Raw genomic sequence first — 55,995 nt, forward strand, 5'->3', positions numbered from 1 at the left:
GTGCTGTTCATCGCCGGGTTGCCCTGGCGCTGGATCCTCGGCGCGGTGACCGCGGTGGTGCCGATCGCGGTGGGCATGTGGTACTTCGTCATGCACGACTACCAGAAGCAGCGCGTGCTGACCTTCCTCGACCCGGAGAGCGATCCGCTGGGCACCGGCTGGAACATCATCCAGTCGAAGGCGGCGATCGGCTCGGGCGGAGTGTTCGGCAAGGGTTGGCTGCTGGGGACCCAGTCGCACCTGGATTTTTTGCCGGAAAGCCACACCGACTTTATCATTGCGGTGCTGGCCGAGGAGTTCGGGCTGGTCGGCGTCTGCCTGCTGCTGCTGCTCTACCTGCTGCTCATCGCGCGCGGGCTGACGATCACCGTGCAGGCGCAGACGCTGTTTGGCAAACTGCTCGCCGGCGCGCTGACGATGACGTTCTTCGTCTATGTCTTCGTCAACATCGGCATGGTCAGCGGCCTGTTGCCGGTGGTGGGGGTGCCGCTGCCCTTTATCAGTTACGGTGGAACTTCGCTGGTGACCCTGCTGTCAGGGTTCGGGGTTTTGATGTCGATCCACACCCATCGCAAGTGGATCGCGCAGGTTTGACGAGAGTGAATTCCTTGATTCCTACAACGCGTGTCCGGATGACGCGAGCGCTCCGCATGCTGGGGCTGGTCGGCGTCCTCGCCGGCGCGCAGGGCGCCGTCGCCGCTGACTACCAGAGTCCCGCCGTGGACCAGTTCATCGCCGAAATGACCCAGGAATACGGCTTCGCCGCCGAGCAGCTGCACGAGCTGTTTGGCCAGGCACAACGCAAGCAGGCGATTCTCGACGCCATTTCGCGGCCGGCCGAGCGGGTCAAGCCGTGGAAGGAATACCGGCCGATCTTCATCACCGAGTCGCGCATCGCCCAGGGCGTGGACTTCTGGCGGCAGAACGAGCAGGCGCTCGCCCGCGCCGAGGCCGAGTACGGCGTGCCGGCCGAGGTGATCGTCGCGATCATCGGCGTGGAGACCTTCTACGGCCGCAACACCGGCAACTACCGGGTGATCGACGCGCTGTCGACGCTGGGCTTCGATTACCCGCCGCGCCAGCCGTTTTTCCGCCAGCAGCTCAAGGAGTTCCTCCTGCTGGCGCGCGAGGAGCAGGTCGATCCGCTGACGCTCAAGGGTTCCTACGCCGGTGCCATGGGCCTGCCGCAGTTCATGCCCAGCAGCTTCCGCGCCTATGCGGTGGACTTCGATGCCGATGGCCACATCGACATCTGGAACAACCCGGTCGACGCCATCGGCAGCGCCGCCAGCTACTTCAAGCAGCACGGCTGGGCCGCTGGCGAGCCGGTGGTCGCGCGCGCCGAGGTCGAAGGCGACTACCAGCGCGGGCTGACGGTCGGCCTGGAGCCGACCCACGACGCCGCGGCACTGCGCCAGCTTGGCTGGCGCACCGAACAACCGCTGGCCGACGACACTGCCGTTACCGCCTTCCGCCTGGAAGGCGCCGAAGGCGACGAGTACTGGGTCGGCCTGCCGAACTTCTACGTGATCACGCGCTACAACCGCAGCGTGATGTACGCCATGGCCGTCCACCAGCTGTCCGAGAAGCTCGCCGAAGCCAAGGGGGCCGCGCTATGAACCTGCGCCTCGGCCTGGCCCTGGCGGCGCTTGCCGGGGTTGTCCTGGCCGGCTGTTCCTCGGCGCCCGCCCCGACGGGCGCGGCCAGCGAGCCGGCGGGCACCAGCGGCCCGGCCAGCTACGCGCGGCCGAACAAGGACGGCGCGCCCTGGTGGGACGTGGATGTATCGAAGATCCCCGACGCCACGCCGATGCCGCACTACGGCGCGGTCAAGGCCAACCCCTATATGGTGCTGGGCAAGACCTACTACCCGATGAACGACGGCCGGCGCTATGCCGAGACCGGCACGGCGTCCTGGTACGGCACCAAGTTCCACGGCCAGGCGACCGCCAACGGCGAGACTTACGACCTCTACGGCATGAGCGCTGCGCACAAGACCTTGCCGCTGCCCAGCTACGTCAAGGTGACCAACCTGGACAACGGCCGCAGCGTCACCCTGCGGGTCAACGACCGCGGGCCGTTCTATTCCGATCGCATCATCGACCTGTCCTTTGCCGCGGCGAAGAAACTCGGCTATGCCGAAAGCGGCACGGCGCGGGTCAAGGTCGAGGGCATCGATCCGCAGCAGTGGTGGGCGCAGCGCGGCAAGCCGGTGCCGATGGTGCTGGCCCAGCCGGCCGCCGGCAAGGCGGCGCCGAAGGCCCTGGCGCAGCCGGTCGAGCAGTACACGCCGCCGCCCGCGCAGCATGCGGCGGCCGTGCTGCCGGTGCAGGTCGCCCGCGCCGAGGACACAGCGCCCGCGGCCGACGGTCTCTACCTGCAGGTCGGTGCCTTCGCCAACCCGGATGCAGCCGAGCTGCTCAAGGACAAGCTGGTCGGCGTGGTTTCCGCGCCGGTGTTCGTCAGCTCCGTCGTGCACAACCAGCAGATCCTGCATCGTGTGAGGCTCGGGCCGATCAGGACGCAGGGCGAGGCCACGCAGCTGGAAGAGAGCGTGCGACTCGCCAATCTCGGTCAGCCCCGGCGAGTCAAGGCCGACTGAGCCCCGCGCCATCTTCGTGGCACCCGATACACCAACCCATCGAGAAACGGATGAACATCACCATTTACCTGAAACGCTTCGTGGTTCTGGCCCTGCTGACGATCGCGCCGGCGGTCTGGGCGGCACCGATCATCCCCTCGCCGCCGCAACTGGCGGCCAAGTCCTACCTGCTGATGGACGCGGCCAGCGGCAACGTGCTGGTCGAGAACAACGGTGACGAGCGCCTGCCGCCGGCGAGCCTGACCAAGCTGATGACCGCCTATATCGCCACCCTGGAGATCAAGAAGGGCCAGATCAGCGACAGCGACATGGTCACCGTCAGCGAGAAGGCCTGGCGTACCGGCGGTTCGCGCATGTTCATCCAGGTCAACACCCAGGTTTCGGTGGGCGACCTGCTGCACGGCGTGATCATCCAGTCCGGCAACGACGCCAGCGTCGCGCTGGCCGAGCACATCGCCGGCAGCGAGGAAGCCTTCGCCGACCTGATGAACGCCACCGCCCAGCGCCTGGGCATGGGCAACACGCACTTCATGAACGCCACCGGCCTGCCGCATCCGGAGCACTATTCCTCGGCTGGCGACATGGCCAAGCTGGCGCGGGCGATCATCCACGAGGACCCGGCGCACTATGCGATCTACGCGCAGAAGGAGTTCTTCTGGAACAACATCAAGCAGCCCAACCGCAACCTGCTGCTGTGGCGCGACAAGACGGTCGACGGCCTGAAGACCGGGCACACCGAGGAGGCCGGCTATTGCCTGGTGGCCTCGGCGGTGCGCGATGGCCAGCGCCTGATCGCGGTGGTCTTCGGCACCAACAGCGAGCAGGCCCGCGCCGCCGAGACGCAGAAGCTGCTGACCTACGGCTTCCGCTTCTTCGAGACCCGCACCTTCTACCAGAAGGGTGTCGAGCTGGCCCAGCAGAAGGTCTGGAAAGGCCAGCAGGACAAGGTCAAGGCCGGCCTGGCCGAGGACCTGACCCTGACCCTGCAACGTGGCCAGCTGGACAAGCTGCAGGCCTCGATGAGCTTCGCCGACACCTTGGTCGCGCCCATCGAGCAGGGCCAGGTGATCGGCAAGGTGGAGGTCAAGCTGGACGACCAGGTGCTGCACAGCAGCGACCTGATCGCGCTAGAAGCGGTCGAGGAGGGTGGGCTGTTCCGCCGCCTGTGGGATAGTATTCGCCTGTTCTTCTTCAGCCTGTTCAACTGACGCTCTCGCGCACCGCTGCCCATCAGGCAGCCGGTGCGCCTGGCGGATCACGAGTCCGTCCCCATGACCGATACACCCAACGACGCCCAGGCGCCGAAAATCGAATTTCCCTGCGAGCGCTACCCGATCAAGGTGATCGGCGACGCCGGCGAGGGTTTCCGCGAGCTGATCATCGAGGTGATCCAGCGCCACGCCCCGGACCTGGACGAGTCCAGCGTGGTGCTGCGCGACAGCCGCAACGGCCGCTTCCTCTCGGTACAGGTGCTGATCACCGCCACCGGGGTGGAGCAGCTGCAGGCCATCCACGTTGACCTGCGAGCCACCGGCCGCGTGCACATGGTCCTGTGATGGAGCAGGGCGCGCTGGCGGTCCGCGAGCTCGGCCTGGTCGACTACCAGACCGCCTGGCGCGCGATGCAACGCTTCACCAACGAACGCGGGCCAGAGTCCGCTGACGAGCTCTGGCTGCTGCAGCACCCGCCGGTGTTCACCCAGGGCCAGGCCGGCAAGGCCGAGCACCTGCTGTTTCCTGGCGAAATCCCGGTGGTGCAGGTCGATCGGGGCGGGCAGGTGACCTACCATGGCCCCGGCCAGCTGGTCTGCTACCTGTTGCTGGACGTGCGACGCCTGGGTATCGGCGTGCGCCAACTGGTCTCGCTGATCGAGCAGAGCATCGTCGAGGTGCTTGCCGACTACGGGGTCGCGGCCGCGGCCAAGCCGGACGCCCCGGGCGTCTACGTCGACGGCGCGAAGATCGCTTCACTGGGCCTGCGCATCCGCAACGGCCGTTCCTTCCACGGCCTGGCGCTGAACGTGGACATGGATCTGGAACCCTTCCGGCGCATCAATCCCTGCGGCTATGCAGGCCTGCCGATGACCCAGCTGCGCGATCTCGCCGGCCGGCCTGTCGTTCTCGGCGAGGTCGCGCACAGGCTGCGCGAGCGTTTGGCCAGCCATCTGGGCTATACGCAACAGAAGACCCTTGCGGGCGGAATCGAAAGCTTATGAGTACTGTTGAAACGACGGACAAGCGACCGGCGAAAGTCGAGGCGGGGGTCAAGCTGCGCGGTGCCGAGAAGGTCGCGCGGATTCCGGTGAAGATCATTCCCACCGACGAACTGCCGAAGAAGCCGGACTGGATCCGCGTGCGCATCCCGGTGTCGCCGGAGGTCGAGAACATCAAGCAGACCCTGCGCAAGCACAAGCTGCACAGCGTCTGCGAGGAAGCCTCCTGCCCGAACCTGGGCGAGTGCTTCTCCAGCGGCACCGCGACCTTCATGATCATGGGTGACATCTGCACGCGTCGCTGCCCGTTCTGCGACGTCGGCCATGGCCGGCCGAACGCGCTGGATCCGGACGAGCCGAAGAACCTGGCCCAGGCCATCGCCGACATGCGCCTGAAGTACGTGGTGATCACCTCGGTGGACCGTGACGACCTGCGCGACGGCGGTGCCCAGCACTTCGCCGACTGCCTGCGCGAGATCCGCAAGCTGTCGCCGTCGATCCAGCTGGAGACCCTGGTGCCGGACTATCGCGGCCGCATGGAGATCGCCCTGGATATCACCGCCAGCGAGCCGCCGGATGTGTTCAACCACAACCTGGAGACCGTGCCGCGGCTGTACAAGTCGTCGCGCCCGGGGTCGGACTTCGAGTGGTCGCTGGACCTGCTGCAGAAGTTCAAGGAGCGCGTGCCCGGTGTGCCGACCAAGTCGGGCCTGATGCTCGGCCTCGGCGAGACCGACGAGGAGGTCATCGAGGTCATGCAGCGCATGCGCGAGCACGATATCGACATGCTGACCCTCGGCCAGTACCTGCAACCGTCGCGCAGCCACCTGCCGGTGCAGCGCTTCGTCCATCCGGATACCTTCGCCTGGTTCGCCGAGGAGGGCATGAAGATGGGCTTCAAGAACATCGCCTCCGGCCCGCTGGTGCGCTCCTCCTACCACGCGGACCAGCAGGCCCACGCCGCCAAGGTCGACTGACCCGCGACGAGCCCGGCAGCCTGCCGGGCTCGTCCTTCCTGCCCGTAGCTCCCGGTACCGGGTCGCGCTTGCTGCGCAATGCACATGTCAATGACGCCAGATAGTTAGCTTGGCAAGTATTTTGCGTCATTTCGCCGCATTAGACTTTGGTCTATAGTTGCGCCCGTCTACATCAGGCCGGGGGCCACTGCTCATGAACCAACCCGAGTTGCAGAATCTGCTCGATGATCTGGATACCGCCAAGGTCGAATGCGACGCGATGAGTCGCCTGGTGGTGACGCGCCTGGCGCGGCAGCACATCCCCTATCGCGCAATGCTTGGGCAGGTCGAGCTGGACGGCAAGGTGGTCAAGCCGCATTTCTGGGTCGAGGCCGATGGCTGCGTCATCGACTACCGCGCGCGCCAGCGCCTGGGTGGCGACGAGCGCGCGCCCCATGGGGTCGTGCCGCGCGAGGCGGTGCGCGCCCATTACCAGGGGCAGCCGATCGTGATCGATCCGCTGCCGGACTACCTGTACGAGGTTGCAGTCAAGCACTGACCACAGGTCACTTACGAAAAAGCCCCGGGCGATGCCGGGGCTTTTTCGTTTCCGTGCCGGTCAGGGCTGAGCGCGCAGGCGGCCGAGCAGTTCCTGGGTCGGATGGCCGTCGGCGGGCCAGCCCAGCGCCTGCTGGAAGCCGCGGATCGCCCGGCGCGTGTTGGCGCCGATGATGCCGTCGGCCGCGCCCGGGTCGTAACCCTGGCGGCCCAGGCGCTCCTGCAGTTCGAGACGTTCGGAGCGGCTCAGCGGCTGCTCGTCGCGTGGCCAGCTGCCAACCACTTCACCGCGGTCGCCGAAACGCTCGGCCAGCAGGCTGATGGCCAGGGCGTAGGCCGAGGAGTTGTTGTAGCGCAGGATGCTGCGGAAGTTGTCCAGCACCAGGAAGGCCGGGCCGCGGTGGCCGGCCGGCAGCAGCAGGCTTGCCTGGGCCTGCTCGTCGCCGCCCGGCATGCCCGTGAGGCCCAGGCGCCGCCATTCGGCGAGCGGCTTGCGAATCTCGGCATCGGCCAGGGCGTAGTCGAACCCCTCCGGCAGCTGCACCTCGGCGCCCCATGGCCGGTCCTGCCGCCAGCCCGAGGCCTGCAGGTAATGCGCGGCGGACGCGAGGGCGTCGGCCGTGCTGTTCCAGATGTCGCGGCGGCCGTCGCCGTCGAAGTCGACAGCGTGGGTGTTATAGGTGGTGGGGATGAACTGGGTCTGGCCCATGGCCCCGGCCCAGGAGCCGCGCAGCTGTTCGGGCCGGACATCGCCGTTCTGCAGGATCTGCAGCGCGGCGAGCAGCTGGCTGCGAGCGAAGCCCGGTCGACGGCCCTCGTGGGCCAGGGTTGCCAGCGAGCGGATCACCGACTTGTCGCCCTGGATCTGGCCGAAGCTGCTCTCCAGCCCCCAGACCGCCACCAGCGCTTCACGGTCCACGCCATAGTGCGCCTCGATGCGCGCCAGGGTGTCGGCATGTTCGGCCAGCAGGCGCTTGCCACGCTGCACGCGCTGCGGCGAGACGGCGCCGTCGAGGTACTGCCAGACCGGGCGGGTGAACTCCGGCTGGCTGCGGTCGGCGGCGACCACGCTGGGGTCGGGCTCGACCCCGGCGAAGGCGGCATCGAACACCCGGGCACTGATGCCCGCGGCCAGCGCCTCGCGGCGGAACTCGTCGCGCCAGTCGGCGAAGTCCACCAGCGGGGCGGATGCTTCGGTCGCGCTGCTGGACTGGGTGGGCGACGGCGCGGCCGTCTCGGCGGCGCCCGGCTGATAGCTGTCGGCCAATGGCTTGGCCGCGCAGGCGACCACGCCCAGCGCGGCGCCGGCGACCAGCGCACGCAACAACAGCACGGGAACGACGGTGTAGTGCATCACCACTCTCGCAGCGAAGATGGGCCGGGAACCTTATCACGCTTTTCGGCGCTTGGCCGCTACCGGCCGGCGTGGTGATCCCGGGCGAAGAGACGCTTGCCGGCCAGTTGCAGGCAGAGATCGGCGAGGCCGATCCAGGGGTCGCCCTCGGCCTGGCCCTTGATCTGGGCATCGATCTGCTGGGCGCTGCCGAGCAGCTGGCTCCAGCGCCGCGCGTCGTGGCGCTGCAGAGCCTTGGCTAGCAGCGGCCGGCGCTTGTCCCAGACGGGCGGGCGCGCCTGTGCGAAGGCGCGTTCCAGGGGGATGCCCTGGGCGTACTGCTGGGCGATCCCGCCCAGCTGGCGCAGCTCGCGCGCCAGCGCCCAGAGGATCACCGGCGGCTCGACGCCTTCGCCGCGCAGCCCTTCGAGCATGTGCAGCGCATGGCTGGCCTGCCCGTGCAGGCAGGCGTCGATCAGGCCGAACACGTCATAGCGGGCGCTGTCGGCGACGGCGGCCTGCACGGTCTCGGCGCTGACCTGGCCGGCGTCGGCCAGCAATTTGAGCTTCTCGATCTCCTGGGCGGCGGCGAGAAGGTTGCCCTCGACCCTGGCGGCGATCAGTTCGACGGCTTCCTGGTCGGCGGACAGGCCGGCCTGGGCCAGGCGCTGGCGAATCCATTGCGGCAGCTGGCCGGCGTCCACCGGCCAGATCTGCACGAACTGCACGTCCTTGCCGTCGATCAGGGCCTTGGCCCACTTGGTCTTCTGCGTGCTGCCGTCGAGCTTGGGCAGGCTGACCAGCAGCACGGTGTCCTCGGCGGGGCGGGCCAGGTAGTCGAGCAGCGCGGCCGCACCCTTGTCGCCGGGCTTGCCGCTGGGAATGCGCAGTTCGAGCAGGCGCTTGTCGGCGAACAGCGACAGGCTGGCGCCGGCCTCGATCAGCTGGCCCCAGTCGAAGCCGGTCTCGACATGGAACACCTGGCGCTCGCTGAAACCCTGTGCACGGGTGGCTGCGCGAATCGCATCGCAGGCCTCCTGGCACAGCAGGTGTTCATCGCCGCAGACGACATACACCGGTGCGAGCGTGCCCTGCAGATGCTTGGCGAGTTGGGCGGGGGACAGTTTCATGGGGGAAGGCGGGGGCGTGGGCCCCCGGACCGGTCAGCGGACGGGCAGCTGGATCGGCGACTGCTGCGGCTCGGCGGCCTGCTCGCGGCGTGCCGCTTCCAGTGCCTCGGCCTCGGCACGCGCCTTGGCTTCGGCGTCGCGCTGCAGTTCGTCGAGCTGCGCCGGGGTGATGCGCTGGATGCGCATGACCAGCTGCTGGATCAGCTCGCGGCGCATTTCCTGGCGCAGTTGCTCGGCTTCCTGGTCGGAGCCGATCAGGTTGTTCTCGTCATGCACATAGACCTTCTGCACCTCGACGCTGTCCTCGAGCAGCAGCAGGTCCTGCGGGCCGCGGAACTGGTAGGCCAGCTCGTTGCTGAGCTCGTACTCGGCGCTGCGCGCGGAGCTGGTGTAGCTGGCGGTGCGCTGGCGGCTGTCCTCGCGCACCAGCGCCAGGGTGTAGCGTGCCCCCGGGTGGACGCGCACCGAGTTGCGCTCGAGCACGTCGGCCAGTTGCTGGCGCGTCTCGCCGTAGCTGTTGCGCGCCTCGAGGTCGAGCTCCTTCAGGCCGAAATGCACATCCCCGGTGCCGCGCAGCTGGAAGCCGCAGCCGCCGAGCAGGGCAGCCAGGCCCAGCACAACCAGATTGCGTTTGATCATCCTGTTATCCCCTTGCGAAGTCCGGCGCCGCGCGGCGCCGGGCCCGAATCAGTTTGCGACGATGTTGACCAGCTTGCCCGGCACGACGATGACCTTGCGGATGGTCACGCCCTCGGTGAAACGCTGCACGTTCTCGTTGGCGCGAGCGGCAGCCTCGACTTCCTCGCGGGAGGCCGAGGCGGGCACCTCGATCTGGCCACGCAGCTTGCCGTTGACCTGGATGACCAGGGTCAGGCTGTCCTGCACCAGGGCCGACTCGTCCACCTGCGGCCACTGCGCGTCGATGATCGCGCCGACCTTGCCCAGGCGCTGCCACAGCTCGTGGCAGATGTGCGGGGTGATCGGCGCCAGCAGCAGGGCCACGGTCTCCAGGCCTTCCTGCAGCAGGGCGCGGTCCTGTTCGGTGGCGGTGGCGGCCTTCTCCAGCACGTTCATCAGCGTCATCACCTGGGCGATGGCGGTGTTGAACTTGTGGTGCTGGCCCACGTCGTTGCTGGCCTGCTTGATGGCCAGGTGGATGGCGCGGCGCACGGCCTTCTGCTCGTCAGTCAGGCTGGCGACATCCAGCTGGCCCGGCAGGCCGGCAGCGACATGGCTGTGGGCCAGGCGCCAGACGCGGCGCAGGAAGCGGCTGGCGCCCTCGACGCCGGAATCGGACCATTCCAGGCTCATGTCCGGCGGCGAGGCGAACATCATGAACAGGCGGCAGGTGTCGGCGCCGTAGGCATCGATCATCGCCTGCGGGTCGACGCCGTTGTTCTTCGACTTGGACATCTTCTCGGTGCCGCCGATTTCCACCGGCAGGCCGTCGGTCTTCAGCCTGGCGCCGATGACCTTGGCCTTGGCGTCGCGCTCGACCTCGACGTCGGCCGGGTTGAACCAGTCCTTGCCGCCGTTTTCCAGGGTGCGGTAGTAGGTTTCGGCGACCACCATGCCCTGGGTCAGCAGGTTCTTGAACGGCTCATTCGATGACACCAGCCCTTCGTCGCGCATCAGCTTGTGGAAGAAGCGCGCGTAGAGCAGGTGCAGGATGGCGTGTTCGATACCGCCGATATACTGGTCCACCGGCAGCCAGTGGTTGGCCGCCTGCGGGTCGACCATGCCCTGGTCGTAGTTCGGGCTGGCGTAGCGGGCGAAGTACCAGGACGACTCCACGAAGGTGTCCATGGTGTCGGTTTCGCGCTTGGCCGGTGCGCCGCATTTCGGGCAGCTGCATTCGTAGAATTCGGGCATCTTCGCCAGCGGCGAGCCTGCGCCGTCCGGCACCACGTCCTCGGGCAGCACCACCGGCAGCTGGTCTTCCGGCACCGGCACATCGCCACAGCTGTCGCAATGGATGATCGGGATCGGGCAGCCCCAGTAGCGCTGGCGGCTGATGCCCCAGTCGCGCAGGCGGAACTGGGTGCGCGCCTGGCCGAGGCCCTTCTTCTGCAGCGCCACTTCGATGGCGTCGAAGGCGCCTTCAAAATCCAGCCCGTCGAATTCGCCGGAATTGATCAGCTGGCCGTGCTCGCCGTAGGCGTCCTGCCAGGGGGCGGGCGTCTCGTCGCCGGCGCTGGTGCGTACCACCGGCTTGATCGGCAGGCCGTACTTGCTGGCGAATTCGAAGTCGCGCTCGTCGTGTGCCGGGACGGCCATCACCGCGCCTTCGCCGTAGTTCATCAGCACGTAGTTGGCGACCCACACCGGCAGCAGCTCGCCAGTCAGCGGATGCTGCACGCGCAGGGCGGTGGCCAGGCCCTTCTTCTCCTGGGTGGCGATGTCGGCCTCGGCGACGCCGCCGCGCTTGCACTCGTCGATGAAGGCTTGCAGCTCGGGGTTGTTCTGCGCCGCCAGGGTCGCCAGCGGGTGTTCGGCGGCCACCGCCACGTAGGTGGCGCCCATCAGCGTATCGGGGCGGGTGGTGAAGACCTTCATCACGCCTTCGCTGCCGATGCTGGCAACGTCGTAGGGGAAGCTGATCTCCATGCCGCGCGACTTGCCGATCCAGTTGCGCTGCATGGTCTTGACCTGTTCCGGCCAGCCATCCAGTTCGTCCAGGCTTTCCAGCAGCTCATCCGCGTAGGCGGTGATCTTGAAGTAGTACATCGGGATCTCGCGCTTCTCGATCAGCGCGCCCGAGCGCCAGCCGCGGCCGTCGATGACCTGCTCGTTGGCCAGCACGGTCTGGTCCACCGGGTCCCAGTTCACGGTGCCGTTCTTGCGGTAGATCACGCCTTTCTCGAACAGGCGGGTGAACAGCCACTGCTCCCAGCGGTAGTAGTCCGGCTTGCAGGTGGTGACTTCGCGCGACCAGTCGATGGCCAGGCCCAGCGATTTCAGCTGGGCCTTCATGTAGGCGATGTTCTCGTAGGTCCACTTGGCCGGCGCCACCTGGTTCTTCATCGCGGCGTTCTCGGCCGGCATGCCGAAGGCGTCCCAGCCCATCGGCTGCAAGACGTTCTTGCCCTGCATGCGCTGGTAGCGGGCGATCACGTCGCCGATGGTGTAGTTGCGCACGTGGCCCATGTGCAGCTTGCCGCTGGGGTAGGGGAACATCGACAGGCAATAGAAGGTGTCCTTGCCGGGCTGTTCGGCCACTTCAAAGGACTTGTTCGCGTCCCAATGGCTCTGGGCGGCAGCTTCGATATCGCGGGGCAGATACTGTTCGTGCATGGCTACTGGCGTTGAGGAGGTGGCGGGCGCTCCGTGCTGCAGGCGGTCGTGGCGGCGCCGACGCGGTCGGCGGGCCTGGCACGCGGCAGGCGGAGGCATGGAAACGCCGTAGCATACATGACCCCCCGCAACCTAGGGAAACCGGATTTGCCGCGGCCTCGCCCCGCCATCCGTCGTGTCGCAGGTGCCGGGCCAAGGCTGAGCTACGCTGTTTTCAAGGGGACGACGAGGTAGTCAAGATGAACAAAGAGCCATCGGATCGGAGCAGCCTCTATGGACGCGTTCTGCAACGCCTGGCGCTGGCTCTGGAGCAGGCGGAACGCGGTGCTGGCGATATCGAGGAACTGGAGGTGGATGGCCTGACCCCTGCCGAACTGGAGTTGATCCGCGCCTACTTGAGCGGCGACTCGCAATGGCTCTCGGGCTGGCATGCCGCCGCCCAGGAGCATGCCCGGCTGGCGCGCCAGCGCACCCGGCAGGTGCTGCGTGGTGGCGCGGACAAGCGCGGTGCAAGCCATGAAGCGCATCACCGCTTCGCCTTGCGCCAGATGCTCAGCTGTGCGCTCTGCCAGACCGAGGTCCAGTGGCCCGACAGCGCCGGGCCGGCCAGCTGCCCGCTGTGCGGCTCGCAACTGCTGCGAGCCCGGCGCCTGCGGCGCCTGGAACGACACTGAGGCCGACAAACGCCCGGATCGCCGCTAGAGTGGCCGCCATCGACTGGCTGGACGAAGGGGCGCCGTGTGCCGATCCGATATTTCTTCAAGCAGTTGCTGCTGCCGCCAGGCGGCCTGCTGATCCTCGTGCTGTTGGCCTGGCTGCTGCGCCGGCGGGCGCCGCGGCTGGCCGGGTTGTGCCTGGCGGTGGGCCTCGGCGGGCTGCTGGCGATGAGCTTGCCGGTGACCGTGGAATGGGGCGCCCGGGCGCTGGAGCGCGAGCCGGCACTGGTCGAGGCGCAGTGGCCGGGGCTGGCCGGGCAGGCAGGCGCCATCGTCGTACTTGGCGCCGGTCGCGAGCTGGCCGACGCGGCCTGGGGCAGCGACCAGCCGAGCCACCTCGCCTTCGAGCGGCTGCGCTATGCCGCACGCCTGGCCCGCGCCAGCGGCCTGCCGATCCTCACCAGCGGCGGGCTGCACTATGGCCGCCCGCCCAGCGAGGCGCAGCTGGGGGGCGAGGTGCTGCAGCGCGACTTCGGGGTGCCGGTGCGCTGGCTCGAGGAGCGCAGCCGCACGACCTGGGAAAACGCCGTCTACAGCGCGCAGATGCTCCGCGAGGCGGGTATCGAGCGGGTGGTGCTGGTCACCTCGGCGGTGCACATGCCGCGCTCGCGCTGGTGTTTCGAGCAGAACGGCCTCGAGGTGATCGCCGCGCCGGTGGGCTTCCTCGGCGTCGCCAACGGGCGGCCCCTGGGCGGCTGGCTGCCCGAGGCCAAGGCGGTCTGGCAGAACAGCCTGCTGCTCAACGAGGCCGCCGGCATGCTGGTCTACCCGCTGCTGTATCGCTGACGATCGCGGCGCTCAGCGACGACTGCGCCGGGCCAGCAGGGCCCAGCCCAGCAGCAGGGCGCAGAGTCCGAGCAGCGGCCAGGAGCGCCAGCGTAGGTAGGGCGTGCTGCCCTGCATGGCGCTGACCTCGCCATAGAGCACCGCTTCCTCGAACGCCGGCACCTGTTCGGTGATCCGGCCGAAGGGGTCGATCAGCACGGTGACGCCGTTGTTGGTCGTGCGGATCATCCAGCGTCCGGCTTCCAGCGCGCGCATCTGGGCGATCTGCAGGTGCTGCAGCGGGCCGATGGAGCGGCCGAACCAGGCGTCGTTGCTCACCGTCAGCAGCAGGTCGCTCTGCGCCGCGAGGTCCGCGGCGAACTCCGGGTAGACCACCTCGTAGCAGATATAGGGCGCGATCCGCAGCCCCTTGGCCTGCAGCAGCGGCTGGCCGGCCTCGCCGCGGGCGAAGTCCGACATCGGCAGGTCGAAGAAGGCGATCAGCCCGCGCAGCAGGTCCTGCAGCGGCACGTATTCGCCGAACGGCACCAGTTTCTGCTTGAGGTAGGTGCCGCTGCCTTCGCCGACCACGGTGAGCGCGTTGTAGTAGCGCAGCTCGCCGGCGGCGTTGGGCTGGCGCAGCGGCACCCCGGTGATCAGCGCCGAATCGCGCTGGCGGGCAAAGCCGGCCATCATCGATAGGTAGCCCTCGGCGTGCTCCTTGAGGATCGGCACGGCGGTTTCCGGCCAGACGATCAGGTCCGCCGGCCGGCTGCGGAAGGTCATGTCGCGGTACAGCAGCAGCTGCATCTCGAGCTTCTTCGGGTCCCACTTCAGGCTCTGGTGCACGTTGCCCTGTACTGCGGCGACGCTCAGCGGATCGCCCTTGGACGCGGTCCAGGCATGCGCGCCGAGCAGGACGCCGGCCAGCCAGGGGGCGAGCAGCAGGCCCAGCGCCGGCACCAGCACGGCCGCTCGCCGCCCTAGTCGCGGCAGGTTGACCAGCAGCGCGGCGCTCAGCGCCAGGCAGAAGGTCAGCAGCCAGATGCCACCCAGCGGCGCCAGGCCCGCCAGCGGGCCGTCGAGCTGGCTGTAACCGGCGTAGAGCCAGGGGAAACCGGTCAGCAGCCAGCCGCGCAGTGCGTCGATGGCGGTCCACAGCGCGGCGAAGGCGAGGGCGTCGGCCAGCGGCGCCTGCGCGCGACGCAGCCAGCGTGCCCACAGCCAGCCGAACAGCAGTTGGAACAGCGCCAGGCCGGCGACGAAGCCGAACGTCAGCAGCCCGGCCAGCGGCGGCGCGGCGGCGCCGAAATCGTGGATACTGACATAGACCCAGCTCACGCCCGAGGCGAACAGGCCGAAGCCGTAGCACCAGCCGCGGCGTGCCGCCTGCCCCGGGCTCAGCTCGCGCAGGCCGAGGTAGAGCAGCGCCAGCGAGACCAGCGCCAGTGGCCAGAAATCGAACGGTGCCAGGGCCAGGGTGGTCAGGGTGCCGGCCGCGAGGGCCAGCAGGTTGCCCGGCCAGCCGGGACGGGTGATCCAGGGCATGGGAGTTCCTTGCGCGACAAAGGGAGCGAGGCTAAGGCCAGGCGCGCCAGCGGGCAAGCGCAGGGCGCGGGCGGGACGGCTGCCGCACGGGCCGCGGCCGGATGGCCGGGCCTGGCGGCGGGGAATCAGCGACCTTCGCGTTCCAGGCGGGTCATGCGCAGCATGTGCACCCGGCGGCTGTCGGCGTTGAGCACGCGCACGCGGAAGCCGTCGATCTCGATGATCTCGTTGCGCTTGGGCAGGTGGCCGAAGGCGTTCATCACCAGGCCGGCGACGGTGTCGAACTCGTCGTCGGGGAACTCGACCTCGAAGTAGTCGTTGAACTCGTCGATCGGGGTCAGCGCCTTGACCAGGAAATCGCCGGAGGGCAGCGGGCGGATGTAGCTGTCTTCCTCGACGTCGTGCTCGTCCTCGATGTCGCCGACGATCTGCTCGAGCACGTCCTCGATGGTGACCAGCCCGGCGACGCCGCCGTATTCGTCGATCACCACCGCCATGTGGTTGTGGTTGGCGCGGAACTCGCGCAGCAGCACGTTCAGGCGCTTGGATTCCGGCACGAAGGTCGCCGGGCGCAGCAGGTCCTTGATGTTGAAGGCCTGCTGGTCGTCCTGCAGGACCAAGGGCAGGAGGTCCTTGGCCAGCAGGATGCCGATCACCTCGTCGAGGCTCTCGCCGACCACCGGGTAGCGCGAGTGGGCGGCCTCGATGATGGCCGGGAGGAATTCACGCGGTGACTGGTCGGCGCGGATGCTGATGACCTGCGAGCGCGGCACCATGATGTCGCGTACCTGCAGGTCGGCGACCTGGATGGCGCCCTCGACGATGGCCAGCGCCTCGCTGTCGAGCAGCTTGTTGTCGTGCGCCTCGTGCAGGATTTCCAGCAGTTCCTGGCGATTCTTGGGTTCGTGGGCAAAAGCCTGGGTGATTTTCTCCAGCCAGGACTTCTGCCCGCTGATCGATCGGTCTTCGCTCATGGTGTGTGACTCAATGGTCCTTGCCAGTGCCCGCTTCGGGCTGTTGTTCTGCATAGGGATCGGGGTGGCCGAGCTCGGCGAGCAGCTCGCGCTCCAGCGCCTCCATCTCCTCGGCTTCCTCATCCTCGATATGGTCGTAGCCGAGCAGGTGCAGGCAGCCGTGGATGACCAGGTGCGCCCAGTGCGCCTCGAGCGGCTTGCCCTGCTCGGCGGCCTCGCGCGCGACCACCGGGGCGCAGATCACCAGGTCGCCGAGCAGCGGGATGTCGAGGATGCCCTCGGGCACCTCGGCGGGGAACGACAGCACGTTGGTGGCGTAGTCCTTGTGCCGCCAGGTGCGGTTCAGCTCGCGGCCCTCGGCTTCGTCGACCACGCGGATGGTCAGCTCGGAGTCGGCGCTGCGCTGGCGCAGGCCCAGCTCGCACCAGCGGCGCAGGTCGGCCTCGGCAGGTACCGCGGCCTCGCTGGCCAGCTGCAGGTCCAGCTCGATCACGCTTGCGGCTCCTCGCCCGGGCGACGGCTCGCCGCCGGTGCCTCGAAGGCGTCGTAGGCCTCGACGATGCGCTGCACCAGCGGGTGGCGCACCACGTCCTTGGGCTGGAAGTGGGTGAAGCTGATGCCCTTGACGTCCTTGAGCACCTCGATCACGTGGGCCAGGCCGGACTTGGTGCCGCGCGGCAGGTCGACCTGGGTGATGTCGCCGGTGATCACCGCGGTGGAGCCGAAGCCGATGCGGGTCAGGAACATCTTCATCTGCTCCTGGGTGGTGTTCTGGCTTTCGTCGAGGATGATGAAGCTGTTGTTCAGCGTGCGCCCGCGCATGTAGGCCAGCGGGGCGATCTCGATCACCTGCTTCTCGATCAGCCGCGCCACGTGCTCGAAGCCGAGCATCTCGTAGAGCGCGTCGTACAGCGGGCGCAGGTAAGGGTCGATCTTCTGCGCCAGGTCGCCGGGCAGGAAGCCGAGCTTCTCGCCGGCCTCCACCGCCGGGCGCACCAGCAGGATGCGGCGGACCTGCTCGCGCTCCAGCGCATCGACCGCGCAGGCCACCGCCAGGTAGGTCTTGCCGGTGCCGGCCGGGCCGATGCCGAAGTTGATGTCGTTGTCCAGGATCGCCTTGACGTAGCGCTGCTGGTTGGCCCCGCGCGGGCGGATGTTGCCCTTGCGCGTGCGCAGGCTGACGCCCTGGTTGGCGCTGGGGTTGGCCAGCTCCTCCATGCCCGACTCCTGCAGGAACAGGTGCACGGTGTCCGGCGACAGCTCGGTGGTCTTGGTTTCGCGGTACAGGCGGCGCAGCAGGTTTTCTGCCGAGCGGGCGGCATCCTTCGGGCCGACCAGTTCGAACTGGTTGCCACGGTTGCGGATTTCCAGGGCGAGGCGCTGTTCGATCAGTCGCAGGTGCTCGTCGAACTGGCCGCAGAGATTGGCGAAGCGGCGCGCTTCAAAGGGTTCGAGGGTGAAACGATGGGGTTCTATGGGTGCGTTCAAGGGCTTTCGATATGGCCGTAGGCGGCGAATTGGTGAAAAGAGAATAGCGCCGCCCGGGCAAAGCCGAAAGCCGGCGCTCGTTCGGCCTGCCAGGCCCCGGCTAGCCGGGGCCGGCGCCGGAACGGTCAGCCCGGCAGGCTGCCGCGCAGGGAGTGCGGCAGGGCGTCGTCGATGTGCACGTCGACGAACTGGCCGATCAGCCGCGGGTTGTCGCAGCGGAAATTGACGATACGGTTGTGCTCGGTGCGGCCCTGCAGCATGCCTGGGTCCTTCTTCGAGTAGTCGGTCACCAGGATGCGCTGGTTGGTGCCGACCATCCGTCGGCTGTTCTCGAAGCCGAGCTCGCTGATGCGGTGCTGCAGCCTGGCCAGGCGCTGCTTCTTCACCTCTTCCGGGGTGTCGTCGGCCAGGTCCGCCGCGGGCGTGCCGGGGCGGGCGCTGTAGACGAAGGAGAAGGAGAAGTCGAAACCGACCTCCTCGATCAGCTTCATGGTCTGCTCGAAGTCCTTCTCGGTCTCGCCGGGGAAGCCGACGATGAAGTCCGAGCTGATCAGGATTCCCGGCACCGCCGCCTTGAGCTTGCGGATGCGCGACTTGTACTCCAGCGCCGTGTGGTTGCGCTTCATCGCCGCCAGCACCCGGTCGGAGCCGGACTGCACCGGCAGATGCAGGTAGCGCACCAGCTGCGGGATGTCGGCGTGGGCCTGGATGATCGCGTCGGAGAACTCCAGCGGGTGGCTGGTGGTGTAGCGGATGCGCTCGATGCCGTCGATGGCCGCCACCGCATGCAGCAGGTCGGCGAAATCATGGCCGTCGTGGCGATAGCCGTTGACGTTCTGCCCGAGCAGGGTGACTTCCTTCACGCCGCCTTCGGTCAGGTGGACGATCTCGGCGAGCACGTCGGGCATCGGCCGGCTGACCTCGTCGCCGCGGGTGTAGGGCACCACGCAGAAGGTGCAGTACTTGCTGCAGCCTTCCATCACCGAGACGAAGGCGCTGGGGCCGTCGACGCGCGGCTCGGGCAGGCGGTCGAACTTCTCGATCTCGGGGAAGGAGATGTCCACCTGGGGCTTTTTCGTGGTGCGCGCGGCGTCGATCATCTCCGGCAGGCGGTGCAGCGTCTGCGGGCCGAACACCACGTCGACGTAGGGCGCGCGATCGCGGATCGCCGCACCTTCCTGGCTGGCCACGCAGCCGCCGACGCCGATCACCAGCTGCGGGTTGTCCTGCTTGAGTTCGCGCCAGCGGCCGAGCTGGGAGAACACCTTCTCCTGGGCCTTCTCGCGGATCGAACAGGTGTTGAGGAGGATCACGTCGGCATCGGCCGGGTTGTCGGTGATCTCCAGGGCCTGGTGCTCGCCCAGCAGGTCGGCCATGCGCGAGCTGTCGTACTCGTTCATCTGGCAGCCGTGGGTTTCGATGAAAAGCTTGCGGGACATGTTACGGGCCGGCGTTGTGCAAAAAATGACCGGCGATTATAAGCGCCTGCAGGGGAGGGGGAAAGCGCGCGATCGTCGCTGCCGGCTCAGGGGGCGAAAGGCGAATCGGCGGCCTGCAGCTCCTGCAGGTATTCGCGGAAGATCTGCCCGAGCACCTGGGTGGCGATTTCCAGCTCGTCGCGGCGCATCTGGTTGGCCACCCGGTCGGCGGTGTCCAGCGCGTCTTCGTCGCCGTTGACCGCGGCCATCTTCAGCACGATGTAGGCCTGCACGTTGTTGGCCTGCACGCCCTCGCCGCGGAAGAACATGATGCCCAGGCGATGCTGTGCGTTGGCGTGGCCCTTGAGCGAGGCCTGCTCGAACCAGTGCAGCGCCTTGTTCAGGTCGCGTGGAGCGCGCTTGCCGTCGTGGTAGAACTCGCCCAGTTCGAAGGCCGCCTGGGCATCGCCTTCGCTGGCCGCCTGCTGGCAGGCCCGCAGGGCCGCGGACAGTTCCTCGGGCAGTGCATTGAGCGCGCAGCGTGCGGTGGCCGGCACCAGCAGTGAGTTGCCACCGGCCAGGGCCATCGTCGGCAAGGCGAGGAGCAGGCAGCCCAGGGACAGAATGCGGCCGGTGCGGGTCATCAATTGGAGCGCCTCGAGGATCAGGGCGTTTTAATGGGACAGCCGCGCAAACGCGTCGGCGGTCACATTATGGGATAAGCCGCGGGCAGCTTACAAAGCCTTTCGGGCCGGGCGCCTCAGCCGGCGGCGGCCGGCGCTGGCTGGCTTGCGCTGCGCTGGCAAAGCCGCAGCAGGAGCGCAGCGGGCGGCAGCGCCAGGGCCAGCAGCAGGTTGCCGAGCGCCGCGTCGATCGGCCCCCGCCAGGGCGCACTCGGCAGCAGCAGCGCGCCTGCGGCGATACCGGCCAGTGCGATCCGGCGCTCCGGCCAGTGCACGAGTCCGGCGTAGGCCAGCAGCAGGGCGCTGGCCAGTGCCAGCGTCAGCGCGTAGGGCGCGCTCCAGCCGGCCTGGCGAGCCAGCTCGAAGCATGCGCACAGGCCCAGCAGCAGGCGGCCCCAGGTCGGTCGGCTCCATTGCCAGCCACGTGCGCCGGCCAGGCAGGCCAGCGCCAGCAGCGGCACGCCCAGTTGCAGCGTCGCCTGCTGCAGCCAGCTCGTCAGCGCCCGGGTATCGGCGCCCAGCCCGGCGGCGGCCTGGCTGCAGCCGAGCGCGGCAGTCAGGGTCAGGCCGAGCAGGGCGCAGAACAGCGCCGCTTGCTCGGCCTCGCCGGCCTGGCGACGGCAGCGACCGACGGCCAGCGCCGAGCTACCGGCCGCCAGGGCCAGCAGCGCGGCGGACAGCGTCAGCGCCACTCCGCTCATTTGAGGCCGGCGAAGGCGCGTTCGGCGGCGTCGAGGGTGATCGCCAGCTCCGCATCGCCGTGGGCGATGGAGGTGAAGCCGGCCTCGAAGGCGCTCGGCGCCAGGTACACGCCGCCGTCGAGCATCAGGTGGAAGAAGCGCTTGAAGCGCTCGGCATCGCTGGCCATGACGTCGGCGAAGGTGACGATCTCGCTTGCCTCGCTGAAGTACAGGCCGAACATGCCGCCCACCTGGGTGGTGACGAAGGGGATGCCGGCCGCCGCTGCGCGCGCCTTCAGGCCGTCGAGCATGCGTGTGGTGTAGTCGCTCAGTTCGGCGTGGAAGCCGGGGCGGCTGATCAGCTCGAGGGTGGTCAGGCCGGCAGCCATCGCCAGCGGATTGCCCGACAGCGTGCCGGCCTGGTAGACCGGGCCGAGCGGGGCGATGCACTCCATGATCGCGCGCTTGCCGCCGAAGCAACCGACCGGCATGCCGCCGCCGATGATCTTGCCGAAGGTCGACAGGTCCGGGGTCACGCCGTAGTAGGCCTGGGCGCCGCCGAGGGCGACGCGAAAGCCGGTCATCACCTCGTCGAAGATCAACACCACGCCGTGCGCGTCGCACAGGCGGCGCAGGCCTTCGAGGAAGCCCGGCGCCGGCGGTACGCAGTTCATGTTGCCGGCCACCGGCTCGACGATGATGCAGGCGACCTGCTCGCCCTTTTCCGCGAGCGTGGCCTCGACTTCGGCGAGGTCGTTGTAGGCCAGGGTCAGGGTGTGCTTGGCGAAGTCCGCCGGCACGCCCGCCGAGCTCGGCACGCCCTGGGTCAGGGCGCCCGAGCCGGCCTTGACCAGCAGGCTGTCGGAGTGGCCGTGGTAGCAGCCTTCGAACTTGATGATGGCGTCGCGACCGGTATAGCCGCGGGCCAGGCGGATGGCGCTCATGGTCGCCTCGGTGCCGGAGCTGACCATGCGCACCATTTCCATCGACGGCACCAGCGCGCAGACGCGCTCGGCCATCGCCGTCTCCATCGCGGTCGGCGCGCCGTAGGACAGGCCGTGCTCCAACTGCCGACGCACCGCATCGAGCACCTGCGGGTGGCTGTGGCCGAGGATCGCCGGGCCCCAGGAGCCGACGTAGTCGACGTAGCGCTTGTCGTCCTCGTCGATGACGTAGGCGCCCTCGGCGTGCTTGAGGAACAGCGGCGTGCCGCCGACGCTGCGGAACGCGCGCACCGGCGAGTTGACGCCGCCGGGGATGTGGGTCTGGGCCTGATTGAAGAGTGCTTCGGAACGGGACATGCGGGGCCTCGCAAAACAGCGGCGGTATCGACCGCCGGGATGGTCAGATGGATTCGAACAGCTGGCTGAACGCCCGCGCGCGACGCTCGACCTCGGCGGCCGAGTCGGCGGCGAACAGCGCATGGACGACCGCCACCAGGCTGGCGCCGGCAGCGATGAGGGATGTGGCGTTGTCCAGGGTCACGCCGCCGATGGCGACGATCGGCAGCTGCAGCTGGCGGCGCGCCTGCTCGAGCAGGGCGATGTCGGCGCCCGGGGCGCCGGGCTTGGTGCGCGAGTCGAAGAAGCGACCGAAGGCGACATAGCTGGCGCCTTCGGCGGCGGCCTGTTCGGCCAGTTCCAGGCGCGCATGGCAGGTCGCGCCGATGACCGCCCGGCGGCCGAGCAGCGCGCGTGCGGCCGCCAGCGAGCCGTCCTCCTGGCCGAGGTGCAGGCCGGCCCCGAGGCGCGCGGCGAGCTCGGCGTCGTCGTTGACGATCAGCTCGGCGCCGTGGCGCTCGCACAGCGCCTGCAGCGCCTGGGCTTCGCGCAGGCGGCGGGATTCGTCGCGCGACTTGTCGCGGTACTGCAGCAGCCGCGTGCCGCCGCGCAGGGCGGCCTCGGCGTAGGGCAGCAGGCGCCCGTCGGCGAGCAGGGTGCTGTCGGTGATGGCGTAGAGACCGCGCAGGTTGTTCATGGCGCGTCCTCAGGCCAGGTCCAGCGGCAGGCGCCGCGGGATGTACTGGCCGCGGCCCGGTGCCTCGGCATCGCGCAGGGTGCGCCAGGTGTAGTCCAGCGCGCTGCGCACGGCGCCGACCACGTCCTGGCCGAGCGCCAGGCGGCCGGCCAGCGCGCTGGCCAGGGTGCAGCCGGAGCCGTGGTAGCTGCCCGGCAGGCGCGCGCAGGTGAAGTCGTGGCGGCTGCCGTCGCGGCAGTAGAGGCGGTTGTGCACCTCGTGCTCGTCGCCATGGCCGCCGGTGATCAGCAGGTGTTCGATGTGCGGCAGCAGGCGCTCGGCGCATTCGTCGGCCGTGCCCTCGGGCAGCTCGGCGAGGATGCGTGCCTCGGGCAGGTTCGGCGTGGCGATGGTCGAGGCCGGGAACAGCCGCTCGCGCAATGCGTAGCCGACCTCGTCCTTGCCCAGCGAGCCACCGCCACCGGCGCGCAGCACCGGGTCGCAGACCAGCGGCACGCCGGGCAGGCGGCCCATGATCTCGAGCACCGTCTCGACCATTTCCACCGAGCCGAGCATGCCGAGCTTGACCGCTGCCACCGGCAGGTCGGCGATGATCGCCTCGGCCTGGGCCAGCACCCAGGCGCGGTCCAGCACGCGGAAATCGGTGACGTCGACGGTGTCCTGCACGGTCAGCGCGGTGACCGCCGGGGCGGCGTGGCACTGCTGCGCCAGCAGCGCTTCGATATCGGCCTGCAGGCCGGCACCGCCGACCGGGTCGTGGCCGGACAGGCAGAGGACGACGGGACGCGACGGGTGGCTGTGCATGCGGCGGTTTCCTGCATCGGGGCGCGCCGTGCCGGCGTGACGGCGGGCAGGCGGGCGGGGACGGACATGGCGCGTGAGCTTACCACCAAAGCTCGCGCGCGGCCGCCGCGCCGGTGCGTGCCGATGTGCCGCGCCAGCGCCGGGGTGAGTCAGAGGAGTCCGCCATACCTGCAACGGCCGTCACCCGGCCGCCGCGCGCGATTCCACTTTGCCACGCTTGACGCTACTGTCAGCGCATTCACCGGACCCGCTGTCGAGACACCTCATGGGATATTCCTGGCTGTTGTTCCTTTTCCTGGGGCTGTTGCCGGCGCTTGCCGGCGCCGTCGAACTCGACGAGCGCACCGAGCGCCTCGCCCTCGGCGAGCATCTCGCGGTGTTCGAGGATGCCAGCGGCACCGCGGACATCGAGCAGGTGCGCGGGGCCTTCGCCGAGCGCTTCCAGCCGCACGACCGTGCGGTGCTCAATGCCGGCTACTCGCGTTCGGCCTACTGGCTGCGCCTGGACCTGCTCTACCGCCCCGGCACCGACGTGGCGGCGCGCCGCTGGCTGCTGGAGCTGGCCTATCCGCCGCTGGACGATATCCAGCTGTTCGTGCCCGATGGCCAGGGCGGCTATCGCCTGGCCTGGCGCACCGGCGATACCCACCCGTTCTCCGACCGCCAGTTCCTCCAGGGCGACTACCTGTTCGCCCTCGACCTGCAGCCGGGCGTGCCGCAGCAGGTCTACCTGCGCCTGCAGAGCCAGGGCTCGGTGCAGGCGCCGCTGACGCTCTGGTCGCAGGATGCCTACCTCGAATACCAGCCCAAGCGCATCTACGTGCTCGGGCTGATCTACGGCGTGCTGCTGGTGATGCTGGTCTACAACCTGTTCGTCTACCTCGGCATCCGCGACGCCAGCTACCTCTATTACATCGCCTACATCGCGACCTTCGGGCTGTACCAGGTCTCGGTCAACGGTGCCGGGGTGCAGTTCCTCTGGCCTGACCACCCGCTGTGGGCCAACCTGGCCACGCCGCTGCTGATCGGCGCGGCGGGGCTGTTCGGTTGCCAGTTCACCCGCAGCTTCCTGCAGACCGCCAGGCACAGCCCGTGGATCGACCGCCTGCTGCTGCTGATGATGGGCATGGCCGGGCTGGTCATGGCGCTGGCGCTGTGGGCCGACTACAGCCTGTCGCTGCGCATGGCGACCCTGCTGGCGCTACTCTTCACCCTGGTGGTGTTCGCCGCCGGCATCGCCGCCTGGGCCAGCGGGATGCGCGTCGCCCGCTACTTCGTCATCGCCTGGAGCGCGCTGCTGCTGGGCGGGCAGATCAACACCCTGATGGTGCTCGGCTACCTGCCGCACACCTTCCTGACCATGTATGCCAGCCAGATCGGCTCGGCCATCGAGGTGGCGCTGCTCTCGCTGGCGCTGGCCGACCGTATCAATGCCCTGCGCGACGAACGCACGGCGATCCTCGAGGCCAGCGGGGCCGAGCTGGCCCGCCTGAACGGCCAGCTGGCCGAGAGCAATCGGCTGAAGGACGAGTTCCTCGCCACCGTCAGCCACGAACTGCGCACGCCGATGATGGGCGTCAGCGGTGCCCTGCAATTGCTGCCCGATGCGGAGAGCGCAGAGGAGCGCACGCAGTTCCACGGCCTGGCCGAGCGTTCGGCGCGGGCGATGCTGCGGATGGTCGACGACCTGCTGCTGCTCTGCGAACTGCGTGCCGGGCGGGTGGCGGCGCGGCCGGCGCCGCTGCGCCTGGGCGACATCGCCGAGTGCCTGCGTCGGCAATACGAGCTGCAGGCGCAGGCCAAGGGCCTGGTGCTGCGGGTCGAATGCGCGCCGGGGCTGGAGCGGCCGCTGCTGGGCGACGAGGAGCGCATCCTCCAGTGCCTGTCGCGGCTGCTGGACAATGCCATCAAGTTCACCGACGGCGGCGGCGTGACGCTGCGCATGACCGCGGCGCCGGAAGCGGACGGCGTGCTGCCGGTGCGCCTGGAGGTGATCGACAGCGGCATCGGCTTCAGCGCACCGGAGGGTGGGCTGGTCTACGAACACTTCCGCCAGCTGGATGGCTCCATGACCCGCCGTCATGGCGGGCTGGGCATCGGCCTGGCGATCTGCAGCCATCTGGCGCAGGTCCTCGGCGGCGCCCTCGGCCACCATTCCAGCCCGGGTGCCGGCAGCTGCTTCGGCCTGCAGCTGCGCTTGCCGCTGGCCGAGGGCGAGCAGGTGACGCCGCCTGCGGGCATCGTCCAGGCCGTCTGAGCGCGGGACCGATCGGCAGGCTCTTTGGCGCATACCTCGCTTCAGCACCCCGGCCGATCGTGCTTCACTCAGATCGTCCTCCAGCCGATCGAGAAGGAGCCCGCCATGCTGCCGCATCCCTGTGCCGAAACCCACGAGGTCATCAACCAGGTGCCGCCGCTGGACGGCGCCAACCTCTACCGCCTCGACCTGCCGCTGCAGCAGTGGGTGGCGCGCTTCGGCGGCACCTGGGCCGAGCCGCGCCTGGACACCTACGGCGCCCTCGCCGGCGGCCCGCTGATGGCTGCCGGCTTTCTCGCCAACGAGAACAAGCCGCAGCTGCGCAGCCATGATCGCTACGGCCACCGGATCGACCAGGTCGACTTCCACCCGGCCTACCACGAGCTGATGCGCACCGCCATCGAGCACGGCATCCCCTCGCTGCCCTGGACCGATCCGCAGCCCGGCGCGCAGGTGGCGCGCGCGGCGCTGATGTACCTGCACAACCAGGCCGAGGCCGGCACCAGTTGCCCGCTGACCATGACCTACGCCAGCGTGCCGGCGCTGCGCCTGCAGCCGGATTTGGCCGAGCGCTGGCTGCCGAAGATCCTCGCCACCGAATACGACCCGCGCAATGTGCCTATGGAGGACAAGGCCGGTGTCACCATCGGCATGGCCATGACCGAGAAGCAGGGCGGCACCGACGTGCGCGCCAACACCACCCGCGCCTGGCCGGTCGGCGCCGGCGGGCCGGGCCAGGCCTACGAGCTGGTCGGCCACAAGTGGTTCTGCTCGGCGCCGATGTGTGACGCCTTCCTGACCCTGGCGCAGACCGACAAGGGGCTGTCCTGCTTCCTGCTGCCGCGCCATCGGCCGGACGGCACGCGCAACGCCTTCGAGATCCAGCGCCTGAAGAACAAGCTCGGCAACTGGGCCAACGCCTCCAGCGAAGTGGAGTTCCGCGGCGCGCTGGCCTGGATGGTCGGTGACGAGGGCCGCGGCGTGCCGACCATCATCGAGATGGTCGCTTCGACCCGCTTCGACTGCATGGTCGGCTCCAGCTCGCTGATGCGCCAGGCATTGACCCAGGCCCTCCATCACTGCCGCCACCGCCGGGTCGGCGGGCGTGCGCTCGCCGAGCAGCCGCTGATGCAGAACGTGCTCGCCGACCTCGCCCTGGAAAGCGAAGCGGCCCTGGCGCTGACCCTGCGCATGGGCCATGCGCTGGACAACCGGGCCGACGAGGCCCAGGACAAGTTCGCCCGGCTGGTGACCGCAGTCGGCAAGTACTGGATCTGCAAGCGCGCCCCGGAAATGATCGCCGAGGCCAGCGAATGCCTGGGCGGAGCCGGCTACGTCGAGGAAACCATCCTCCCGCGGCTCTACCGCGAGGCGCCGGTCAATTCCATCTGGGAAGGCTCGGGCAACGTCCAGTGCCTGGACGTGCTGCGCACGCTGTCGAAGGAAGCCGGCGTGCTCGACGTGCTGTTCGCCGAACTCGGCGACGGCCACGGCGACCGCCATCTGGCCACGCATATCGCCCGCCTCAAGCGCGACCTGCACGACGCCGACGACAGCCAGTACCGCGCCCGCCAGCTCACCGAAGACCTGGCCATCGCCCTGCAGGCCAGGCTCCTGCTCGAGGCCGGCAACAGCGCGGTGAGCGACGCCTTCATCGCCAGCCGCCTGGCCAGCAGCCGCCGCGCCTACGGCACCCTGCCACGCGGCATCGCCCTGCCACCGATCCTCGACCGCTCCACCCCGAGCTGAGTAACCGGCCGGCGCGGTAGCTTGCGGCGATAGGGATTTTCCATTGCCGATCAGACGCATACGATTGGAGTGTTCCCCGCAGGCGCGGGGATGAACCGTTTGTACAATTCAGCGTACATATTTAGTTCTCGTGTTCCCCGCAGGCGCGGGGATGAACCGCCGCTTCGCAACGTCCTCTTGGGTGAGGCCGCGTGTTCCCCGCAGGCGCGGGGATGAACCGAATGGTATTCGATGCACCGTCATGAATTGGCGGTGTTCCCCGCAGGCGCGGGGATGAACCGCGCAAATTCAAATCCCGCTGGTTCCGCGTCGCGTGTTCCCCGCAGGCGCGGGGATGAACCGCCGATTGCGGACTTCCCGAAGACGAAACACAAGTGTTCCCCGCAGGCGCGGGGATGAACCGATCCTGTCAGGCCTAGGAGCTGCAGAGTCGACGTGTTCCCCGCAGGCGCGGGGATGAACCGCGGTCTGTAGCATTAGAGCACTGCGGGCGGAGGTGTTCCCCGCAGGCGCGGGGATGAACCGGCCATCGCGATACCGATGATCGCGACGCCAGCGTGTTCCCCGCAGGCGCGGGGATGAACCGGTCACGCACGGCCACGGCCACGGCGGCCGGATGTGTTCCCCGCAGGCGCGGGGATGAACCGCAGCACAGAAACGTCGTTCGAGACATCCGGGCGTGTTCCCCGCAGGCGCGGGGATGAACCGCAGCTACGACCATGCGGCCCATGCCCTGGAGTGTGTTCCCCGCAGGCGCGGGGATGAACCGGTTCAGGACGGTGTTCGGGGTGAGGTGGTCAAGTGTTCCCCGCAGGCGCGGGGATGAACCGCAACTGCTCAGACTTCAGCGTGACCTGAAATCGTGTTCCCCGCAGGCGCGGGGATGAACCGCGTGGCCATGGAAGCCGATGCGCGACTTTTCCGTGTTCCCCGCAGGCGCGGGGATGAACCTGGAGTCGCTCGCGCTGCTGATCTGTTCCGAGCGTGTTCCCCGCAGGCGCGGGGATGAACCGGCCGCAGGCGGATAACTGGGGGGAGTCCGCTTGTGTTCCCCGCAGGCGCGGGGATGAACCGGCCTCCTCGAGCAGCTCGATCTCGCCCTCGTCGTGTTCCCCGCAGGCGCGGGGATGAACCGCGCCGCGGCGCGGCATCGGCCGGGCGCCTGGTGTGTTCCCCGCAGGCGCGGGGATGAACCGGCATCAAGGCCGCCCGCATGCTGTTCCCGCGTGTGTTCCCCGCAGGCGCGGGGATGAACCGCACTACGGAACGCAGACTGGCCGCACGGTGGAAGTGTTCCCCGTAGGCGCGGGGATGAACCGGCGTGCATGCCTTCCTGGGCGCCGAATCCGTCGTGTTCCCCGCAGGCGCGGGGATGAACCGCTGGGCGACATGGTGGCGAAGATCGCCAGCGAGTGTTCCTCGCAGGCGCGGGGATGAACCGCCGCCGGCGTCGGCCGGCTCCGGTCGAACGGGGTGTTCCCCGCAGGCGCGGGGATGAACCGGGTACAAAGTTACCTGTTAAGCCGGCGTACGAGTGTTCCCCGCAGGCGCGGGGATGAACCGGCGTTGCCGAACTCGTCCGAGGCTCGCCCGCGGTGTTCCCCGCAGGCGCGGGGATGAACCGGCCGACCGAGCGTGCTCCGATGCGTTCCGCTCGTGTTCCCCGCAGGCGCGGGGATGAACCGGGGCGCCAGTTCCACAACCAGGACACCGGCTAGTGTTCCCCGCAGGCGCGGGGATGAACCGACCGTCCACAGCTGGAAAACCCGGGACGAATGGTGTTCCCCGCAGGCGCGGGGATGAACCGCTCCTCCTTCTCGGCGGTCGGGAAGTCAGCGAGTGTTCCCCGCAGGCGCGGGGATGAACCGGACATACTTCGACCTGCAGAACCCCGCCACGCATGCCCCGCACCCGCGGAAATGAACCAGATCAGGTCGAGCCCCTCCCACGAGTTCGGGATGAACAGGCTGTAGAGGTCCGTCGCGCCTAGGTATGCGCTGTTTTGCTACGTATCGAGGCGTCCATCGGATGCGCGCTTGGCTCGCTCGCCTAACGGCTGCTACGGAATATCAACGCTCAAGGCTCGCTAGCAAACGGTGCCTGTGCGCTCCTGTCGCAGCGAAAACTTTACCTGTCTGCCCGTACAGACCTTTTAAGCGCGACTTGATGCGTGATTAGCTATCGATGGCTATTTGATATCGATAGGTTGCATATGCACAGGATGTGCTCGCACAGGTTTTCAGAACTGTCGGGGCCAGCAAGAACCCTCTGGGCCAAAAGCGGCGAGCCCGCGGGGCATGGATTGTTGGCCCACTTGCTCGACGTGGCGGCTGTCGTCGAGACGCTGCTGGCGCTCGAGCCGCCTGCCTCCTTGCGCTGGGCTATGCAGCAATTCGGCTTGCCGCATGCGGCCGTGTCTCGCTGGATCGCGGCATTGGCGGGTTTGCATGATTTCGGCAAGGCGATTCCGGGTTTCCAGGCCAAATGGCTCGAGGGCATGCAGGCTGACATAGCGTGTGGCCTTGAATTCCCGCCGGCTGCGTGCCGCAAGGATCGACATGATCTGGCCACTGCAGCTCTACTCACCCGTGAGCTATACGGTCTGGATATCGCCGACGCTGGCTGGCTTTGCCACGCCGTGCAGGCCGTCAGCGCTCACCATGGCTACCACTTCCTCGCGGACGAAACGAATCAGGGCAGGCCCGCAGGCGAGCCCCCTGAATGGGAAGCGGCGCGACAAGAAATCCTCGGTTGCTTTTGGCACACCGTTGCGCCTGATCAGCGTCCTGCGACCGATGAACTTTCATTGCCTGCCGTGAACTGGCTGGCCGGCTTGACCAGCGCCGCCGACTGGATCGCCTCGAATCCCGAGTGGTTCGCGCTCGGCCAGCGCGGCTTCGATGAGCTGGATGCCTATTACCAGGACGCATGTCGCCTGGCGCGCCTTGCCTTGGCGCACATCGGCTGGCGCGCCTTTTTTCCGCTACTCGACCAGTCATCCAGCGTCGACGAGTTGTTGGGCAGGGTCGTTGCTCGCCCGGGGCTGAGCGCACGTCCCTTGCAACGGGCCGGTGATCGGTTGCTGCGAGGCGTGCAAGGCCCTGCCCTGGTCCTCGTCGAGGCGCCCATGGGGGAAGGCAAGACCGAGCTCGCCTTTCTCGCGCATCTGCGTCTGCAGGCAGCCAATGGGCATCGTGGGCTGTATGTCGCACTCCCCACCCAGGCAACGGGCAACGCGCTGTTCAAGCGGGCGCTGACCTTTCTCGAGCAGTTCAGCGAAGGCCCGTTGGACGTACAGCTTGTTCACGGCGGCGCGGCGATGAACGTCGATATCCAACATCTGCGCGGCATCGCCGATGATCGGCAGGAAAGCCTGTCGGCATCGGCCTGGTTCTCCCAGCGCAAACGACCTCTGCTGTCGCCCTATGGGGTGGGCACGGTCGATCAGGCGCTGTTCGGCGTGCTCAATGTCAAGCACCACTTCGTTCGCCTGTGGGGCCTGGCCAACCGGGTCGTGGTGCTGGACGAGGTGCATGCCTACGACACCTACACCAATGGCCTGATCGTCGCCCTGCTGCGCTGGCTCAGGGCGTTGGGCTGCTCGGTGGTGCTGATGAGCGCGACCCTGCCGCTGGCCCGACGAGAAGAGCTGTTGCGCGCGTGGGGCGTCGCAGACGGCGTGCCCGAACTGGCCTACCCGCGTGTTTTGCTGGCGGATGATGGCGGGGTGCGCGGCGAGCACTTCGGCGCTCGCCCCTTGGCGCCTATCCATCTGGCCTGGGTGGCCGAATCGATCGACGCGTTGGCCGATCAGGCCATCGGCTTATTGGATACGGGTGGGTGTGGCGCGCTGATCGTCAACACTGTGGACCGTGCGCAGCAGCTCTACCGCTGTGTGCGAGAGCGGCTGGGCGAAAGCTGTGAGCTGTTCCTTTTCCACGCACGCTATCCGGCCGACGAGCGAGGCGAGCGTGAACGCCAGGTGTTGTCTGCCTTTGGCGTTGCGGGTGAGCGGCCCCCACGGGCGCTGCTGATCGCTACGCAGGTCGCCGAGCAGTCTTTGGATATCGATTTCGACTTCATGCTCAGCGACCTGGCTCCGGTCGACCTGCTGTTGCAGCGGGCCGGGCGGCTGCATCGGCACGAGCGCGAACGGCCTCCGGCGCATCGCCAGGCGCGGCTATGGGTTGCCGGGCTGCAGCGCGACAAGCTCCCGGACCTGAAGGAGACCGCCTGGGGCTATGTCTACGACCCGTACGTCCTGCTGCGGACCTGGGCCTTCTTGCGTGACGAGCGCGAACTTCAACTGCCGGCCGATATCGACCGCCTGGTACAGGCCGTATACGACGATGACGCGCTGCCGGCCGATCTCGAAGCCGCGGCGCGTGAGCAGATCGAGATCGAATCCTACGGCGAATACCTGGCACGCATTCAGAAGGAGCGTCGTGAGGCACTGAACATCGCCATCGACCCGCGGGACGAACCGCAGCGCGCCTACGACAACAAGCCGCGCGGCAGCGAGGAGGGCGAGGGCACCGGGCTGGAAAACAAGACCCGCCTGGGCCGAGAGTCGATCACCCTGATTCCGGTCGAGTTGGCTGATGCCGGCTGGTGCGTGCGTCCGGGCGAGGCACCGTTCGCGCCGGATCGGCCGCTGTCCGACACGCTGGCGCGGCGCCTTTACGACCGCCAGTTGAAGGTGTCGCGCACGGCCCTGGTCAAGCGCTTCAAGTGCGACGAGCTGCCCGTTGCGTTCCAGCATCCGCTGCTTCGCAACTGCTATCCGTTGCCGCTGCAGCTAGGCCGTTACTCGCACGAGGGGCTTTGCCTGCAACTGGATGATGAACTCGGGCTGGTTTACCTGCCCGTCGAAGGACCGAACGAGGAGAAGGCATGAGCAAGGCGTTCTGCTTGCTGGACGAACCCTGGATGCCGGTACGCCTGGCTGACGGGAGCGTGGTCGAGCTGGGCTTGTTGGAGGTGTTCGAGCGCAGCGGGGAAATCGTCGCCCTGGCCGAGACAGCGCCGCCGAGCCTGGTGGCGCAGTATCGGCTGTTGTTGGCGATCACCCACCGCGCACTGACCAAAGCATTAGGCCAATGGCGCGACAAGGACCGGGTGCGCTGGTACCGCGAGGGGCTGCCCCTGGCCGATATCCGCGCTTATCTGGAGGCATGGCGCGAGCGCTTCTGGCTGTTCCATCCCGAATACCCGTTCATGCAGGTTGCGGCGTTGGCCAAAGCGGAAGAAACCCGCGACAAGCGCAAGCCGTGGACGCAGATTTCCCTTGCCAGCGCTAACGGCAACACGCCGGTCGTGTTCGACCACGCCTGGGATGGCGCGCCCGAGCCGATCCGCCCGGCGGATGCGCTCGCTACTTTGCTCGGCTTCTTGCAGTTCACGCCCGGCGGGCTGGTCAAGACGCTGCGCGATGCCGACAAGGCCGGTGCCTTGGTAAACACCGCTGCTGTCATGCCGGTCGGCAAGACATTGGCCGAGACGTTGTGCCTCGCATTGCATCCATCTCCCCGTGAAGGTGCAGCCCCCGACTTGCCGGGCTGGGAGCACGATGCGCCCACGATTGCCGCGCTGCGCGGCGATCCCATACTGGCCAGCGGGCCGAATGACCGTTACACCCGGCTGAGCCGGGCTGTCCTGTTATGTGAAGAAGCGCAGGGCCATGTTCGCTGGATCCGCTTCGCGGCAGGCCTGGCCTTGGGTGAAGATGCCAATGCACCAGATCCCATGGCGAGCTTTCGTGCCGGTAGTAGCGGGTTGGTCCGGCTGACGTTTGTGGACGGCAGGGCGCTATGGCGGGACCTGCCGGCGTTGCTGCCGAGCGCTGGTGCCAGTACCCAGGCAGCCGCGGTTGTGCAATACGCTGTCGGCCTGCATCAACAGCTAAACCCCTTCGAAAGCGTCTATCAGCCCTTGCTGGTCGCCGGGCTTGCCAGCGACCAGGCCAAGCTCTTGCGTTGGCGCATGGAGCAGATCCGGCTGCCCGCAGGCCTTTTGCTGGATGCCCACAAGGCGCTGCATCTTCGCGAACAGGTTGCCGTTGCCGAAACGCTCTTCGCTGAAATCAAGCGACTGGCGGTTGGTCTGGTCGCCGCGACGCTGCCCGATTCGAAAAGCAAGGACACCCGGACGCGCGCCCGTAGCATGGTCGACGCCGGCTCGCTGGCATCGACTTACTTCGCCCAGGCGCAGCGCAGCGTGGACCCGTTGCTAGAGCTGATTGCCACCGGCCAGACGGAGGATGCCGACCTGCTCTGGAGGAGCGCCCTGCGTAGCGCTGCCGAGCAAGGCTGGAGCGAAGTGCTCGTAGGGCTTGGCAGCTCGATCCAGGCCATACGAGCCGATGCGCGCTATTGGCCGCGCTTTTGCGGGCTTCTCAACCGCCAACTCTCCCGTATTGATCACCTCACGTCAGACAAGGAGGCCGCCTCGTGAGCGACCATGCCGAACAGTTCATCGTCCATCTGCTGGCGCTCAGGGAGCGCGGTCGCGGCGCGCTTGCCGTGTTGCGCCACAGCCTGGCGTTCGAGCCGGGCGCCTATCCCAAGGCGTTTCCCTACATTGAGCGCTTCGCCGGCAACGCCGTGCATGAGCGTGATGCGCGACGCTTGGCGCTATACGCGGTTGCGGGCCTCTTCGCGCGGCATCCCCTGCAGGCGCCGCAGAGCTTTGCCTCGGCACTCGGTGAGCTACAGCATCGCCGCGGCAGTACCAGCATCGAGGGGCGCTTCATCGCCCTGCTGGGGGCTGATGCGGAAAACATCGTCGACTACCTGCGCCAGGCCATCAGCCTGTTGGCGGCCGACGGGATCGGCTGCAATTACGCGCAGTTGCTCGAGGACCTTTCGCAGTGGATGAATCCCGCCACCGATCCAAGCCGCCTGCGGCAACGCTGGGCTCGCGACTACTACCGTGCCGCCGGAGCGGCAACCTCCGACACATCCGATAACGAGTAAAGGAAGACCGATCCATGAGCCTGTTTCTCGAGTTTCATCTGATCCAGAACTTCGCCCCTTCCAATCTCAACCGCGACGACACTGGTGCGCCCAAGGATGCGATTTTCGGTGGGCAGCGCCGGGCGCGCGTCAGTAGTCAGTGCTTCAAGCGCGCGGTGCGCCTGGCGGCCAGTCAGCACGACCTCCTGCCTGCGGCAAATCGCGGTGTGCGCACCAAGAAGCTTCAAGCGCTTCTGCTCGAACGCCTCGCCGGGCGCGACGTCGAGCAGGCCGGGGCCAAGATCGAAGTCGCTCTCGCGGCGGCAGGTCTCAAGATCAAGGACGATGGCAAGACCGAATATCTGCTGTTCTTGGGTGAGGGCGAAGTAGCGGCGTTCGCACAACTGATCGAACAACACTGGGATGAACTGCCGGTCGGCAGCGATAAGAAAAGCAAGAAGGATGCGAAGGCGAGCCTGCCAGCGGAGATCGTGAAGAAGGCCAAGGCTTTGCTGGATGGTGGCAAGGCCGTCGACGTCGCTTTGTTCGGCCGCATGCTGGCTGACCTGCCATCGGTCAATCAGGACGCCGCCTGTCAGGTTGCCCACGCCATCAGTACTCATCGCGTCGAGCGTGAATTCGACTATTTCACCGCCGTGGACGACAAGGGCGATGAGGATGAAACCGGTGCCGGCATGATCGGCCAGGTGGAGTTCAATTCAGCCACCCTTTACCGCTATGCCGTGCTTGATGTGCACAAGCTGCTCGGCAACTTGCAGCAGGACCGCGAGCTGGCGCTTTCGGCGGTCGAGGCCTTCACGCGTGCGCTGGTGCTGGCCATCCCGAGCGGCAAGCAGAACAGCTTCGCTGCGCATAACGCGCCGGAATTCATCGGCGTTTGCCTGCGTCACGCCACACCGCTGAGCCTGGCCAATGCGTTCGAAAAACCCGTGACGCCGCGGCTCGATCGGGCTCTGACCGAGCAGTCCGTCGAGCGTATGGCCGGTTACGAGGCCAAGCTCGCTGCAGTCTACGCGGCACCGGAAGATCGCTGGCTGACGCTCGATCTAACCGGCTGCTGGCCGGCTGAAAAGGGTGAAACTGCGTCCAATCTCGTTGCCCTGGCACAGCGTGTGCGCGAGCTGGCCGCCGCCGAGCTGGAGGCGTGAGCATGGCCACCTTGCTGCTGCGCCTGCAGGGGCCAATGCAGTCCTGGGGCACGACCAGCCGCTTCGACGAGCGGGATACCCAACTCGAGCCCTCGAAGTCCGGCGTGCTTGGGCTGGTGTGCGCCGCGTTGGGGCGCGACCGCGCCGAGCCGGTGGATGATCTGGCGAGGTTGCGCATGGGCGTGCGTGTCGAGCGCGAAGGCGTGCCGATGCGGGACTACCAGACCGCTACCGGCGTGGCGATTGCCTCCAGCGGCAAGGCAGACCTTGGGCGTACGGTAGTCAGCCCGCGTTTCTTCCTTGCCGATGCCGTATTCCTGGTGGGCCTGGAAGGCGGGCGCGACCTGCTCGAACAGATCCATGCAGCGCTGGCCCGTCCCGTCTGGCCATTGGCGCTGGGTCGCAAGAGTTTCGTGCCATCGCTGCCGGTGCATCTGCCCGATGCGGTGCTCGATCGGCCTCTGGAAACAGTCCTGGCCGAGTGGCCGTGCCTGCTGAACGGCGTGCTGCCGCAATTACCCAGGCGCGTCCTGCTGGAACATGCGAATGAAGGCAGCGTTCGTCTGGATCAGCCCGTTGCACCGTTCGCCGCGCGGCGCTTCGGCCCGCGTTACGTCAAGTCGGAGTTGTTTTTCACAGGAGTGACGCATGTACCTGACCCGTCTGCGGCTTGATCCGCGTAGCGCCCTGGCGCGCCGCGACCTTGCCGATCCTTACGATATGCACCGCACCCTGGTGCGCGCCTTCGTTCAGGACAGCGAACAAACGCCGCCACGCTTTCTATGGCGCGGCGAGCCGACTTCGGCCTGGGGCGAGCCGGTCGTGCTGGTGCAGTCCGAAGAGGCAGGACAGTGGTCGACTCTCGAAGCACTGCCGAATTACCTCAAGGAGACAGCCGAGACTCTGGAGTGGCAACCTGAGGCCCGTCTTCGTGTCGGTGAACGTTATCGCTTTCGGCTATTTGCCAACCCCACGGTTACCCGGAACGGGAAACGCCTGGGGCTGATGGCCGAGGAAGCGCAGCTTGCCTGGCTGGCACGACAAGGCGTGCGTCTGGGGTTTTCTGTCGATGCTGCGCTGGTTACCGGTAGCGAACTGCTGCGCAGTCGCAAGGGCGACAGCCGGATCAGCCTGCTCCGGGCCAGTTTCGAGGGGCGGCTCATAGTGGACGACGCGGATGTGCTGGCGCGTGCAGTGAGGACCGGCATCGGGCCGGGCAAGGCGTTTGGCTGCGGCTTGCTCAGCCTCGGACGGAGCTGAGCACCTACAGTTGGCAACCATCGACCGGCAAGGAGCCTATATGAAAGCCAAACTCCAGGTGCTCGACCAGCAGATCGGCACCGCCACACAGGACGGCGTCGAGTACATCAACATCACCGATATCGCCCGCTTCAAGAACAACGAGCGGACCGATGACCTGATCCGCAATTGGTTGCGCAACCGCAACACCATCGAGTTTCTCGGCATCTGGGAGCAACTCAATAACCCAGCCTTCAAACCCGTCGAATTCGACGGGTTTAGAAAACAGGCCGGCCTCAACAGCTTCACCCTGACGCCCAAGCAGTGGATCGAGCAGACCGGTGCCATCGGCCTGATCTCGCGCGCGGGGCGCTACGGTGGGACCTTTGCCCAGAAGGACATCGCCTTCGAATTCGCCAGCTGGATCTCGGTGGAGTTCAAGCTCTATCTCATCAAGGAATTCCAGCGGCTCAAGGAGCAGGAGTTCCAGCAGCTGGGCTGGGATATCCGGCGCAACCTGGCCAAGGTCAATTACCTGATCCACACCGATGCCATTCGGGAAAACCTGATCCCGGACACCCTGACGTCACAGCAGATCAGCCATGTCTACGCCAGCGAGGCCGACCTGCTCAACGTGGCGCTGTTCGGCGTCACCGCGCGTGAGTGGCGGGACGCCAATCCGGCGCTCAAGGGCAACATCCGCGACCACGCCGACGTGCACCAGCTGGTCTGCCTGGCGAACCTGGAGTCGATGAATGCGCATTTCATCGAGCAGGGCCTGAGCCAGGCCGAGCGACTCAAGAGGTTGAACGAACTCGCCATCCGGCAGATGCGTGTCCTGGTCGCGCGGTTGTCGACAGGCGAGGTCGAGTGACATGGCTTCGACCCTGTTGCCGCCGCTCAAGCCGCTGCCCATGAAAGACCGCATCTCCATGGTGTTCGTACAGTACGGGCAGATCGACGTGCTCGACGGCGCCTTCGTGGTGGTCGACAAGAATGGCGTGCGCAAGCACATTCCGGTCGGCTCGGTGGCCTGCATCATGCTCGAGCCGGGCACGCGCATCTCCCACGCTGCGGTGAACCTGGCGGCGACCGTCGGTACCTTGCTGGTCTGGGTCGGCGAATCGGGTGTACGGCTGTACTCCAGCGGGCAGCCCGGCGGCGCGCGTGCCGATCGCCTGCTCTACCAGGCCAGGCTGGCGCTGGATGACGACCTGCGGCTCAAGGTGGTGCGCAAGATGTACGAGGTGCGCTTCGACGAACCGGCCCCGGCCAGGCGTAGCGTCGAGCAGTTGCGCGGCATCGAGGGGGCGCGGGTGCGTGGCACCTACAAGCTGCTGGCGCAGCAGTACAAGGTGAACTGGCACGCGCGCAACTACGATCGCAACCAGTGGGACGCAGCAGATATTCCCAACCGCTGCCTGTCTGCCGCTACTGCCTGTTTGTATGGCATCACCGAAGCGGCAGTGCTCGCCGCAGGCTATGCGCCGGCCGTGGGCTTCATTCATACCGGCAAGCCGCTGTCTTTCGTTTACGACATTGCCGACCTGTTCAAATTTGAAAGCGTGGTGCCGTTGGCCTTTCGCATCGCCGCCAAGTCACCAGCCGAGCCTGAGCGAGAGGTGCGGATTGCATGCCGCGACCTGTTCCGCTCGGACAAGCTGCTCGGGCGCATCATCCCGCTGATCGAGGAAGTACTCGCAGCCGGCGGCATCAACCCGCCTGAAGCGCCCCCCGAATCCGTCCCGCCAGCCATTCCCAACCCCGCCACCCACGGCGACGTCGGCCACAGGGCGAAGTAATGACCTTTCTCGTCGTCGTCACCGAAAACGTCCCGCCGCGCCTGCGCGGGCGGCTGGCGATCTGGTTGCTGGAGGTTCGGGCAGGCGTCTATATCGGCGACGTTTCGCGACGCACCCGCGAAATGATCTGGCGGCAGCTCGAAGCCGGGTTCGAGGACGGAAACGTGGTCATGGCCTGGGCGAGCAAGAGCGAATCCGGGTACGACTTCCAGACCCTCGGCGCCAACCGGCGCGAGCCTATCGACTACGACGGCCTCAGGCTCGTCGCCTTCCTGCCTCCGCAAGGCGTCGATCTTTAACAAATAAATCGGTAGATTTTGCGTGGTTGATTTTCTCTTTCGAGAACAATCAGTTACGTTTAGAGCGTTCCCCGCACCCGCGGGGATGAACCGCTGGGGTATTCCTGCCACATCTTTTCCTCAGCGCGTTCCCCGCACCCGCGGGGATGAACCGCTGGCCGGCTTCGCTGTAACCGTGGACGGCGAGCGTTCCCCGCACCCGCGGGGATGAACCGACGCTACAGATTGTTAATCAAGGTATTATTGGGCGTTCCCCGCACCCGCGGGGATGAACCGCTGCTCCAGCAGGAATACGTTCTCGGCGCCGGGCGTTCCCCGCACCCGCGGGGATGAACCGCTGTCGGATCTGTTTTTCGCCATCGGTCACGCGCGTTCCCCGCACCCGCGGGGATGAACCGACCGGTAACCGCATCGAGCCGGCCACCGACCAGCGTTCCCCGCACCCGCGGGGATGAACCGAAGGCCGCACGGGTCGCCGAGTCGCTCGAGAAGCGTTCCCCGCACCCGCGGGGATGAACCGGTGCTGGTTTCGTGTTCGTCGGTCTGGCCATCGCGTTCCCCGCACCCGCGGGGATGAACCGTGCAGCACATCGCCACCGAACGCCGTGCAGTCGCGTTCCCCGCACCCGCGGGGATGAACCCGCTGGAGAACCTTGGCGCTGAGCTGGGGGCTGGCGTTCCCCGCACCCGCGGGGATGAACCAGCCGAACGCTTCAGCCAGCGCTTCCAGTGGGCGCGTTCCCCGCACCCGCGGGGATGAACCGGCCGGCGACTACCACTACGACGGCGAAAACGGGCGTTCCCCGCACCCGCGGGGATGAACCGTTAGAGCAAAGTCTGCCGCCTCGACAATGGCGGCGTTCCCCGCACCCGCGGGGATGAACCGTCTTCGCCGCCAACGGCAACAGTCGGAGCCGCGCGTTCCCCGCACCCGCGGGGATGAACCGGGTGGCCACTTCACATTCAACGGCTTGCTGATGCGTTCCCCGCACCCGCGGGGATGAACCGATGAGCAAGGTATTGGTTGATCGGGAGCTGCTGCGTTCCCCGCACCCGCGGGGATGAACCGCCGGAGATCAGCGCCGGCCAGATCACTCCCCAGCGTTCCCCGCACCCGCGGGGATGAACCGTCACTCCCCTTACACGCCCTGGGGATCTAGGCGCGTTCCCCGCACCCGCGGGGATGAACCGAGCACTACCAGCACGCTCAGCATCAGTACGCGGCGTTCCCCGCACCCGCGGGGATGAACCGCGGCCACCATGCTTCCTCTTGCCCGGTGAAACGCGTTCCCCGCACCCGCGGGGATGAACCGGTAGTAACTTGGCTGATTCGAAGCAGAGTTATGCGTTCCCCGCACCCGCGGGGATGAACCGGCCTATCCGTCCGCGGTGTGCTGCGTCGAGTGGCGTTCCCCGCACCCGCGGGGATGAACCGTTGCCACTTTGGCGGGGGAGGCACCGAAAAATGCGTTCCCCGCACCCGCGGGGATGAACCGCCGCCGAGTGGCTCAGCATACTTCTCGGTCACGCGTTCCCCGCACCCGCGGGGATGAACCGGCGCAGCCTTACTTGCGCCCAGCCATAGAGGGGCGTTCCCCGCACCCGCGGGGATGAACCGGCATGCTGGATATGCGAAGTCCACCCGAACGCGCGTTCCCCGCACCCGCGGGGATGAACCGGCGCTCAAGCCGAACCGCTTCGCGTGCGTGGTGCGTTCCCCGCACCCGCGGGGATGAACCGGAGTTTCCCGGCGGGATCCTGCTGCTGGCTGGCGCGTTCCCCGCACCCGCGGGGATGAACCGGCGCCGCGATGGTCGGGAGGTCAGGCCAGGTAGCGTTCCCCGCACCCGCGGGGATGAACCGTGGCGCGGCCTGACGGCGTGATGCGCATCAAGGCGTTCCCCGCACCCGCGGGGATGAACCGGGAGGCATCGTGCCGGTCGTAGGCGTGGACGGAGCGTTCCCCGCACCCGCGGGGATGAACCGGCGGAGGGGGTAGACGAATGAACAAGGTATTGGCGTTCCCCGCACCCGCGGGGATGAACCGCTACGAGACGGTGAAGGAAGCGTTTCAGGCGCGCGTTCCCCGCACCCGCGGGGATGAACCGCTGACCGTCACGCTGGATTACCTGAGTAGGTCGCGTTCCCCGCACCCGCGGGGATGAACCGGGATGTAGTCCTTCGGCAGGTTCTTGGCGTTCGCGTTCCCCGCACCCGCGGGGATGAACCGCCCCTTCAGCACGCGGTCCCGGTGCGCGCTGTGCGTTCCCCGCACCCGCGGGGATGAACCGGAGAAGGACGCCACGATCAACCAGCTGCGTCTGCGTTCCCCGCACCCGCGGGGATGAACCGAGCTGGAGCGCATCGGCGCCGAGCGCGGCTACGCGTTCCCCGCACCCGCGGGGATGAACCGCCCTTGGTCGGGCCCCCGCCATGCCCTTCCGGCGTTCCCGGTCCCCCCAGATGCCCCGCTGTATTCGCCGTTCCCGGCATGCAATCGAGCGCTCCCGGCGCGCTTCTTGTCCACGGTAATTTCCTTGGGCGCTGCGTTGTGGTTAGCTGCGGTCGGCGGCGTGCTGGCTGCCGGGCTCGGGCGGGACGGTCGACCTTGGTATAGCTGCCGAAATGGCGGGGGCTCCTAGAATGGTGGGGCAATTCGACGCGCGTTCGTTCTGGCGCGAGCGGTCCTCGGGGCGCAGCTGGCAGCGTGCCGCTGAACTCGGCCAACGGGCCGTCAGGTTATGTGAAGGGTATTCAGACCTACCACGGAAGATTTCCAACGATTACAGAGGTGTTGCATGGCAACGGATTTGAGCAAGTACATTCGCAATGCTGCGTTCCTGGACAAAGTCGTGTCCGCCGAGGAAGCAGCGTCTTGGATCGAGGACGGCATGACCCTGGGCATGAGTGGTTTCACTCTGTTCGGCGAGCCGAAGGAGTTCCCGAGAGCGTTGTCCGCCCGTGGTCAGAACGAGAAGTTCAAGGTCAACCTGTTCACCGGCGCCTCCATGGGCCCGGCGGCTGACCAGGCCATGGCCGAGGCCGGCATCATCAACAAGCGCATCCCGTACCAGGGCAACCCGGTGCAGCGCAAGAAGATCAACGCCGGCGAAGTGCTCTACATCGACCAGCACCTCTCGCACATGGCCGAGCTGATCCGCCAGGGCGTGCTGCCGCAGGTCGACTACGCGATCATCGAAGCCGCGGCCATCACCGAGGATGGCCAGATCATCCCCACCGGCTCGGTGGGTAACTCGCCGATCTTCGTGCAGACCGCCAAGCACGTCATCGTCGAGCTGAACACCTCCGCGCCGCGCGAGTACGAAGGCATGCACGATATCTACGTGCCTGGCCCGGCCGGCGAGAATTCGCGCAAGGACATCCCGGTCTACGACGTCAGCACCCGCATCGGCACCGTCGGCATCCCGGTGGACCCGGCCAAGGTGCGCGGCATCGTGCTGTCCAGCCAGCCGGACATCCCATCGCCGCTGTTCGAGCCGAACGAAGAAACCCAGAAGATCGCCGACAACCTGCTGGACTTCCTGCGTGCCGAAGTGAAGTCCGGCCGCCTGACCAACAGCCTGGCGCCGCTGCAGTCGGGCGTGGGCTCGGTGGCCAACGCGGTGCTGAACGGCATGCGCACCTCCGAGTTCAAGGACCTGGTGGTGGCCTCCGAAGTGCTGCAGGACGGCGTGTTCGACCTGATCGACGCCGGCGTGGTGAAGTTCGCTGCCGGTACCGCCTTCTCGCTGTCGAAGAAGCGCGTGGAAAACCTCGCCTCGGACATGGCCAAGTACGCCGGCAAGGTGGTTTTCCGTCCGCAGGAGATTTCCAACCATCCGGAAGTCATCCGTCGCCTGGGCATCATCTCCTTCAACACCGCACTGGAAGTGGACATCTACGGCAACGTGAACTCCACCCACGTCAGCGGCACGCACATGATGAACGGCATCGGCGGCTCGGGTGACTTCGCCCGCAACGCGCGGATCAGCATCTTCGTGACCACCTCCACGGCCAAGGGCGGCAACGTCTCGTCGATCGTGCCGTTCGTGACCCACGTCGACCACACCAACCATGACGTCGACGTGATCATCACCGAGCAGGGCTACGCCGACCTGCGCGGCCTGGCGCCGATCGAGGCGGCCGAGCGCATGATCGAGAACTGCATGCACCCGGACTACAAGCAGCAGGCGCGCGACTACCTCAACGAGGCCAAGCAGCGCGGCGGCCACACCCCGCACGTGCTGGAGAAGGCCTTCTCCTGGCACACGCACCTGGCCGAGCACGGCACCATGAAGCTGGACAAGTAATCGGCGCTGCCGATCGGCACGCGGGCGGCGCGTTAGCGCGCTGCCGGGTTGCTACGAAGACCGATGCCGCCTGGCATCGGTTTTTTTTCGCCTGCGCCCTGGCTGGCGTGTGCCGGCGGCCGCTGCCGCAGGCCCTGGCATGGCGCTTGCTGCGGCGATGGTGAGATTCGTTGCGCGGCATTTGCCGCGGCCGCCGGGCTTGCCGGTCGGCGATGTACATCCGTCAACGATTCCGGCCAAGATAGCCGCATCCGCATAGACAGGGCCCCGCCGCATGACTCCCGAGAACCAGCGTTTCATCGTCGCCAGCACGGCCGAAGCAGCGGTCGATCACCTGGCCGAACTCCACCAGCGTGCGATCAACGCGCTCAACCAGGCGCTCAAGCGCTACGTCAGCGACCGCATCGAGCCGGACGCCGCGCAACGCGCGCTGTTCCGCTACCCCGAGCTGCGCCTGACCTACCAGTGCCACGGCGAGGTGCCGGCTTCCACCCGCGCCTATGCCAAGGTGCAGACCCCGGGCGTGTACAGCGCCACCGTCACCCAGCCGGCGGCCTTCCGCAACTACCTGCTCGACCAGCTGCGCCCGCTGATGCGCGACTTCAACGTGCAGGTGGAGGTGGGCATCAGCGAGCGCAACATTCCCTATCCCTACGTCATCGAGCAGGGCGACGAGCTGGCCGGCAGCGGCGTGACCGCCGCGGAGCTGGCGCGGGTGTTCCCCAGCACCGACCTGTCGGCGGCCACCGACGACATCGCCGACGGCCTCTACGACTGGGAGAACGCCGACCCGTACCCGCTGGCGCTGTTCGACGCCGCGCGGGTGGATTTCTCCCTGCGCCGGCTGGTGCACTACACCGGCAGCGACTGGCGCCAGGTGCAGCCGTGGATCCTGCTGACCAACTACCACCGCTACGTCGACCAGTTCATCCGCCACGGCCTGGACATGCTGCGCGAGGACACCCGCTTCGTGCGCATGGTGCTGCCGGGCAACGTGGTCATCGAGCGCGGCATGGAGGAGGGCGAGGCCCAGGCGATCATCGGCGGCGTGCTCTGGCACCGCTACCAGATGCCGGCCTACCACCTGATCGCCGCGGACGGCCACGGCATCACCCTAGTCAACATCGGCGTCGGCCCGTCCAACGCGAAGAACATCACCGACCACCTGGCCGTGCTGCGCCCGCATTGCTGGCTGATGATCGGCCACTGCGGTGGCCTGCGGCAGTCGCAGTCGATCGGCGACTACGTGCTGGCCCACGCCTACATGCGCCGCGACGGCATTCTCGATCGCGTGCTGCCGCCGCACATCCCGCTGCCGGCGCTGGCCGAGGTGCAGCAGGCGCTGCAGGGCGCCGCCGCGCAGGTCACCGGCGAACAGGGCGATGCACTGAAGAAGCGCCTGCGCACCGGCACCGTGCTGACCTACGACGACCGCAACTGGGAGCTGCGCTGGGCGCAGGAGCGTCCGCTGATCAACCTCTCGCGGGCGGTGGCGGTGGACATGGAGAGCGGCACCATCGCCGCCCAGGGCTATCGCCTGCGGGTGCCCTACGGCACCTTGCTGTGCGTCTCCGACAAGCCGCTGCATAGCGAGATCAAGCTGCCGGGCTCGGCCAACGCCTTCTACGAGCGTGCCGTGACCCAGCACCTGAAGATCGGCATCTGCGCACTCGAGCTGCTGCGCTGCCAGCTCAACTCGCTGCACTCGCGCAAGCTGCGCAGCTTCGACGAGCCGCCGTTCCGCTGAGGCCGAATGCCGCCGACGCGCTGGCGGGAATGGACGATACTCAAGCGTGCATTCCCGCCACCTCGGAGGTTCACATGGAACAGTCGATCCACGCCTTCCACCAGCTGTTCGAGCAGCTTGGCCTGCCCAACGACGACGCCTCGATCAGGCGCTTCATCGAGACCCATTCGCCGCTGCCGGAGGAGACCGAGCTGGCCGACGCGCCGTTCTGGACGCCGGCCCAGGCCACCTTCCTGCGTGACGAGTTGCTCGAGGATGCCGACTGGGCCGAGGTGGTCGACCGGCTCAACCTGGCCCTGCGCCGGGGCGCGACGCACCCGGCGTAGCGCCCGGCCTCAGGCTGCCAGCAGCCAGGCCCCGGCCAGTGCGGCGGCAGCCCCGGCGAGGCGAACCAGCGGTGCCGCGGCCTGCGGCAGGGTGCGTACCAGCAGGTAGCCGAGCCCATGCAGCGCGGCCGTGGCGGCGACGAAACCCGTCGCATAACCCCAGGGGCTGGCCAGCGCCGGCAGTTCCAGGCCATGGGCGATGCCATGGCTGATGGCGAACAGCGCCGTCAGGCCCGTCGCGACGGTCAGCGGCGGGCGTACCGCCAGCGCCACCAGCAGGCCGAGGGCGAGCAGCGAGCCGGCGATGCCGGTTTCCATCAGCGGCAGCCGGAACCCGGCGAAACCGGCGAGGCCACCGAGCAGCAGGGTCGCGACGAAGGCCAGCGGCAGGGCCCAGCGTGCCGCACCGCGCTGCTGCGCCGCCCAGAGGCCGACGGCGAGCATCGCCAGCAGATGGTCGGCGCCCAGCAGCGGGTGGGCGATACCGGACAGCACGCCGGCGTGGTCATGGCCGGCATGGGCGAAGGCCAGCGCCGGGCTGAGCAGCAGGGGGGTGGCGAGGGTGAAATTTCTGAGCGCGTTCATCTACTGTTCCTCTGGTTTTGCATGGCGGTCGCGAATCGTCGGAGGCGAGTCGTCACGGTCGGATGAGGTTTGCCGTTGCGGCAGCCTGGAGCCGCCGAGCCCTTGCTGGCGCAGCGCCTCGGCCTGCGGTCTTTCGCGAGCAAGCTCGCGCCTGCAGGAATGATTCCGCTCAGGCGGTGCCGAGCATTCCCTGTTTTTCGATGAAGGCGATGATCTGCTCGAGGCCGTGGCCGACCTTCTGGTTGCTGAACACGAACGGCCGCTCGCCGCGCATCGTCTTCGCGTCGCGTTCCATGATCTCCAGCGAGGCACCGACCATGGGTGCCAGGTCGATCTTGTTGATCACCAGCAGGTCGGACTTGCAGATGCCCGGGCCGCCCTTGCGCGGCAGCTTGTCGCCGGCCGACACGTCGATCACGTAGATCGTCAGGTCCGACAGCTCCGGGCTGAAGGTGGCCGAGAGGTTGTCGCCGCCGGACTCGACGATGATCAGCTCCAGGCCGGGAAAGCGCCGGTTGAGCTGCTCCACGGCCTCGAGGTTGATCGAGGCATCCTCGCGGATCGCCGTGTGCGGGCAGCCGCCGGTTTCCACGCCGATGATCCGCTCGGGTGCCAGGGCCTCGTTGCGCACGAGAAACTGGGCGTCTTCCTGGGTGTAGATGTCGTTGGTCACCACGGCGAGGTTGTAGCGCTCGCGCAGCGCCTGGCACAGGGCGAGGGTCAGGGCGGTCTTGCCGGAACCGACCGGCCCGCCAATGCCGACGCGCAGGGGTTGGGTGGTCATGGGTGGTCTCCTCTGGGGGCGATGTGGCTGCCTTGGGGCTGATGCGAAGGGCGTGCCGCTGCCGGAGTGGGCAGGGAATGGGATTCGTTGGCTGTCCGCACGCAGATGCGGGGCATGCATTGGCAAGGCCGTAGGGTGGGTAACGCGAAGCTTGCCCACCGGTTTGAAAAACGTCCGCCCTTGTCCGGCGGGAATTTGCTTGTGGCCTGGGGTGGAGACCGCGCTGTCGAGCCGCCCGCCGCAAAAGGTGCCGCCAGCATCAAGTGCCACACCCCTCATGACCTGAACAACCGACTGTACTGCCGCTCATGCGCCATGCTGGTCAGCGCCAGCCCGAACGGCACGCTGCCCCATTCCCGCTCCGGCAGCTCGCTGGCCTGCCGCTGCGCCTGGTCGAGAACCGACAACAGCTGCGAGGTCAACCGCTGCGCCGCCTGCTGCCCCAGCGGCAGCGTCTTCATCAGCACGGCGAGCTGGTTCTCCAGCCAGCCCCACAACCAGGCGGCCAGCGCCTCGCTCGGCGGGATGCGCCAGGCGCGGGCGGCCAATGCCCAGGTCAGCGCCAAGCCGGGCTCGCGGGTGCGGGCGAGCAGGGCGCGGGCCGGGGCGTCCAGTTCCGGCAGGCCGTCGAGCAGCTGGCCGAGCGAATAGCCCATCTGCCGGCTTTCCAACTGCAGCTCGCGGGTTTCCCGGCTGGCGCGATGGCGCTCGGCGAGCTCGGCGAGCGCCGCCCAGTCCTCGCGGGCCGCGGCTTCGCAGTGGGCGAGCAGCAGCGGCGCCTCGAAGCGCGCCAGATTGAGCAGCAACTGGTCGGCCAGCCAGCGCCGGGCGCGGTCCGGGTCGTTTACCTGGCCGCTCTCCACGGCCATCTCCAGCCCCTGGGAGTAGCTGTAGCCGCCGATCGGCAGCTGCGGGCTGGCCAGGCGCAACAGGCTCCAGGCCATGCGGCTGGTCACTGGCGGGCTCCGAACTGGTGCAGCCGCGGTGCGTAGCTGAATTCCGCCTCGCCGGCGTGCGAATGGTGATGGCCGCCGCCGTAGGCGCCATGCTCGGGCTGGAACGGCGCCTCGACCGGCTCCACGGTCGCGCCCAGCTGCAGCAGCATGTCCCTGAGCACGTAGTCGTCGAGCAGGCGCAGCCAGCCGTCGCCGAGCTGCAGGGCGACATGGCGGTTGCCCAGGTGGTAGGCGGCGCGGGTCAGTTCGAAGGCATTGGCGCAGGTCACGTGCAGCAGCCGCTCGGCGCGGGCGCAGACGCGCACGATGCGGCCGTCGTTGGCCAGCAGGCATTCGCCATCGGCCAGCGGCGGCTGGCCGCGCTCGAGAAACAGGCCGACCTCCTCGCCACTGCGGGTGAAGCAGCGCAGGCGGCTCTTGCTGCGGGCATCGAAGGTCAGTTCGAGTTCGGCCTGCCAGCCCGGGCTGGGCGGAAGGCGGCGGTGGATCACCAGCATGGGGCTGTCCTGGTCGGGCGATGACACAGATACAGCAAGGCCCTTGCCAAGCCGCCGCAACGCCCCGTCATCGGGCGTCTGCGACCTGGTTATCGGGCTGCCGGCGGCTCCATTTGGTGCGCGCGGCCGGGTGGTCGCTGCGCTCGTGCCGTTTAATGGTGCAGGTTGCGCACCATGTACACGGCCGGAATGCCGTAGCTGGCCAGGTGCGCCTGCTGGCGGGCGTCGAGCGCCTCGTGCGGCTGGTAGCCCTGGCGCGACCAGAAGGCCTCCGAGCCCTGCACCGAGACCAGCGCCGAATAGCGCAGCCGGCTGCCGCTGGCCTGCTCGAGGTTGTGCCGCACCAGCGCCGGGCCGATGCCGCGGCCCGCGGCGCGGGCGGCGACGGCAAGGTCATGCAGATAGAGACAGTTCGGCTCGGCGTACGCCTGGAACTCGCCGTCCAGCGGGGTCACCTGGCCGACCTGCGAGTGGTAGGCGAACAGATAGGCGCACAGGCCTTGCTCGTCCTCGGCGACCCAGGCCAGCTGGGGACAACGTACGAGGCGACTGCGGATGACCGCTTCGTCCTCCAGCACCTCGGCCGCGTAGGCGTCGGCCTGGATGCGCATGACCGCAGGGATGTCACCCTCCTGCATGGGTCTTAGCTTGTACATCGGAAACTCTCACGCACCGCTGAACGACCGCGCGGCCCGGCAAAGGGCGGCGATGATAGCCGAAAGCGCGCCGCCTGGCCCGACCGCACGGCTGACCGCGGCGCCATCCGCCGGGCGGAATGCTCGCGCGCTGACGTGACAGGCGTTATGCGGGCATAATCGTTAGTCGCCTATCTAGATATCGGTCCTGCCCCTTGAACGAACCGCTTCGCCATCCGCTCTACGGCGTGTTGCTGATCCTGCTGTCCGGCCTGGTGCTGGCCAGCCACGATGGCCTGGCCAAGCACCTCACCCAGTTCTACCCGGTGCTGCTGGTGGTCTGGGCGCGCTACCTGTCGCAGACGCTGCTGATGGCGACGCTGTTCGGCCCCGGCATGCGCCGGCGCCTGTTCGTCACCCGGCGGCCCTGGTTGCAACTGCTGCGCGGGCTGAGCCTGGTCGGCGTCAGCCTGACCTTCATCAGCGGCCTGCGCTACATCCCGCTGGGCGAGGCCACCGCGGTGATCTTCCTGGCACCGCTGATGGTCACCATCGCCTCGGCCTGGCTGGGCGAGAAGGTCGGCCCGGTGCAGTGGCTGGCGGTGGCGGCCGGCTTCATGGGCGTGCTGATCATCGTCCGCCCGGGCGGTGCGCTGTTCACCCCGGCGGTGCTGCTGCCCTTCGCCGCGGCGCTGAGCTTCAGCCTCTACCAGCTGGTGACCCGGCGCCTGGCTGGCACCGACCATGCGGTGACCAGCAACTTCCTCACCAGCGTGGTCGGCACGCTGCTGATGAGCCTGCTGGTGATCTTCAACTGGCGTACGCCGAGCCTGCTGGATGCGCTGCTGATGAGCCTGCTCGGGGCGATGGCGATGCTCGGCCACCTGCTGCTGACCAACGCGCTGCGCTTTGCCAGCGCCGCGACCCTGGCACCGTTCACCTACGGGCAGATCGTCTTCGCCGGCCTCGTCGGCCTGGTTGCCTTCGGCCACCTGCCCGATGCCGGCGCGCTGCTCGGCATGGCGGTGATCATCGCCAGCGGCCTGGGCATGGCCTGGATGCAGCGCGTGCAGGCGCGGCGGTTGCCTTCATCTTCCGGCCGCTGAGATCGCCATGTGTCTTCTGACCGGGTGGACAGCTTCCCAGTAATCAACAAGGCGAGGGACGAACCCTCCTTGCGTGCTCGTTCAATTCAGGTACCCACCACAATGCAGAGACTTTCCCACCACAGCCTGCGCAGCGAATTCCGCCAGCTGCTGGCTTCCGACCGCTGCTATTCCACGGCTTCGGTATTCGATCCCATGTCGGCGCGCATCGCCGCGGACCTCGGCTTCGAGGTCGGCATCCTCGGCGGCTCGGTCGCCTCGCTGCAGGTGCTCGCCGCGCCGGACTTCGCCCTCATCACCCTCAGCGAGTTCGTCGAGCAGGCCACCCGCATCGGCCGTGTCGCCCAGCTGCCGATCATCGCCGACGCCGACCACGGCTATGGCAACGCGCTGAACGTGATGCGCACGGTGATCGAACTGGAGCGCGCCGGCATCGCCGCGCTGACCATCGAGGACACCCTGCTGCCGGCCAAATTCGGTCGCAAGTCCACCGACCTGATCGGCATGTTCGAGGCGGTCGGCAAGATCCGCGCGGCGATCGAGGCGCGCATCGACCCGGAGCTGGCGATCATCGCGCGGACCAACGCCGCGGTGATCGGAGTCGAAGAGGTCATCGCCCGCGCCCAGGCCTATGAGAAGGCCGGTGCCGACGGCATCTGCGTGGTCGGCGTGGAGGACTTCGAGCACCTGGAGCGCATCGCCGGGAACGTCAGCGTGCCGCTGATGCTGGTCACCTACGGCAACCCGCGCCTGCGTGACAGCGCCCGGCTGGCCGCGCTCGGCGTGCGCATCGTGGTCAACGGCCACGCCGCCTACTTCGCGGCGATCAAGGCGACCTACGACTGCCTGCGCGAGCAGCGCCAGATCGACGCCAGCGACCTCAGCGCCTCGGAACTCTCGGTCAAGTACTCGACGGCCGACGAATACATGGTCTGGGCCGAGGAGTTCATGCAGGTCAAGGAGTGACGCTCAGAACAGCGGGCGCTCGGCGCGGAAGGTGACCACCTCGCCGCACTCGGCGTTGATCCCCGAATAGACGCCGCACTGGCGGGTGCGCAGGTTGGAGTCGGTGTAGGACAGGTCCAGCTGGATGCCCAGCCAGGGCCGCGACAGGTTCAGCGACCAGTCGCTGAAGACCCGCACGCGCTCGCCGCCGGGCAGGGTGCGCGGGCTGTCCAGCGCGTGGGTGGCGTACTTCATGCGCAGGCCCACGGCGAACGGGGTTACCGAGCCGAGGTCGAGGTACAGCGTGCTGTCGGTGCGCCCCGGGGCGTCGCTCAGCGCCGCGCCGATGCGCCGCTCGTCCAGCGTCAGTCCGGCGTAGTACTCGTTGCGGTTCCACTGCTGCAGCTCGGGGAAGCTGTAGCGGATCAGCCCCAGCTCGTAGCCCGGCCCGCCAGCGGCCGGTTGCTCGGCATACCCGGCGTAGGTGTTGAGTTCCAGCTGCCGCTCGGCGCTGAGGCCGGCGCTCGGCGACCACTGGCCGACATACCAGCCGCTGGCGTGGCTGAGGTCCAGGCCGCCGTGAAAGGCGCCGGCCGTGGTCGGCGCGACCAGGCCCTGGGCCATGCTGCGGGTCGGCGCGGTGCCCATCTTCAGGTCGAACTCACCCAGCTCGCGCTCGATCACGCGCGTGTCGCTGGCGCAACCGGCGAGCAGTACAAGGCAGAGCGGCAGGCAGGTCCGAAGCATGATCCAGAGGCGGTGAACGGGGCGCCGGGGCGCGTGGCAGAGCGGCCAGAGGATAACCAGCGAGACCGCTTGCCGGGCCCCGTTCATCGATTGCCGGGCACCGGCTCGACGAACGGGGCGAGGATCGGGGACTCTATCGAGAACACAGCCACAGGCCCGGGCAGGGCGGGAGGCAGCCATGGCGACCGGTTGGGCCGGAGACGGCGCAGTACAGGAGCAGATCGACAGCACCATCGAGGATGCGGTCCAGCGCGCCCGCAGCCGGCTCGCCCGCGGCGAGAGCCTCAAGCACTGCGAGGAATGCGGCGCGGCGATTCCCGAGGCTCGTCGCCAGGCGGTGCCCGGCGTGCGGCTGTGCATCGAATGCCAGGCCGAACAGGACAAACAGGACGCCCACACCAGCGGCTACAACCGCCGCGGCAGCAAGGACAGCCAGCTGCGCTGAACGGCGCGAGCGACACCCTGCCCGGGTGGGCAGAAATCCAGCCTACCGACCTACGCGAAGGTGCTGTCGTTTGCGGTTTGCTGTTTGTAGGAGCGAGCTTGCTCGCGATCAGGGCTCGAGCGCTTCGCCAGCAAGCTGGCCTTACGGGGGCGGTGCCCGGCGGAGCCGCTGAGCGGGTTATTCCAGCTTCGTAGGGCGGGGCTTCTGCCCACCGAGTCGGGGTTGCGGCGGCGCCAGTTCAGAACAGCTAGTGCAGAACAGCCAGGGGTCAGAACAGGAAATAGCGCTGCGCCATTGGCAGCACTTCGGCCGGCTCGCACCAGAGCAGCTGGCCGTCGGCGCGCACCTGATAGTTCTGCGGGTCGACCTGGATGTCCGGCGTGTAGTCGTTGTGGATTAGGTCCTTCTTCTGCACTTGGCGGCAGCCCCGGACCACGCCGATCTTCTTCTTCAGGCCTAGCTGCTCGGGCACTCCGGCTTCGAAGGCGGCCTGGCTGATGAAGGTGAAGCTCGACGCGTGCAGTGAACCGCCGAAGCTCGCGAACATCGGCCGGTAGTGCACCGGCTGCGGCGTGGGGATCGAGGCGTTGGCGTCGCCCATCAGGCTGGCGGCGATGGCCCCGCCCTTGAGGATCAGCGTTGGCTTGACGCCGAAGAACGCCGGGCGCCAGAGCACCAGGTCGGCCCACTTGCCCACTTCGATCGAGCCCACCTCGTGGCTGACGCCGTGGGTGATCGCCGGGTTGATGGTGTACTTGGCGATGTAGCGTTTGGCGCGGAAGTTGTCGTTGCCCGCGCCGTCGCCGGGCAGGGCGCCGCGCTGCTTTTTCATCTTGTCGGCGGTCTGCCAGGTGCGGGTGATCACCTCGCCGACGCGGCCCATGGCCTGGCTGTCGGAGCTGATCATGGAGAATGCGCCGAGATCATGCAGGATGTCTTCGGCGGCGATGGTCTCGCGGCGGATACGGCTCTCGGCGAAGGCCACGTCCTCGGCGATGCTCGGGTCGAGGTGGTGGCAGACCATGAGCATGTCCAGGTGCTCGTCGATGGTGTTGCGGGTAAAGGGCCGGGTCGGATTAGTGGAGCTGGGCAGCACGTTGGCGAAGCCGCAGGCCTTGATGATGTCCGGCGCATGGCCGCCACCGGCGCCTTCGGTGTGGTAGGTGTGGATGGTGCGGCCCTTGAACGCGCCGAGGGTGGTCTCGACGAAGCCCGATTCGTTCAGCGTGTCGGTATGGATGGCCACCTGCACGTCGTACTGGTCGGCGACCGACAGGCAGTTGTCGATGGCCGCCGGGGTGGTGCCCCAGTCCTCGTGCAGCTTGAGGCCGATGGCGCCGGCCCTGACCTGCTCGATCAATGGTTCGGGCAGCGAGGCGTTGCCCTTGCCGGTGAAGCCGATGTTCATCGGAAAGGCGTCGGCGGCCTTGAGCATCATCGCCATGTGCCAGGGGCCGGGCGTCACCGTGGTGGCGTTGGTGCCGGTAGCAGGGCCGGTGCCGCCGCCGATCATGGTGGTCACGCCGCTCATCAGCGCCTCTTCGATCTGCTGCGGGCAGATGAAGTGGATGTGCGAGTCGATGCCGCCGGCGGTGAGGATCATGCCTTCGCCGGCGATCACTTCGGTGCTGGCGCCGATGGCGATGGTCACGTCGGGCTGAATGTCCGGGTTGCCGGCCTTGCCGATGGCGGCGATGCGGCCGTCCTTGAGCCCCACGTCCGCCTTGACGATGCCCCAGTGGTCGAGGATCAGCGCGTTGGTGATCAGGGTATCGACCACCTCGGCGGCGCACCGCTGGCTCTGGCCCATGCCGTCGCGGATCACCTTGCCGCCGCCGAACTTCACCTCTTCGCCATAGGTGGTGAAGTCTTTTTCGACTTCGATCCACAGGTCAGTGTCGGCCAGGCGCACCTTGTCGCCAACGGTGGGGCCGAACATGTCGGCATAGGCTTGGCGGGAAATCTTCATTGCATCTCATCCTGTCCGTAGGGTGGACAACGCGAAGCTTGTCCACCGGCAATCTGGGTGGTGGAAAAGCCTTCGGCGTTTTCCACGGGGTGGCCATCCACCCTACGAAGCTTGCTTGTCGCTTGCGGCTGCGCCCTAGAGCGCGCCCATCACCCGCCCGGCAAAGCCGAACACTCGGCGCTCGCCGGCCAGCTCGACCAGTTCCACCTCGCGGCTCTGGCCCGGTTCGAAGCGCACCGCGGTGCCGGCCGGGATGTTCAGGCGCATGCCGCGCGTGGCGGCGCGATCGAAGCTGAGCGCGTCGTTGGTCTCGAAGAAGTGGTAGTGCGAACCGACCTGGATCGGCCGGTCGCCGCTGTTGGCCACGCAGAGCGTCAGGGTGCGGCGGCCGGCGTTGAGCTCGATGTCGCCGTCCTGGATCTGGTATTCGCCGAGAATCATGGTTGGGGCGTCCTGTTCAGGGTCAGTTGCATCATGGTCAGGTCCAGCCAGCGGCCGAACTTGCAGCCGACCTGGCGCATCTGGCCGACATGGATGAAGCCCAGTTGCTGGTGCATATGGATCGAGGCGCGGTTTTCGCTTTCGATGAAGGCGACCATCACGTGCTTTTCCAGCTGTCGGGCGCGCTCGATCAGCGCCTGCATCAGGCTGCGGCCGATGCCGCTGCCGCGGTGGTCGGGGCTCACGTAGACCGAGTTCTCCACGGTGTGGCGAAAGCCGTCATGCGGTCGCCAGGGGCCGAATGAGGCATAGCCGGCTACGCGGCCCCCTTCGTCGATGGCGACCAGCACGGGGTAGCCCTGCGCGTGGCGCTCGGCCAGCCAGGCCTGGCGGTTGGCGAGGTCGACGCAGTGGTCGTTCCAGATCGCCGTGCTGTTCTCTACCGCGTCGTTGTAGATCTGCAGGATGCCTTCGAGGTCAGTGTCCAGGGCGTCGCGTATCTGCACGTTGGTTTCCTTCAAGAACGGTTCAAGGTCGTGGGCAGTAGACATTGACCGATATTTCAGGCGATTGGTTGATGCACCGTGACCAGCTTGGTGCCGTCCGGGAAGGTCGCCTCGACCTGGATTTCCGGAATCATCTCGGGCACGCCTTCCATCACCTGCTCGCGGCTAAGCAGGGTGGTGCCGTAGTGCATCAGCTCGGCGACCGTCTGGCCGTCGCGCGCGCCTTCGAGCAGCGCGGCGGAGATGTAGGCCATGGCCTCCGGGTAGTTGAGCTTCACACCGCGGGCCAGCCGGCGCTCGGCCACCAGGCCGGCGGTGAAGATCAGCAGCTTGTCCTTCTCTCTTGGTGACAGATCCATAACCGCTCCAGTTGTAGGGTGGATGTCGCTCTTCGTATCCACCGGCCAGTGGTCGAGACCACGCAGCGTTGTTCAGGGCGACGTGCACGCCAGCGCGCCGGCGTAGGGTGGGCAACGGCGCAGCCTTGCCCACCGGTCATCAGGTACTCCAGATTCGTGGCGGTAGCGCCTCGCGGCCCAGCAGTTCGGGGCGCAACAGTCGCCACAGAGCGATCAGCCAGGCGCGCGCATGCAGCGCTTCGTCGGCCAGGCAGCGCGCCACGATGAGCCCCGGCAGTTGCGTCAGGTCACCGCGCACGCGGCTGGGCAATTCGCGGCAGCGCTCCAGCAGGTCCGCGTCGAGCTCGCCGTTGGCAATGAGGGTGGCGAACACCGAATGCCCGTCGAGGCCGATCGGTGAGTCGAGCAACGCATCGGCGCCGGCGATGCGCTGGCGCTCGTGCCAGATCAGCCGGTCGTCGCGACGGATATCCAGGCGCGCCTGGAAATGCCCGGCGTCGAAGCGCTCGCCTGCGGCCGGCCGGCCGAGGGCAACGATGTCCCAGTAGAACAGCCGCGCATCGCCTTCCAGTTCGATGCAAGTGTTCAGCTCGGCCTGCGCCGCCGAGTAGACGATGGTCTCCTGCGGCAGCCATTCCAGCGTGGCGCCGGCCTCGACGCGCAGGCGCAGGTCCTGAAAGGCCGGGCTGGCGGCGCGATACCACTTGGCTGCACCGGGGCTGGTCAGCTGCGCCCAGGCGCCGGGGCCGAGCGTGACGCTGATGTCCAGCCGATCCCCGCCGGCGATGCCACCCGGGGGGTGAACGATGATGTGCTGGCAGACTTCCGACCCTTCGGGATACAGATGCTTCTGCACCCGCAACGGTCCGCTATGGCGGCGCAGCACCGGGCGCGTCGCGTCGCCGATGCGGGTATAGCCGAGCTCGAGTTCGGCCTGCCAGTGCGGAGTGAAGGGGTGAGTCAGAACGGTCATGCGCGGCTGCCGGTGGTAGTTGACTGGGCAGACAGCAATAGTCGTGCCTCCATCCGAC

General features: G+C 67.7%; 52 protein-coding genes and 2 CRISPR repeat arrays (1 of these 54 only partly in view). Of the genes, 27 read left to right on the top strand and 25 right to left on the bottom strand.

The window, feature by feature from the left end; genetic code table 11:
• The 8 genes from rodA to L3N39_RS03585 form a co-directional block, all read left to right on the top strand.
• A protein-coding gene (gene rodA, locus L3N39_RS03550; protein WP_237255958.1) for a rod shape-determining protein RodA crosses the window boundary here: on the top strand, positions 1-594 show its 3' portion. Its footprint begins 510 nt before the window's first position; only the last 594 of its 1,104 coding nucleotides appear in the window; the start codon falls outside the window, past its left edge; it ends in the stop codon at positions 592-594.
• Positions 595-650: 56 nt separating this feature from the next.
• Positions 651-1,619 carry a lytic murein transglycosylase B gene (gene mltB, locus L3N39_RS03555; protein WP_237255959.1) on the top strand — a complete coding sequence of 323 codons (969 nt, stop codon included), beginning with the start codon at positions 651-653 and terminating at the stop codon, positions 1,617-1,619.
• Complete coding sequence (locus tag L3N39_RS03560; protein WP_237255814.1) at positions 1,616-2,602, top strand: septal ring lytic transglycosylase RlpA family protein; 987 nt, start codon at positions 1,616-1,618, stop codon at positions 2,600-2,602. The genes mltB and L3N39_RS03560 overlap by 4 nt, the downstream gene beginning before the upstream one ends.
• Before the next feature lie 50 nt (positions 2,603-2,652).
• Positions 2,653-3,810 carry a D-alanyl-D-alanine carboxypeptidase family protein gene (locus tag L3N39_RS03565; RefSeq protein ID WP_237255815.1) on the top strand — a complete coding sequence of 386 codons (1,158 nt, stop codon included), beginning with the start codon at positions 2,653-2,655 and terminating at the stop codon, positions 3,808-3,810.
• Positions 3,811-3,873: 63 nt separating this feature from the next.
• A complete protein-coding gene (locus L3N39_RS03570) occupies positions 3,874-4,158 on the top strand; it encodes a DUF493 domain-containing protein (protein ID WP_237255816.1) in 285 nt (94 codons plus the stop codon).
• Entirely contained in the window at positions 4,158-4,817 is a 660-nt protein-coding gene (gene lipB / locus L3N39_RS03575; RefSeq protein ID WP_237255817.1) for a lipoyl(octanoyl) transferase LipB, read from the top strand. Before L3N39_RS03570 ends, lipB begins: the two co-directional genes overlap by 1 nt.
• Positions 4,814-5,791 (top strand): lipoyl synthase, encoded by a 978-nt coding sequence (lipA, locus tag L3N39_RS03580; RefSeq protein ID WP_237255818.1) that lies wholly within the window; start codon positions 4,814-4,816, stop codon positions 5,789-5,791. Before lipB ends, lipA begins: the two co-directional genes overlap by 4 nt.
• 193 nt (positions 5,792-5,984) lie before the next feature.
• Complete coding sequence (locus tag L3N39_RS03585) at positions 5,985-6,329, top strand: hypothetical protein (protein ID WP_237255819.1); 345 nt, start codon at positions 5,985-5,987, stop codon at positions 6,327-6,329.
• A 60-nt stretch (positions 6,330-6,389) separates the two neighbouring features.
• Here the strand turns inward: L3N39_RS03585 and L3N39_RS03590 are convergent, their stop codons facing one another.
• From L3N39_RS03590 to leuS, 4 genes are read right to left on the bottom strand one after another with little or no spacing between them, the layout of a single operon-like run.
• The gene (locus L3N39_RS03590; protein WP_237255820.1) at positions 6,390-7,682 is read right to left on the bottom strand and encodes a lytic murein transglycosylase; all 1,293 of its coding nucleotides are present in this window, start codon (positions 7,680-7,682) and stop codon (positions 6,390-6,392) included.
• A 59-nt stretch (positions 7,683-7,741) separates the two neighbouring features.
• Positions 7,742-8,791 carry a DNA polymerase III subunit delta gene (holA, locus tag L3N39_RS03595; RefSeq protein ID WP_237255821.1) on the bottom strand — a complete coding sequence of 350 codons (1,050 nt, stop codon included), beginning with the start codon at positions 8,789-8,791 and terminating at the stop codon, positions 7,742-7,744.
• 33 nt (positions 8,792-8,824) lie between these two features.
• Positions 8,825-9,430, bottom strand: coding sequence for an LPS-assembly lipoprotein LptE (gene lptE / locus L3N39_RS03600; protein WP_237255822.1), 606 nt, complete (start codon positions 9,428-9,430; stop codon positions 8,825-8,827).
• A gap of 48 nt (positions 9,431-9,478) precedes the next feature.
• The gene (leuS, locus tag L3N39_RS03605; RefSeq protein ID WP_237255823.1) at positions 9,479-12,085 is read right to left on the bottom strand and encodes a leucine--tRNA ligase; all 2,607 of its coding nucleotides are present in this window, start codon (positions 12,083-12,085) and stop codon (positions 9,479-9,481) included.
• Between the two features lie 239 nt (positions 12,086-12,324).
• Between leuS and L3N39_RS03610 the strand changes: the two genes are divergently transcribed.
• On the top strand, positions 12,325-12,759 hold the full coding sequence (locus L3N39_RS03610; RefSeq protein WP_237255824.1) for a hypothetical protein: 435 nt from the start codon (positions 12,325-12,327) through the stop codon (positions 12,757-12,759).
• A gap of 66 nt (positions 12,760-12,825) precedes the next feature.
• Positions 12,826-13,587, top strand: a complete 762-nt coding sequence (locus tag L3N39_RS03615) for a YdcF family protein (protein WP_237255825.1) — start codon at positions 12,826-12,828, stop codon at positions 13,585-13,587.
• Positions 13,588-13,599: 12 nt separating this feature from the next.
• On the opposite strand, the gene lnt is transcribed toward L3N39_RS03615, so the two are convergent.
• The 10 genes from lnt to L3N39_RS03665 form a co-directional block, all read right to left on the bottom strand.
• On the bottom strand, positions 13,600-15,114 hold the full coding sequence (gene lnt, locus L3N39_RS03620; RefSeq protein ID WP_237255826.1) for an apolipoprotein N-acyltransferase: 1,515 nt from the start codon (positions 15,112-15,114) through the stop codon (positions 13,600-13,602).
• A 125-nt stretch (positions 15,115-15,239) separates the two neighbouring features.
• Positions 15,240-16,088, bottom strand: coding sequence for a CorC family transporter (locus L3N39_RS03625; RefSeq protein WP_237255827.1), 849 nt, complete (start codon positions 16,086-16,088; stop codon positions 15,240-15,242).
• A gap of 10 nt (positions 16,089-16,098) precedes the next feature.
• Entirely contained in the window at positions 16,099-16,581 is a 483-nt protein-coding gene (ybeY, locus tag L3N39_RS03630; protein WP_237255828.1) for an rRNA maturation RNase YbeY, read from the bottom strand.
• Positions 16,578-17,576, bottom strand: coding sequence for a PhoH family protein (locus L3N39_RS03635; protein ID WP_237255829.1), 999 nt, complete (start codon positions 17,574-17,576; stop codon positions 16,578-16,580). Before L3N39_RS03635 ends, ybeY begins: the two co-directional genes overlap by 4 nt.
• A 125-nt stretch (positions 17,577-17,701) precedes the next feature.
• On the bottom strand, positions 17,702-19,015 hold the full coding sequence (gene miaB, locus L3N39_RS03640) for a tRNA (N6-isopentenyl adenosine(37)-C2)-methylthiotransferase MiaB (protein WP_237255830.1): 1,314 nt from the start codon (positions 19,013-19,015) through the stop codon (positions 17,702-17,704).
• An 86-nt stretch (positions 19,016-19,101) separates the two neighbouring features.
• Positions 19,102-19,638, bottom strand: a complete 537-nt coding sequence (locus L3N39_RS03645; protein WP_237255831.1) for a tetratricopeptide repeat protein — start codon at positions 19,636-19,638, stop codon at positions 19,102-19,104.
• 116 nt (positions 19,639-19,754) lie between these two features.
• Positions 19,755-20,378, bottom strand: a complete 624-nt coding sequence (locus tag L3N39_RS03650; protein ID WP_237255832.1) for a hypothetical protein — start codon at positions 20,376-20,378, stop codon at positions 19,755-19,757.
• Positions 20,375-21,658 (bottom strand): glutamate-1-semialdehyde 2,1-aminomutase, encoded by a 1,284-nt coding sequence (hemL, locus tag L3N39_RS03655; protein ID WP_237255833.1) that lies wholly within the window; start codon positions 21,656-21,658, stop codon positions 20,375-20,377. Before hemL ends, L3N39_RS03650 begins: the two co-directional genes overlap by 4 nt.
• Before the next feature lie 43 nt (positions 21,659-21,701).
• On the bottom strand, positions 21,702-22,334 hold the full coding sequence (gene thiE / locus L3N39_RS03660; RefSeq protein WP_237255834.1) for a thiamine phosphate synthase: 633 nt from the start codon (positions 22,332-22,334) through the stop codon (positions 21,702-21,704).
• Positions 22,335-22,343: 9 nt separating this feature from the next.
• On the bottom strand, positions 22,344-23,138 hold the full coding sequence (locus L3N39_RS03665; protein WP_237255835.1) for a hydroxymethylpyrimidine/phosphomethylpyrimidine kinase: 795 nt from the start codon (positions 23,136-23,138) through the stop codon (positions 22,344-22,346).
• Between the two features lie 265 nt (positions 23,139-23,403).
• Between L3N39_RS03665 and L3N39_RS03670 the strand changes: the two genes are divergently transcribed.
• From L3N39_RS03670 to L3N39_RS03735, 14 genes are all read left to right on the top strand, one after another.
• On the top strand, positions 23,404-25,395 hold the full coding sequence (locus tag L3N39_RS03670) for a sensor histidine kinase (protein WP_237255836.1): 1,992 nt from the start codon (positions 23,404-23,406) through the stop codon (positions 25,393-25,395).
• 105 nt (positions 25,396-25,500) lie between these two features.
• The gene (locus L3N39_RS03675) at positions 25,501-27,144 is read left to right on the top strand and encodes an acyl-CoA dehydrogenase family protein (protein WP_237255838.1); all 1,644 of its coding nucleotides are present in this window, start codon (positions 25,501-25,503) and stop codon (positions 27,142-27,144) included.
• A 69-nt stretch (positions 27,145-27,213) separates the two neighbouring features.
• Positions 27,214-29,012: direct repeats of the CRISPR family, unit length 29 nt; unit sequence GTGTTCCCCGCAGGCGCGGGGATGAACCG.
• A 353-nt stretch (positions 29,013-29,365) separates the two neighbouring features.
• The gene (cas3, locus tag L3N39_RS03680) at positions 29,366-32,041 is read left to right on the top strand and encodes a CRISPR-associated helicase Cas3' (RefSeq protein WP_431977996.1); all 2,676 of its coding nucleotides are present in this window, start codon (positions 29,366-29,368) and stop codon (positions 32,039-32,041) included.
• Positions 32,038-33,597 carry a type I-E CRISPR-associated protein Cse1/CasA gene (casA, locus tag L3N39_RS03685; RefSeq protein WP_237255839.1) on the top strand — a complete coding sequence of 520 codons (1,560 nt, stop codon included), beginning with the start codon at positions 32,038-32,040 and terminating at the stop codon, positions 33,595-33,597. The genes cas3 and casA overlap by 4 nt, the downstream gene beginning before the upstream one ends.
• The gene (gene casB / locus L3N39_RS03690) at positions 33,594-34,118 is read left to right on the top strand and encodes a type I-E CRISPR-associated protein Cse2/CasB (RefSeq protein WP_237255841.1); all 525 of its coding nucleotides are present in this window, start codon (positions 33,594-33,596) and stop codon (positions 34,116-34,118) included. Before casA ends, casB begins: the two co-directional genes overlap by 4 nt.
• A gap of 14 nt (positions 34,119-34,132) precedes the next feature.
• Positions 34,133-35,266, top strand: a complete 1,134-nt coding sequence (gene cas7e / locus L3N39_RS03695; RefSeq protein ID WP_237255842.1) for a type I-E CRISPR-associated protein Cas7/Cse4/CasC — start codon at positions 34,133-34,135, stop codon at positions 35,264-35,266.
• Between the two features lie 2 nt (positions 35,267-35,268).
• Positions 35,269-35,940 carry a type I-E CRISPR-associated protein Cas5/CasD gene (gene cas5e / locus L3N39_RS03700; protein ID WP_237255844.1) on the top strand — a complete coding sequence of 224 codons (672 nt, stop codon included), beginning with the start codon at positions 35,269-35,271 and terminating at the stop codon, positions 35,938-35,940.
• Positions 35,915-36,526, top strand: coding sequence for a type I-E CRISPR-associated protein Cas6/Cse3/CasE (cas6e, locus tag L3N39_RS03705; RefSeq protein WP_237255846.1), 612 nt, complete (start codon positions 35,915-35,917; stop codon positions 36,524-36,526). Before cas5e ends, cas6e begins: the two co-directional genes overlap by 26 nt.
• A 40-nt stretch (positions 36,527-36,566) precedes the next feature.
• On the top strand, positions 36,567-37,379 hold the full coding sequence (locus tag L3N39_RS03710; protein ID WP_237255847.1) for a KilA-N domain-containing protein: 813 nt from the start codon (positions 36,567-36,569) through the stop codon (positions 37,377-37,379).
• Between the two features lies 1 nt (position 37,380).
• On the top strand, positions 37,381-38,307 hold the full coding sequence (gene cas1e, locus L3N39_RS03715) for a type I-E CRISPR-associated endonuclease Cas1e (protein WP_237255849.1): 927 nt from the start codon (positions 37,381-37,383) through the stop codon (positions 38,305-38,307).
• Positions 38,307-38,606 carry a type I-E CRISPR-associated endoribonuclease Cas2e gene (gene cas2e, locus L3N39_RS03720; protein ID WP_237255851.1) on the top strand — a complete coding sequence of 100 codons (300 nt, stop codon included), beginning with the start codon at positions 38,307-38,309 and terminating at the stop codon, positions 38,604-38,606. The genes cas1e and cas2e overlap by 1 nt, the downstream gene beginning before the upstream one ends.
• Before the next feature lie 64 nt (positions 38,607-38,670).
• Positions 38,671-41,019: direct repeats of the CRISPR family, unit length 29 nt; unit sequence GCGTTCCCCGCACCCGCGGGGATGAACCG.
• A 385-nt stretch (positions 41,020-41,404) separates the two neighbouring features.
• Positions 41,405-42,916 (top strand): succinyl-CoA:acetate CoA-transferase ScpC, encoded by a 1,512-nt coding sequence (locus L3N39_RS03725; RefSeq protein WP_237255853.1) that lies wholly within the window; start codon positions 41,405-41,407, stop codon positions 42,914-42,916.
• Positions 42,917-43,190: 274 nt separating this feature from the next.
• Complete coding sequence (amn, locus tag L3N39_RS03730; RefSeq protein ID WP_237255855.1) at positions 43,191-44,663, top strand: AMP nucleosidase; 1,473 nt, start codon at positions 43,191-43,193, stop codon at positions 44,661-44,663.
• A gap of 74 nt (positions 44,664-44,737) precedes the next feature.
• Entirely contained in the window at positions 44,738-44,989 is a 252-nt protein-coding gene (locus L3N39_RS03735; RefSeq protein ID WP_237255857.1) for a DUF2789 domain-containing protein, read from the top strand.
• Positions 44,990-44,998: 9 nt separating this feature from the next.
• On the opposite strand, the gene L3N39_RS03740 is transcribed toward L3N39_RS03735, so the two are convergent.
• The 5 genes from L3N39_RS03740 to L3N39_RS03760 all read right to left on the bottom strand — a co-directional run bounded on the left by L3N39_RS03740 (position 44,999) and on the right by L3N39_RS03760 (position 48,449).
• Positions 44,999-45,574, bottom strand: a complete 576-nt coding sequence (locus tag L3N39_RS03740) for a HupE/UreJ family protein (RefSeq protein WP_237255858.1) — start codon at positions 45,572-45,574, stop codon at positions 44,999-45,001.
• A gap of 169 nt (positions 45,575-45,743) precedes the next feature.
• Positions 45,744-46,358 carry an urease accessory protein UreG gene (gene ureG / locus L3N39_RS03745; RefSeq protein WP_237255860.1) on the bottom strand — a complete coding sequence of 205 codons (615 nt, stop codon included), beginning with the start codon at positions 46,356-46,358 and terminating at the stop codon, positions 45,744-45,746.
• Positions 46,359-46,633: 275 nt separating this feature from the next.
• Positions 46,634-47,302, bottom strand: coding sequence for an urease accessory protein UreF (locus L3N39_RS03750; RefSeq protein WP_237255961.1), 669 nt, complete (start codon positions 47,300-47,302; stop codon positions 46,634-46,636).
• Positions 47,303-47,310: 8 nt separating this feature from the next.
• The gene (gene ureE, locus L3N39_RS03755; protein WP_237255862.1) at positions 47,311-47,811 is read right to left on the bottom strand and encodes an urease accessory protein UreE; all 501 of its coding nucleotides are present in this window, start codon (positions 47,809-47,811) and stop codon (positions 47,311-47,313) included.
• 152 nt (positions 47,812-47,963) lie between these two features.
• Entirely contained in the window at positions 47,964-48,449 is a 486-nt protein-coding gene (locus L3N39_RS03760) for a GNAT family N-acetyltransferase (protein ID WP_237255963.1), read from the bottom strand.
• Between the two features lie 212 nt (positions 48,450-48,661).
• Between L3N39_RS03760 and L3N39_RS03765 the strand changes: the two genes are divergently transcribed.
• Positions 48,662-49,552, top strand: a complete 891-nt coding sequence (locus tag L3N39_RS03765; RefSeq protein WP_237255863.1) for a DMT family transporter — start codon at positions 48,662-48,664, stop codon at positions 49,550-49,552.
• Between the two features lie 102 nt (positions 49,553-49,654).
• Entirely contained in the window at positions 49,655-50,518 is an 864-nt protein-coding gene (locus L3N39_RS03770; RefSeq protein WP_237255865.1) for an isocitrate lyase/PEP mutase family protein, read from the top strand.
• Positions 50,519-50,521: 3 nt separating this feature from the next.
• Here L3N39_RS03770 and L3N39_RS03775 read toward each other — a convergent pair whose 3' ends face one another.
• Positions 50,522-51,244, bottom strand: a complete 723-nt coding sequence (locus tag L3N39_RS03775; protein ID WP_237255867.1) for a TorF family putative porin — start codon at positions 51,242-51,244, stop codon at positions 50,522-50,524.
• A gap of 178 nt (positions 51,245-51,422) precedes the next feature.
• Between L3N39_RS03775 and L3N39_RS03780 the strand changes: the two genes are divergently transcribed.
• Positions 51,423-51,689, top strand: a complete 267-nt coding sequence (locus tag L3N39_RS03780) for a DksA/TraR family C4-type zinc finger protein (RefSeq protein WP_237255868.1) — start codon at positions 51,423-51,425, stop codon at positions 51,687-51,689.
• Between the two features lie 268 nt (positions 51,690-51,957).
• Here the strand turns inward: L3N39_RS03780 and ureC are convergent, their stop codons facing one another.
• The 5 genes from ureC to L3N39_RS03805 form a co-directional block, all read right to left on the bottom strand.
• Positions 51,958-53,658: an urease subunit alpha gene (gene ureC, locus L3N39_RS03785; protein WP_237255870.1), complete on the bottom strand. Its 1,701-nt coding sequence runs from the start codon at positions 53,656-53,658 to the stop codon at positions 51,958-51,960.
• 135 nt (positions 53,659-53,793) lie between these two features.
• Positions 53,794-54,099 carry an urease subunit beta gene (locus L3N39_RS03790; RefSeq protein ID WP_237255872.1) on the bottom strand — a complete coding sequence of 102 codons (306 nt, stop codon included), beginning with the start codon at positions 54,097-54,099 and terminating at the stop codon, positions 53,794-53,796.
• Entirely contained in the window at positions 54,096-54,650 is a 555-nt protein-coding gene (locus L3N39_RS03795; RefSeq protein ID WP_237255874.1) for a GNAT family N-acetyltransferase, read from the bottom strand. Before L3N39_RS03795 ends, L3N39_RS03790 begins: the two co-directional genes overlap by 4 nt.
• Before the next feature lie 11 nt (positions 54,651-54,661).
• The gene (gene ureA, locus L3N39_RS03800) at positions 54,662-54,964 is read right to left on the bottom strand and encodes an urease subunit gamma (RefSeq protein WP_003283033.1); all 303 of its coding nucleotides are present in this window, start codon (positions 54,962-54,964) and stop codon (positions 54,662-54,664) included.
• A gap of 139 nt (positions 54,965-55,103) precedes the next feature.
• Positions 55,104-55,937 carry an urease accessory protein UreD gene (locus L3N39_RS03805; protein ID WP_237255876.1) on the bottom strand — a complete coding sequence of 278 codons (834 nt, stop codon included), beginning with the start codon at positions 55,935-55,937 and terminating at the stop codon, positions 55,104-55,106.
• Positions 55,938-55,995 lie beyond the last annotated feature (58 nt).

It is taken from the genome of Pseudomonas oligotrophica (assembly GCF_021726475.1).
Classification (GTDB): Bacteria; Pseudomonadota; Gammaproteobacteria; order Pseudomonadales; family Pseudomonadaceae; genus Stutzerimonas; species Stutzerimonas oligotrophica.

What these genes read in the sequence shown, in the direction of transcription:
- miaB (WP_237255830.1), bottom strand. Translation starts at nt 19,015, where the DNA reads ATGTCCCGCAAGCTTTTCATCGAAACCCACGGCTGCCAGATGAACGAG.
- L3N39_RS03610 (WP_237255824.1), top strand. Translation starts at nt 12,325, where the DNA reads ATGAACAAAGAGCCATCGGATCGGAGCAGCCTCTATGGACGCGTTCTG.
- cas7e (WP_237255842.1), top strand. Translation starts at nt 34,133, where the DNA reads ATGAGCCTGTTTCTCGAGTTTCATCTGATCCAGAACTTCGCCCCTTCC.
- L3N39_RS03570 (WP_237255816.1), top strand. Translation starts at nt 3,874, where the DNA reads ATGACCGATACACCCAACGACGCCCAGGCGCCGAAAATCGAATTTCCC.
- leuS (WP_237255823.1), bottom strand. Translation starts at nt 12,085, where the DNA reads ATGCACGAACAGTATCTGCCCCGCGATATCGAAGCTGCCGCCCAGAGC.
- L3N39_RS03675 (WP_237255838.1), top strand. Translation starts at nt 25,501, where the DNA reads ATGCTGCCGCATCCCTGTGCCGAAACCCACGAGGTCATCAACCAGGTG.
- L3N39_RS03650 (WP_237255832.1), bottom strand. Translation starts at nt 20,378, where the DNA reads ATGAGCGGAGTGGCGCTGACGCTGTCCGCCGCGCTGCTGGCCCTGGCG.
- L3N39_RS03805 (WP_237255876.1), bottom strand. Translation starts at nt 55,937, where the DNA reads ATGACCGTTCTGACTCACCCCTTCACTCCGCACTGGCAGGCCGAACTC.
- casA (WP_237255839.1), top strand. Translation starts at nt 32,038, where the DNA reads ATGAGCAAGGCGTTCTGCTTGCTGGACGAACCCTGGATGCCGGTACGC.
- L3N39_RS03735 (WP_237255857.1), top strand. Translation starts at nt 44,738, where the DNA reads ATGGAACAGTCGATCCACGCCTTCCACCAGCTGTTCGAGCAGCTTGGC.
- thiE (WP_237255834.1), bottom strand. Translation starts at nt 22,334, where the DNA reads ATGAACAACCTGCGCGGTCTCTACGCCATCACCGACAGCACCCTGCTC.
- cas6e (WP_237255846.1), top strand. Translation starts at nt 35,915, where the DNA reads ATGTACCTGACCCGTCTGCGGCTTGATCCGCGTAGCGCCCTGGCGCGC.
- L3N39_RS03565 (WP_237255815.1), top strand. Translation starts at nt 2,653, where the DNA reads ATGAACATCACCATTTACCTGAAACGCTTCGTGGTTCTGGCCCTGCTG.
- lipB (WP_237255817.1), top strand. Translation starts at nt 4,158, where the DNA reads ATGGAGCAGGGCGCGCTGGCGGTCCGCGAGCTCGGCCTGGTCGACTAC.
- L3N39_RS03740 (WP_237255858.1), bottom strand. Translation starts at nt 45,574, where the DNA reads ATGAACGCGCTCAGAAATTTCACCCTCGCCACCCCCCTGCTGCTCAGC.
- lptE (WP_237255822.1), bottom strand. Translation starts at nt 9,430, where the DNA reads ATGATCAAACGCAATCTGGTTGTGCTGGGCCTGGCTGCCCTGCTCGGC.
- holA (WP_237255821.1), bottom strand. Translation starts at nt 8,791, where the DNA reads ATGAAACTGTCCCCCGCCCAACTCGCCAAGCATCTGCAGGGCACGCTC.
- ureA (WP_003283033.1), bottom strand. Translation starts at nt 54,964, where the DNA reads ATGGATCTGTCACCAAGAGAGAAGGACAAGCTGCTGATCTTCACCGCC.
- lipA (WP_237255818.1), top strand. Translation starts at nt 4,814, where the DNA reads ATGAGTACTGTTGAAACGACGGACAAGCGACCGGCGAAAGTCGAGGCG.
- cas2e (WP_237255851.1), top strand. Translation starts at nt 38,307, where the DNA reads ATGACCTTTCTCGTCGTCGTCACCGAAAACGTCCCGCCGCGCCTGCGC.
- ureC (WP_237255870.1), bottom strand. Translation starts at nt 53,658, where the DNA reads ATGAAGATTTCCCGCCAAGCCTATGCCGACATGTTCGGCCCCACCGTT.
- cas5e (WP_237255844.1), top strand. Translation starts at nt 35,269, where the DNA reads ATGGCCACCTTGCTGCTGCGCCTGCAGGGGCCAATGCAGTCCTGGGGC.
- L3N39_RS03795 (WP_237255874.1), bottom strand. Translation starts at nt 54,650, where the DNA reads ATGTCTACTGCCCACGACCTTGAACCGTTCTTGAAGGAAACCAACGTG.
- L3N39_RS03790 (WP_237255872.1), bottom strand. Translation starts at nt 54,099, where the DNA reads ATGATTCTCGGCGAATACCAGATCCAGGACGGCGACATCGAGCTCAAC.
- mltB (WP_237255959.1), top strand. Translation starts at nt 651, where the DNA reads ATGCTGGGGCTGGTCGGCGTCCTCGCCGGCGCGCAGGGCGCCGTCGCC.
- ureG (WP_237255860.1), bottom strand. Translation starts at nt 46,358, where the DNA reads ATGACCACCCAACCCCTGCGCGTCGGCATTGGCGGGCCGGTCGGTTCC.
- L3N39_RS03585 (WP_237255819.1), top strand. Translation starts at nt 5,985, where the DNA reads ATGAACCAACCCGAGTTGCAGAATCTGCTCGATGATCTGGATACCGCC.
- amn (WP_237255855.1), top strand. Translation starts at nt 43,191, where the DNA reads ATGACTCCCGAGAACCAGCGTTTCATCGTCGCCAGCACGGCCGAAGCA.
- lnt (WP_237255826.1), bottom strand. Translation starts at nt 15,114, where the DNA reads ATGCCCTGGATCACCCGTCCCGGCTGGCCGGGCAACCTGCTGGCCCTC.
- cas1e (WP_237255849.1), top strand. Translation starts at nt 37,381, where the DNA reads ATGGCTTCGACCCTGTTGCCGCCGCTCAAGCCGCTGCCCATGAAAGAC.
- L3N39_RS03625 (WP_237255827.1), bottom strand. Translation starts at nt 16,088, where the DNA reads ATGAGCGAAGACCGATCGATCAGCGGGCAGAAGTCCTGGCTGGAGAAA.
- L3N39_RS03665 (WP_237255835.1), bottom strand. Translation starts at nt 23,138, where the DNA reads ATGCACAGCCACCCGTCGCGTCCCGTCGTCCTCTGCCTGTCCGGCCAC.
- ureE (WP_237255862.1), bottom strand. Translation starts at nt 47,811, where the DNA reads ATGCTGGTGATCCACCGCCGCCTTCCGCCCAGCCCGGGCTGGCAGGCC.
- L3N39_RS03710 (WP_237255847.1), top strand. Translation starts at nt 36,567, where the DNA reads ATGAAAGCCAAACTCCAGGTGCTCGACCAGCAGATCGGCACCGCCACA.
- L3N39_RS03775 (WP_237255867.1), bottom strand. Translation starts at nt 51,244, where the DNA reads ATGCTTCGGACCTGCCTGCCGCTCTGCCTTGTACTGCTCGCCGGTTGC.
- L3N39_RS03645 (WP_237255831.1), bottom strand. Translation starts at nt 19,638, where the DNA reads ATGACCCGCACCGGCCGCATTCTGTCCCTGGGCTGCCTGCTCCTCGCC.
- hemL (WP_237255833.1), bottom strand. Translation starts at nt 21,658, where the DNA reads ATGTCCCGTTCCGAAGCACTCTTCAATCAGGCCCAGACCCACATCCCC.
- L3N39_RS03750 (WP_237255961.1), bottom strand. Translation starts at nt 47,302, where the DNA reads ATGGCCTGGAGCCTGTTGCGCCTGGCCAGCCCGCAGCTGCCGATCGGC.
- cas3 (WP_431977996.1), top strand. Translation starts at nt 29,366, where the DNA reads ATGTGCTCGCACAGGTTTTCAGAACTGTCGGGGCCAGCAAGAACCCTC.
- L3N39_RS03590 (WP_237255820.1), bottom strand. Translation starts at nt 7,682, where the DNA reads ATGCACTACACCGTCGTTCCCGTGCTGTTGTTGCGTGCGCTGGTCGCC.
- L3N39_RS03560 (WP_237255814.1), top strand. Translation starts at nt 1,616, where the DNA reads ATGAACCTGCGCCTCGGCCTGGCCCTGGCGGCGCTTGCCGGGGTTGTC.
- L3N39_RS03670 (WP_237255836.1), top strand. Translation starts at nt 23,404, where the DNA reads ATGGGATATTCCTGGCTGTTGTTCCTTTTCCTGGGGCTGTTGCCGGCG.
- L3N39_RS03760 (WP_237255963.1), bottom strand. Translation starts at nt 48,449, where the DNA reads ATGCAGGAGGGTGACATCCCTGCGGTCATGCGCATCCAGGCCGACGCC.
- L3N39_RS03725 (WP_237255853.1), top strand. Translation starts at nt 41,405, where the DNA reads ATGGCAACGGATTTGAGCAAGTACATTCGCAATGCTGCGTTCCTGGAC.
- L3N39_RS03780 (WP_237255868.1), top strand. Translation starts at nt 51,423, where the DNA reads ATGGCGACCGGTTGGGCCGGAGACGGCGCAGTACAGGAGCAGATCGAC.
- L3N39_RS03770 (WP_237255865.1), top strand. Translation starts at nt 49,655, where the DNA reads ATGCAGAGACTTTCCCACCACAGCCTGCGCAGCGAATTCCGCCAGCTG.